39 protein-coding genes and 5 pseudogenes are annotated in these 43,540 nt (G+C 66.9%); 19 read left to right on the forward strand and 25 right to left on the reverse strand.

The window, feature by feature from the left end:
- The 3 genes and pseudogenes from ACYVD0_RS12110 to ACYVD0_RS12120 form a co-directional block, all read left to right on the forward strand.
- Positions 1–240: hypothetical protein (locus ACYVD0_RS12110; protein ID WP_460427043.1), on the forward strand; the 240-nt coding region annotated here is incomplete at its 5' end.
- A 21-nt stretch (positions 241–261) separates the two neighbouring features.
- Positions 262–1,155, forward strand: coding sequence for a PA4780 family RIO1-like protein kinase (locus tag ACYVD0_RS12115; RefSeq protein WP_460427044.1), 894 nt, complete (start codon positions 262–264; stop codon positions 1,153–1,155).
- 100 nt (positions 1,156–1,255) lie between these two features.
- Positions 1,256–1,744 (forward strand): annotated as a pseudogene (locus ACYVD0_RS12120) (lipocalin family protein); the annotation flags it as partial.
- Positions 1,745–1,816: 72 nt separating this feature from the next.
- On the opposite strand, the pseudogene ACYVD0_RS12125 reads toward ACYVD0_RS12120, so the two are convergent.
- Positions 1,817–2,083 (reverse strand): annotated as a pseudogene (locus ACYVD0_RS12125) (hypothetical protein); the annotation flags it as partial.
- A 76-nt stretch (positions 2,084–2,159) separates the two neighbouring features.
- Positions 2,160–2,372 (reverse strand): annotated as a pseudogene (locus ACYVD0_RS12130) (hypothetical protein); the annotation flags it as partial.
- A gap of 25 nt (positions 2,373–2,397) precedes the next feature.
- On the opposite strand from ACYVD0_RS12130, the pseudogene ACYVD0_RS12135 reads away from it, so the two are divergent.
- Positions 2,398–3,186 (forward strand): annotated as a pseudogene (locus tag ACYVD0_RS12135) (transposase); the annotation flags it as partial.
- A gap of 91 nt (positions 3,187–3,277) precedes the next feature.
- Here the strand turns inward: ACYVD0_RS12135 and ACYVD0_RS12140 are convergent.
- The 3 genes from ACYVD0_RS12140 to ACYVD0_RS12150 all read right to left on the reverse strand — a co-directional run bounded on the left by ACYVD0_RS12140 (position 3,278) and on the right by ACYVD0_RS12150 (position 5,373).
- Complete coding sequence (locus ACYVD0_RS12140; RefSeq protein ID WP_460427045.1) at positions 3,278–3,616, reverse strand: hypothetical protein; 339 nt, start codon at positions 3,614–3,616, stop codon at positions 3,278–3,280.
- Positions 3,617–3,730: 114 nt separating this feature from the next.
- Positions 3,731–4,048: a hypothetical protein gene (locus ACYVD0_RS12145; RefSeq protein WP_460427046.1), complete on the reverse strand. Its 318-nt coding sequence runs from the start codon at positions 4,046–4,048 to the stop codon at positions 3,731–3,733.
- 299 nt (positions 4,049–4,347) lie between these two features.
- Complete coding sequence (locus ACYVD0_RS12150) at positions 4,348–5,373, reverse strand: IS110 family RNA-guided transposase (RefSeq protein WP_460427047.1); 1,026 nt, start codon at positions 5,371–5,373, stop codon at positions 4,348–4,350.
- A 194-nt stretch (positions 5,374–5,567) separates the two neighbouring features.
- Here ACYVD0_RS12150 and ACYVD0_RS12155 point away from each other — a divergent pair, with 194 nt between their 5' ends.
- The gene (locus tag ACYVD0_RS12155) at positions 5,568–6,545 is read left to right on the forward strand and encodes an IS5 family transposase (RefSeq protein ID WP_460427078.1); all 978 of its coding nucleotides are present in this window, start codon (positions 5,568–5,570) and stop codon (positions 6,543–6,545) included.
- A 283-nt stretch (positions 6,546–6,828) separates the two neighbouring features.
- Here the strand turns inward: ACYVD0_RS12155 and ACYVD0_RS12160 are convergent, their stop codons facing one another.
- The 7 genes from ACYVD0_RS12160 to bioB all read right to left on the reverse strand — a co-directional run bounded on the left by ACYVD0_RS12160 (position 6,829) and on the right by bioB (position 13,179).
- Positions 6,829–7,761, reverse strand: coding sequence for a phosphatidate cytidylyltransferase (locus ACYVD0_RS12160; protein WP_460427048.1), 933 nt, complete (start codon positions 7,759–7,761; stop codon positions 6,829–6,831).
- On the reverse strand, positions 7,762–8,379 hold the full coding sequence (locus ACYVD0_RS12165) for a lysophospholipid acyltransferase family protein (RefSeq protein ID WP_460427079.1): 618 nt from the start codon (positions 8,377–8,379) through the stop codon (positions 7,762–7,764).
- Between the two features lie 237 nt (positions 8,380–8,616).
- Positions 8,617–9,222 carry a CDP-alcohol phosphatidyltransferase family protein gene (locus tag ACYVD0_RS12170; protein WP_460427049.1) on the reverse strand — a complete coding sequence of 202 codons (606 nt, stop codon included), beginning with the start codon at positions 9,220–9,222 and terminating at the stop codon, positions 8,617–8,619.
- An 85-nt stretch (positions 9,223–9,307) separates the two neighbouring features.
- Positions 9,308–10,111 (reverse strand): malonyl-ACP O-methyltransferase BioC, encoded by an 804-nt coding sequence (bioC, locus tag ACYVD0_RS12175; protein WP_460427050.1) that lies wholly within the window; start codon positions 10,109–10,111, stop codon positions 9,308–9,310.
- The gene (locus ACYVD0_RS12180; RefSeq protein ID WP_460427051.1) at positions 10,104–10,826 is read right to left on the reverse strand and encodes an alpha/beta hydrolase family protein; all 723 of its coding nucleotides are present in this window, start codon (positions 10,824–10,826) and stop codon (positions 10,104–10,106) included. Before ACYVD0_RS12180 ends, bioC begins: the two co-directional genes overlap by 8 nt.
- A complete protein-coding gene (bioF, locus tag ACYVD0_RS12185) occupies positions 10,823–12,004 on the reverse strand; it encodes an aminotransferase class I/II-fold pyridoxal phosphate-dependent enzyme (RefSeq protein WP_460427052.1) in 1,182 nt (393 codons plus the stop codon). The genes ACYVD0_RS12180 and bioF overlap by 4 nt, the downstream gene beginning before the upstream one ends.
- Before the next feature lie 116 nt (positions 12,005–12,120).
- A complete protein-coding gene (gene bioB / locus ACYVD0_RS12190; protein ID WP_460427053.1) occupies positions 12,121–13,179 on the reverse strand; it encodes a biotin synthase BioB in 1,059 nt (352 codons plus the stop codon).
- Positions 13,180–13,311: 132 nt separating this feature from the next.
- Here bioB and ACYVD0_RS12195 point away from each other — a divergent pair, with 132 nt between their 5' ends.
- The 5 genes and pseudogenes from ACYVD0_RS12195 to dsbG all read left to right on the forward strand — a co-directional run bounded on the left by ACYVD0_RS12195 (position 13,312) and on the right by dsbG (position 17,581).
- A complete protein-coding gene (locus ACYVD0_RS12195) occupies positions 13,312–14,028 on the forward strand; it encodes a ComF family protein (protein WP_460427054.1) in 717 nt (238 codons plus the stop codon).
- 139 nt (positions 14,029–14,167) lie between these two features.
- The gene (locus ACYVD0_RS12200; protein WP_460427055.1) at positions 14,168–15,142 is read left to right on the forward strand and encodes a stress response kinase A; all 975 of its coding nucleotides are present in this window, start codon (positions 14,168–14,170) and stop codon (positions 15,140–15,142) included.
- A 261-nt stretch (positions 15,143–15,403) separates the two neighbouring features.
- A pseudogene (locus ACYVD0_RS12205) lies at positions 15,404–15,739 on the forward strand (EamA family transporter); the annotation flags it as partial.
- Positions 15,740–15,995: 256 nt separating this feature from the next.
- Positions 15,996–16,811 carry a TlpA family protein disulfide reductase gene (locus tag ACYVD0_RS12210; RefSeq protein ID WP_460427056.1) on the forward strand — a complete coding sequence of 272 codons (816 nt, stop codon included), beginning with the start codon at positions 15,996–15,998 and terminating at the stop codon, positions 16,809–16,811.
- A complete protein-coding gene (dsbG, locus tag ACYVD0_RS12215; RefSeq protein ID WP_460427057.1) occupies positions 16,808–17,581 on the forward strand; it encodes a thiol:disulfide interchange protein DsbG in 774 nt (257 codons plus the stop codon). The genes ACYVD0_RS12210 and dsbG overlap by 4 nt, the downstream gene beginning before the upstream one ends.
- Before the next feature lie 25 nt (positions 17,582–17,606).
- Here dsbG and ACYVD0_RS12220 read toward each other — a convergent pair whose 3' ends face one another.
- Positions 17,607–18,125 carry a glycine cleavage system transcriptional repressor gene (locus ACYVD0_RS12220; RefSeq protein WP_460427058.1) on the reverse strand — a complete coding sequence of 173 codons (519 nt, stop codon included), beginning with the start codon at positions 18,123–18,125 and terminating at the stop codon, positions 17,607–17,609.
- A gap of 323 nt (positions 18,126–18,448) precedes the next feature.
- Here ACYVD0_RS12220 and ACYVD0_RS12225 point away from each other — a divergent pair, with 323 nt between their 5' ends.
- The 3 genes from ACYVD0_RS12225 to ACYVD0_RS12235 all read left to right on the forward strand — a co-directional run bounded on the left by ACYVD0_RS12225 (position 18,449) and on the right by ACYVD0_RS12235 (position 23,563).
- Positions 18,449–20,626 (forward strand): malate synthase G, encoded by a 2,178-nt coding sequence (locus ACYVD0_RS12225; RefSeq protein WP_460427059.1) that lies wholly within the window; start codon positions 18,449–18,451, stop codon positions 20,624–20,626.
- 280 nt (positions 20,627–20,906) lie between these two features.
- Complete coding sequence (locus ACYVD0_RS12230; RefSeq protein ID WP_460427060.1) at positions 20,907–22,844, forward strand: putative nucleotidyltransferase substrate binding domain-containing protein; 1,938 nt, start codon at positions 20,907–20,909, stop codon at positions 22,842–22,844.
- Positions 22,841–23,563 (forward strand): 3'-5' exonuclease, encoded by a 723-nt coding sequence (locus ACYVD0_RS12235; protein WP_460427061.1) that lies wholly within the window; start codon positions 22,841–22,843, stop codon positions 23,561–23,563. The genes ACYVD0_RS12230 and ACYVD0_RS12235 overlap by 4 nt, the downstream gene beginning before the upstream one ends.
- A gap of 99 nt (positions 23,564–23,662) precedes the next feature.
- On the opposite strand, the gene ACYVD0_RS12240 is transcribed toward ACYVD0_RS12235, so the two are convergent.
- Positions 23,663–25,432 carry a sodium:solute symporter family protein gene (locus tag ACYVD0_RS12240; protein ID WP_460427062.1) on the reverse strand — a complete coding sequence of 590 codons (1,770 nt, stop codon included), beginning with the start codon at positions 25,430–25,432 and terminating at the stop codon, positions 23,663–23,665.
- A 10-nt stretch (positions 25,433–25,442) separates the two neighbouring features.
- On the reverse strand, positions 25,443–25,709 hold the full coding sequence (locus ACYVD0_RS12245) for a DUF4212 domain-containing protein (protein WP_460427063.1): 267 nt from the start codon (positions 25,707–25,709) through the stop codon (positions 25,443–25,445).
- 240 nt (positions 25,710–25,949) lie between these two features.
- Here ACYVD0_RS12245 and ACYVD0_RS12250 point away from each other — a divergent pair, with 240 nt between their 5' ends.
- A complete protein-coding gene (locus ACYVD0_RS12250; RefSeq protein ID WP_460427064.1) occupies positions 25,950–26,840 on the forward strand; it encodes an acyltransferase in 891 nt (296 codons plus the stop codon).
- A gap of 8 nt (positions 26,841–26,848) precedes the next feature.
- On the opposite strand, the gene ACYVD0_RS12255 is transcribed toward ACYVD0_RS12250, so the two are convergent.
- Positions 26,849–27,598, reverse strand: coding sequence for a TraX family protein (locus tag ACYVD0_RS12255; RefSeq protein ID WP_460427080.1), 750 nt, complete (start codon positions 27,596–27,598; stop codon positions 26,849–26,851).
- A 37-nt stretch (positions 27,599–27,635) separates the two neighbouring features.
- Positions 27,636–27,938, reverse strand: coding sequence for a hypothetical protein (locus ACYVD0_RS12260; protein ID WP_460427065.1), 303 nt, complete (start codon positions 27,936–27,938; stop codon positions 27,636–27,638).
- Between the two features lie 185 nt (positions 27,939–28,123).
- Here ACYVD0_RS12260 and mdtD point away from each other — a divergent pair, with 185 nt between their 5' ends.
- Positions 28,124–29,548, forward strand: coding sequence for an MFS transporter (mdtD, locus tag ACYVD0_RS12265; RefSeq protein ID WP_460427066.1), 1,425 nt, complete (start codon positions 28,124–28,126; stop codon positions 29,546–29,548).
- A 196-nt stretch (positions 29,549–29,744) separates the two neighbouring features.
- On the forward strand, positions 29,745–31,616 hold the full coding sequence (locus ACYVD0_RS12270; RefSeq protein ID WP_460427067.1) for a diguanylate cyclase domain-containing protein: 1,872 nt from the start codon (positions 29,745–29,747) through the stop codon (positions 31,614–31,616).
- Between the two features lie 18 nt (positions 31,617–31,634).
- On the opposite strand, the gene ACYVD0_RS12275 is transcribed toward ACYVD0_RS12270, so the two are convergent.
- The 6 genes from ACYVD0_RS12275 to ACYVD0_RS12300 all read right to left on the reverse strand — a co-directional run bounded on the left by ACYVD0_RS12275 (position 31,635) and on the right by ACYVD0_RS12300 (position 37,289).
- Positions 31,635–32,324 carry a glutathione S-transferase N-terminal domain-containing protein gene (locus ACYVD0_RS12275; RefSeq protein ID WP_460427068.1) on the reverse strand — a complete coding sequence of 230 codons (690 nt, stop codon included), beginning with the start codon at positions 32,322–32,324 and terminating at the stop codon, positions 31,635–31,637.
- A gap of 13 nt (positions 32,325–32,337) precedes the next feature.
- Positions 32,338–33,024, reverse strand: coding sequence for a glutathione S-transferase family protein (locus ACYVD0_RS12280; RefSeq protein ID WP_460427069.1), 687 nt, complete (start codon positions 33,022–33,024; stop codon positions 32,338–32,340).
- Positions 33,025–33,072: 48 nt separating this feature from the next.
- Entirely contained in the window at positions 33,073–33,660 is a 588-nt protein-coding gene (locus tag ACYVD0_RS12285; RefSeq protein WP_460427070.1) for a TetR/AcrR family transcriptional regulator, read from the reverse strand.
- Positions 33,661–33,825: 165 nt separating this feature from the next.
- Positions 33,826–34,947 carry an alanine dehydrogenase gene (ald, locus tag ACYVD0_RS12290; protein ID WP_460427071.1) on the reverse strand — a complete coding sequence of 374 codons (1,122 nt, stop codon included), beginning with the start codon at positions 34,945–34,947 and terminating at the stop codon, positions 33,826–33,828.
- 175 nt (positions 34,948–35,122) lie between these two features.
- Positions 35,123–35,881 carry a slipin family protein gene (locus ACYVD0_RS12295; RefSeq protein WP_460427072.1) on the reverse strand — a complete coding sequence of 253 codons (759 nt, stop codon included), beginning with the start codon at positions 35,879–35,881 and terminating at the stop codon, positions 35,123–35,125.
- Between the two features lies 1 nt (position 35,882).
- Positions 35,883–37,289 carry an NfeD family protein gene (locus ACYVD0_RS12300; RefSeq protein ID WP_460427073.1) on the reverse strand — a complete coding sequence of 469 codons (1,407 nt, stop codon included), beginning with the start codon at positions 37,287–37,289 and terminating at the stop codon, positions 35,883–35,885.
- A gap of 219 nt (positions 37,290–37,508) precedes the next feature.
- Here ACYVD0_RS12300 and yccS point away from each other — a divergent pair, with 219 nt between their 5' ends.
- The 3 genes from yccS to ACYVD0_RS12315 all read left to right on the forward strand — a co-directional run bounded on the left by yccS (position 37,509) and on the right by ACYVD0_RS12315 (position 41,887).
- Positions 37,509–39,683, forward strand: coding sequence for a YccS family putative transporter (gene yccS / locus ACYVD0_RS12305; RefSeq protein ID WP_460427081.1), 2,175 nt, complete (start codon positions 37,509–37,511; stop codon positions 39,681–39,683).
- A gap of 117 nt (positions 39,684–39,800) precedes the next feature.
- Positions 39,801–41,198 (forward strand): cytochrome B6, encoded by a 1,398-nt coding sequence (locus ACYVD0_RS12310; RefSeq protein ID WP_460427074.1) that lies wholly within the window; start codon positions 39,801–39,803, stop codon positions 41,196–41,198.
- 206 nt (positions 41,199–41,404) lie between these two features.
- Positions 41,405–41,887, forward strand: a complete 483-nt coding sequence (locus ACYVD0_RS12315; RefSeq protein WP_460427075.1) for a GreA/GreB family elongation factor — start codon at positions 41,405–41,407, stop codon at positions 41,885–41,887.
- A gap of 7 nt (positions 41,888–41,894) precedes the next feature.
- Here ACYVD0_RS12315 and ACYVD0_RS12320 read toward each other — a convergent pair whose 3' ends face one another.
- Both ACYVD0_RS12320 and ACYVD0_RS12325 read right to left on the reverse strand, forming a co-directional pair.
- The gene (locus tag ACYVD0_RS12320) at positions 41,895–42,839 is read right to left on the reverse strand and encodes a DUF808 domain-containing protein (RefSeq protein WP_460427076.1); all 945 of its coding nucleotides are present in this window, start codon (positions 42,837–42,839) and stop codon (positions 41,895–41,897) included.
- 218 nt (positions 42,840–43,057) lie between these two features.
- Positions 43,058–43,336, reverse strand: coding sequence for a DUF3509 domain-containing protein (locus ACYVD0_RS12325; RefSeq protein ID WP_460427077.1), 279 nt, complete (start codon positions 43,334–43,336; stop codon positions 43,058–43,060).
- Positions 43,337–43,540 lie beyond the last annotated feature (204 nt).

A 43,540-nucleotide genomic window follows, 5' to 3' on the forward strand; every position in this document is an offset into this window, starting at 1 on the left:
ATCGTGTATCCCTTCTCGACAAAGAGAAGACACGCTACACCAAACCTGCTCGGGCTGAAGCCGCTTGAAGCTACGGGCGCATCCGTTCATGCGATTGCCCTGGTCAACCCCCTATCCGAGCGTTTCAGCGTGCCGGCAGATGCGTTATCTGAGCCTTGCCAGACATCGAGCGGGCGCCGGAAGACCTACTGCACCGCGCCGGCCGATTGCCGTATAAGGGGGCAGGATTTTTCCAAGTAAGTGCGAGCCATACAGAAACCGATGAAGACACCCAAACGCCTTGAGTCCCTGGTCGAAGACGGCCTGATCGACGAAGTCCTGCGCCCACTGATGAGCGGCAAGGAAGCAGCCGTGTACGTGGTGCGCTGCGGCCGCGAACTGCGCTGCGCCAAGGTCTACAAGGAGGCCAACAAGCGCAGCTTCCGTCAGGCCGCCGAATATCAGGAAGGCCGCAAGGTGCGCAACAGCCGCGATGCACGAGCCATGGCGCGGGGCAGCAAGCACGGGCGCAAGGAGCAGGAGGAGGCCTGGCAGAACGCCGAAGTGGCCGCGCTCTACCGCCTCGACAGTGCCGGCGTGCGCGTGCCCAAACCCTACGACTTTCTCGATGGCGTGCTGTTGATGGAAATGGTCACCGGCGCCGACGGCGATGCGGCGCCACGCCTGAACGATGTCGACCTGAGGCCCGAGCAGGCGCGCGAATACCACGCTTTCATGATCCGCCAGGTAGTGCTGATGCTCTGTGCCGGCCTGGTGCACGGCGACCTGTCCGAGTTCAACGTGCTGCTTGGCCCGGACGGGCCGGTGGTGATCGATCTGCCGCAGGCGGTGGATGCGGCGGGCAACAACCATGCGTTTCGCATGCTCGAGCGCGACGTCGCCAACATGAACGCCTACTTCGGCCACTTCGCCCCCGAATTGCTGGCGTGCAAGCATGCCAAGGAGATGTGGGCGCTGTACGAAGCCGGCAAGCTAGCCCCGGCGAGTGAGCTGACCGGCGAGTTCGAGGAGCCGGAGGAAGAGGCCGATGTCGAGGCGGTGATGCGCGAGATCGACGCCGCACTGGCCGACGAGGCGCGCCGCAAGGCGGCACTGGAGACGGAGGATGCTCCGGCACAGCACGAGGAGCCGACACCGCCATGGCTGCGGAGATAAGCTGACGGCGGTACGGCCGCAGACCGGCAACCCGCACAGCGCTTCCCTGCCGGTCGAGGCCGTTGGATGATCGCCCGATACCTTTTGGTGAGTCATTCCCATGCGCCGAATCCAGCAAACCCTTGTCGCCGCACTGCTGTGCGGCTGCTCCCTCGCCGGCGCCACCAATCAAGCGTCCGCCAGCCAACCGGATGCACCGCTGTCCACCATCGACGCGCTCGACCTGCCGCGCTACATGGACACTTGGTACGAAATCGCCAGGTTTCCCAATTGGTTTCAGAAGAAATGCGCCGGCTTCACCCGCGCCGACTACAGCCTCAAACCCGACGGCCGCGTGCAGGTGATCAACCGCTGCCGGCTGCAGAACGGCGAGTTGAACATCGCCCTCGGCACCGGTCGGCAGATCGGCGACAGCCAGTCACCGAAACTCGAGGTGCGCTTCGCCCCGGCCTGGCTCTCCTTCATCCCGGCCATCTGGGGCGACTATTGGGTCATCGACCTCGACGAGCACTATCAACTGGTCGCCGTGAGCGAACCCAGGCGGGAGTACCTGTGGATATTGTCCAGAACGCCCCGGGTCGAGCGGCAGGCGTGTCAACGAACGTTCAGACTCGAGGATCTCCCGTTTGCCATGCACCCAGCGGGGCTCGATCCGGTTCAGCCACGGGCTCTTGCTCGGCAAGCGGCAGGCTACGATCCGCACGCTACCCTCGGCCTTGCCCCGGCGATTGTGCGCTCCGATCCAGGCCTGTACCCGATGGCTGACGTGCCAGCTGGCGTTGTCCCAGATCATCAGCAGCGCCGTCTTGCCCTCGTCCGCCAGGCGCTCGCAGACCCAGGCCAGGAAATCCTCGGTCACCTGGCTGACCGGGCGCCCCCTTGACGAAGCGCAGCAGCATCTGTCCCGTCTCGGCCCACAGCAGGCCATGCAAGGGGCGGACACTCGTGGGGCGATGCGACTTCGCCGTCAGACAGGCCAGCCCCTCGGCGGCAAAGGCCCGCAAGGTGTTGCGCAGCGTTTGCGAGGCACAGCAGAACAGGCTGGCGATTTCTGTGGCGATCTTGCCGTCGGCGCTGGCCAGCAGGATTTGGCAGCGCTGCAGGGTGAAGGACTCACGGGCACGCAGACCGACCTGCAGGGCCTGCCGCTCGCCGGTACTCAAGGGGCGAACGAATAAAGGTGCTTTCATGGGCCATGGCATCGCCCGACGCCACATTTTTCACAACCACATCCATGAAACTTCCGCGGTGGTCGAGCTGATGTCGCTGGTTTCCCTGGGGTTGCGCCTTTCGCTGCATGCCGCCGCGCGCCAGATGGACAACCTGCCCGTATCGCTGGCGGCGCTGTACGACAAGGTCAAGCGTACCGAGCCCGCCTTGCTGCGGGCCCTGGTACAGGGCAGCGCCCAGCGCCTGGAGCCGATCGTCCCGGCCCTGGGCACGGTCACCCTGGCGCCGCATCGAGTTGCGCCTGGATCGGCCGACGGAGTCGGGCGAGTCCGTGCTCTGGCTCTGGAGCAATCTGCCGGCCGGGATCGGTGCGCAGCAGATTGCCGACCTGTACCGTCGGCGCTGGCGTATCGAGGGAATGTTCCAGCGCCTGGAGTCGGTCCTGCAGAGCGAGATCCGCAGCCTGGGCCATCCCCTGGCGGCGCTGCTGGGGTTTGCCGTGGCGGCGCTGGCCTGCAACCTCCTGGCGGTGCTCGAGCGCAGTGTCGAACAGGCCCATCGCGAACAGCTTCCCGAGGGCTGGGAGGCGTCCCCCTACCACTTGGCGGTCCAGGTCAGAAGCCGTTACGGATGCTCGCCGCACTGCCGGTAGAGCACTGGCCCGCCTGGGCCGACGACTCGGCCAGCACACCGGCACAGCGCCTGTTGGAACTGGCACGGCACATCAAGCCCCGCCAGGTGGCCACCAGCAAGCGTGGCCCCAAGGTGAAAAAGATCAGGAACTGGGTCGATGGCGCCACGGCCCGCGCTCATGTCTCTACGGCCCGTGCAATCAAAGCCTCGAAAGGCAAAAGACCTTGAAAGGGCTGGCTCTAACGCCCAAGCTCAGCCGCGGCCTTGACGCCGCGAAGCGGCGGCAAGGCCGTCGGCTGGAGCGCCTGGTTGGGGCTGACTAAGGCTTCCTTGCCAGAAGAAACTCTGAGAGAACATTTATACCTACCCCTCCAGCGACCGCCGGGAATAACACAAGCCAGATAGCACCAGATGTGCGCAACTGGGTGAAAACACCATCTGTGACCTTGCCCTGTTTGTATAGCTGTTCGGCTATCGCAACGAGATCGTTTAACAAACCGATCATCAGGGCAGACAGGCCAATGAGGATGAGCGCGCTGAAAAAATTGCTGATGCGCCAAGGCTCTCCTCGATTCCGGTGAATGAAGCTCATGGCGCCGAGACTCGGGACAACCCCGACAATCCAGCCAACTACGTTGATGAGCTGACCTGCTTCCATGTGCTCTCCCTTTAGCCCCAACGCCAATATTCAGCGGCCGCCTTTACGGAGCGGAGCGTAGAAAAGGCGGTCCGGTGGAGGCCTGTTAGGGCCGGAACGTACTGGAATGACTGGTTATGTGCTCTCGTCGAACATCGCATTCAGAATACCGTACACCAGCTCATGCATGTATGAATTGCCGCCAAGATGGACAAGTTCGTTGTCCCCGCTCTGAAACGTCAGGTATGGATGAGCCTCGCTACCATCGAAGCTGACTTCTGAGACGCCATCAATCATGCAGGCTACTTCAAAGGCCACTTTCCCGGTTGTTTCTTTCAGCACATCCCCTTTAAGGCCAGCAGCTTCCAAATGGTCAGCAACCCTGGCGATCATTTCGCCAGTCAGAATCTCTTGTTGCTCCAGAAAAGAGCCCGCATTTACTGATATTTTCATGTTCTCAAACACACATAACTACAATTAGGGAAATCCTTATATGGACGCCTCCTGGAACTCAAGAGGTAGGCCAGCTGGCGTTCAGGTAGGAGCAGTCTTATATTCGGCCTGTTTGTGCAGGCCGAAAAACCTGCTGGCCCTGATGGAATCCGCCGACGAGGCCCTCATCTGAAAATCGAGCTGAGGGCAGCGCCCATAGCTCATATTCCCTACCAGGTTTACCCCGTCACGGTCTGACCTGTTCCGCCATCACGTGCTTACCGCCTGCGCTCCTTGTGAAGCCTGTTGGTTGCCGTTTCTCAATGCCCTGCAGGGCATGCGGTAAAGCGCTCGACCCGGTACGGAGAGCCCTTGGCCAGCACGGCCCACAGGGTTCGGGCCAGCTTGTTGGCCACCGCGGCGACCGCCACGTTGTAAGGCCGCCTGGCCAGCAAGCGCTCAAGCCACCCGGATTTCTGGCTCCTGGCGAGGATCGAGCGGGCGCCATGCGTCAACAGCATGCGCAGGTAGCTGTCGCCGCGCTTGCTCAGCCCCAGTTGTCGGACTCGACCGCCGGTACCGGTCTGCCGGGGAACCAGTCCCAGCCAGGCGGCGAACTGTCGGCCGGAACGAAAGGTCGTCGCGTCTCCCAGCGAGGCAACCGCGGCGGTGGCCGTCAATAAACCGATGCCGGGGATCTCTGCAATTTTCCGGCAGTCGGGGTTCTCGCGCAGGCAGCGCTTCAGGCGGAGTTCGATCACCCGGATTTCCTCCTCCAGTCTGAGCACCCGCGCCCACTGCTCGCGCAGGCTCTCCAGAAGTACAGGAGGAACCTGATTTTCCGCCTCGGCGAAGGCTTCCGGCATAGCCTTGGACAAGGGGGCATACCCCTCTGGCAGCACAATCCCAAACTCGTAAAACAGTCCACGCAAGCCATTGCTCTGCATGATGCGAAACTTCAGCAGCTGGGCACGGATACGGTGCAGCGAGAGGATGGCCTGCTGGTCCGCCTGCTTGATGGCGACCCGGCAAGCGCCGGGCTGCTGTACCGCTGTCCAGATGGCCTGGGCGTCAGCCGCATCGGTCTTGTTGCGCAGCACGAAGGGACGGACCGAGCGAGGGGCCAGCAGTCGCACCTCATGCCCATGCTGCCGAAGCTGACGTGCCCACCAGTGGGCACTGCCGCACGCCTCAATCGCCACCAGGCAGGACTGACGCTGGGCGAAGAACGCCAGGACGTCCTCGCGCCGCAGCTTGATGCGCTCGATTTTTCCCGAGAGCGGATCAACGGTATGCAACTGGAAAACCTTCTTGGCGATGTCCATGCCAATCACGCTATGTTTCATGATGGATCCTCCTGTTCAAGTGATGCTTGCTACTCACACGCTTCACTTTGGCACTCCGATGCCGAGCAGCGAGGATCCTCTATCGATGTAGAGGTGCTGCGGTCGGCCCGCTGCCGGGGGGAGGCGTCCATACCATCTGAAAAAGACTTTCCGGATCTGTTGAAATACGCCCATCCCGCCCTGCGAGTTGTCCGCTGAAGCAGTTGTCCTTCGCCGATGCCGAATACGCCGGCAAGCGCAAGCAGACCCGCCGCGAGCGCTTCCTGCTCGAAATGGACCAGGTGGTGCCCTGGCAGGGGCTGATCGCCCTGATCGAGCCCCACTACCCGAAGGGCGAAGGCGGTCGGCCAGCCTACCCGCTGGCTGCCATACTGCGCGTGCACCTGATGCAGAACTGGTTCGGCTACAGCGATCCGGCGATGGAGGAGGCGCTGTACGAGACGCCCCTGCTGCGCCGGTTCGCCGGCCTGGGGCTGGAGCGTATCCCGGACGAGACGACCATCCTCAAGTTCCGTCGCCTGCTGGAGAAGCATGAGCTGGCCGGGGGCATCCTGGAGGTGATCAACGGCTATCTGGGCGATCATGGGTTGTCGCTGCGCGAGGGCACCATCGTCGATGCCACGCTGATCCATGCACCGAGTTCGACGAAGAACAAGAAAGGCAAGCGCGATCCGGAAATGCATCAGACGAAGAAGGGCAACCAATACCACTTCGGCATGAAGGCGCACATCGGCGTCGATGCCGAGTCGGGGCTGATCCATCACGTGGTGGGTACGGCGGCCAACGTGGCGGATGTCACCCAGGTCGACAGGCTGCTGCATGGCGAGGAAAACCTGGTCGGTGCCGATGCCGCCTATGTCGGCGTCGAGAAGCGGCCGGAGCATGCCGGGCGGAAAGTCGTCTGGCAGATCGCGGCCCGCCGCAGCAGCTACCGGAAGCATGGCAAGGGCAGCGTCCTGTACCGGGTCAAGCGCCGGATCGAGAAGGCCAAGGCGCAGGTGCGGGCCAAGGTCGAGCATCCGTTCCGGGTGATCAAGCGCCGGTTCGGTTACGTCAAGGTGCGCTTCCGCGGCCTGGCGAAGAACACGGCACAACTGGTGACGCTGTTCGCCCTGTCGAATCTGTGGATGGCACGAAAACATCTGCTGGTTGCAGGAGAGGTGCGTCCGTAATAAGGGAAAACACCTTGCCAAATGCTCTTCGGGGCGGAAAATCAAACCTGTATTGACACACGAGCCTGCGTTTCTGTCCTTGGCGAGCAGGATAGGAGCAAAAGTCAGGACTATTTCAGACCATCCTTAGACACCAAGTGGTGCATAACTACCCGAACGAGTGTGGTGTATAACATTTCTGGCTATTGCGGCGCTCCCTGTCCAGAATTACTTGACCACTACAGATGCGCTGGGAACTCTGGGGAGTTATACACCACGAAAAACAACTCCCCTTCCCCGTCCGTCATACCCACCCCCACCGCAACAAATGAAAAAAGATCGGCGCCGCGAAGCACACCGAGTCCAGCCGGTCGAGCATCCCTCCGTGGCCTTCGATCATGTGGCCCCAGTCCTTCACGCCGCGGTCGCGCTTGATGGCGGACATGACCAGGCCGCCGAAGAAGCCGAGCAGGGTGATGACCAGGGCGATCAGCAGGGCCTGCCAGAAGGCAAACGGGGTGATCCAGTAGAGGGCGGCGCCGGTCAGGGTCGCGAGGGCGATGCCGCCGGCGAAGCCTTCGACGGTCTTCGAGGGCGACAGGCGCGGGGCGATCCGGCGTTTGCCGAACAGCTTGCCGCAGACGTACTGCAGTACGTCGGAGATCTGCACCACCAGCACCAGCCAGGCGATCAGCAGCAGGTGGCGGCCCTCGAAGCCGGGGATATCCAGGGTCAAGAGCGCCGGCACATGGGAGATGCAGAACACCGCGATCATCATGCCCCACTGCACCTTGGCCGTGCGTTCGAGGAAGTGCGAGGTGTCGCCGCCCAGCGAGGCGAGGATTGGCAGCAGGAGGAACACGTAGACCGGGATGAAGATGGAGAACAACCCGTACCAGTCGACGGCAATCAGCAGGTACTGCAGCGGCAGCACCAGGTAGAAGGCCGCCGCTAGAGCCGGATAGTCGCTGCCGCGGGTCGGTGTCAGAGTGATGAATTCGCGCAGGGCGAAGAAGGACACGGCACAGAACAGCAGGATCACCGCGCCGTGGCCGAGCCAGAAAGCGCCGCCGAGTACCGCGACCATCACCCACCAGGCGTTGATCCGTGCGTTGAGGTTGTCGATCACCGGGTTGGCGACACCGCGGCAGCGCCACTTGAGGATAAAGCCGATCAGCGAGGCCAGCGCCAGCAGGGCGCCGATACCGGCGAACAGGGAAAGGGTGTTGGCTTGCATTCAGTCGGCCTCCGCGGCCAGGTTCAGCAGGGCGTCGCGGGCACGGGCGAGGAAAGCCTCCTTACGCTCGTCGACACCGATGATCAGGGGCGTGCCGAAGATCACCGTGCACAGCAGCGGCAAGGGCAGGATGCGCCCCTTGGGCATCACCCGGTTGAGGTTGGCGATCCACACCGGCACCAGCTCGACCTGCGGGCAGGCGCGGGCGAGGCGGTAGAGGCCACTCTTGAACGGCAGCAGGCCGTCTTCGAGGTTACGCGTGCCCTCGGGGAAGAGGATCAGCGAGTCGCCGCAGGCCAAGGCGTCGAGCATCGGCTGCAGCGGATTGCCGTGAGCATCGCGGCGCTTGCGGTCGACCAGCACGCCGAGGAACACCCGGTGGATCAGGAAGCAGCGCAGCGCGCCCTGCTGCCAGTAGTCGGCACCGGCGACCGGACGGGTGCGCGCGCGCAGGGCCGGCGGCAGCGACGACCAGAGCAGGACGAAGTCGGCGTGGCTGCAGTGGTTGGCGAAGTAGATGCGCTGCTTCTTCTCCGGGGCGCAGCCACGCCACAGGCTGCGCGCGCCGGTGAGCAGGCGGGCAAAGCTGGTGATCGGCCAGGCCAGCAGGCGCTGCATCCGGGAGGGGCGCGGCCGCGGCGCGGGGATGGCGGGCAGGTCTTCGCCGGGCGGGGGGATGTGCGGGTCGTTCATTGTCTTGCTCCTTGCTGGCGATGCGTGCGGGAGACAGAGGTGCAGTCTTCAGCGGCAAGCCCTGCTGCCCTCTCCCCCTGCCCCTCGGCTTTGGCTTCCTGCGTCGCTCTCTCCTGCATCCCTGCAGTCGTCTCCCGCACGCGGGCGAGGGGGGCAAGCCGCTCAGGCCGTCTCGGCGAGCCCCCGGCGCACGCGGTTGACCAGGGTCCAGAGCAGCAGGACGGCGATCAGGATGAGCAGGCCGTCGATCCAGACGCTCGGCAACAGGCCGGTGGCGACGCCCGCGCCGAGCACACCGAAGCAGAAGGCACGATCGCTCTTGCCCATCGGCCCGTCGTAGCGCCGCGTGGCGCCGGCCAGGGGACCCATGACGCCGGCATATTCGACGATCACCGCGAGCAGGGTCACCCCGATCACCGCCAGCGGCGTCACGTCCGGCAGCAGGGCGAAAGGCAGGAACAGCGCGCTGTCGGCAATGACGTCGCACAGCTCGTTGAGGTAGGCGCCGAGGCGCGACTGCTGGCCGAACTCGCGGGCGAGCATGCCGTCGATGGCATTCAGCGCCATGCGCAGGAACATCCACAACGGGATCAGGGCGAACAGCCTGGCATGCTCGGCCAAGGCGGCGACCAGCGCGCCGACCAGCACGGAGATGCCGGCGGCGGCGAGGGTCACCTGGTTGGCGGTGACGTCGTGCTCGAACAGGCGCCGCACCAGGGGGCGCAGCAGGTTCTGGAAGCGCGGCTTGAGCTGGTAGATGGAGGGCATGGGGCAGGATCCGTTGCCGGGGCTGGCGGAAAGTTAGCGCACGATAGCCGCCTTGCCCAGCCTGTGTCGATGCTCCGCGCTGCGCCTATTCCGCGCGCCTGCGCAGCACCCCGTAGACCGGCCGCCAACTGGCCGGCAGGCCCTGGGGCTGGCGGAAGCGCTCGTAGGCCTCGACCAGCGCCAGCACCCGCGCGCGGCCGGTGAGGCCGTCCGGGCGGCCGGGATTGAGGTTGTGCGCGCCGAGGGTCTTGAGCTCGTGGGTCAGCTGGCGCAGGTCGCGGTAGTGCAGCACCCGTGTCTCCCGGCGCAGTTCGAGGGTTTCGAGACCGCAGGCGGCGCACAGCCGCTGGTAGTCCTCGAAGCGGCGGAAGCGGTTGACATGGACGAAGCCGTCCACCGCCTGCCAGCTGTCCTGCAGCTCCTGCAGGGTGCCGGCGCACAGGCTGCTGAAGGCGAAGATGCCACCCGGGCGCAGCGTCCGGCGCGCCTCGGCGAGCACGGCGGCGAAGTCGCCACACCACTGCAGGGCCAGACTGGAGAACAGCAGATCCTGGCTGGCACCGGCCAGCGGCAGACGCTCGGCATCGCCGCAGACGAAGTGCGTCGCGCCACCCCGCGGCCGGGCGTGGCACAGCATGCCCTCGGCGAGATCCAGCGCCATGCCCTGCCCCTTGGGGAAACGCTCGGCCAACGCCCGGGAGAAATACCCGGTGCCGCTGCCCAGATCTACCCAGCGCTGCGCCCGCAGATCGGCCGGCAGGCGGGCCAGCAGCTCGCTGCCGACCGCACGCTGCAGCCCGGCCACGTCGTCGTAGCTGGCCGCGGCGCGGGAGAAGGAGACGGCGACCTGGCGCTTGTCCGGCAATGGGCTCTGGGAAATCTCAGTCATCGCCGGCCTCGCGGATGAAGGTGGCCAGCCGCGCGGCCAGCGCCTGCGGCTGCTCGAGGACGAAGGCATGGCCGGTTCCGGCGACCCGCTCGACTGCGCCGCGCCGCAGCAGGGCCTGCAAGGGCTCGGCAGCCGCCGCCGGAACCAGGGCGTCCGACGCGGCCAGCAAGTGTAGCTGCGGGCCGGCGAAACCCGCCAGCGCCGCCCGGTTGTCCAGCGCGGCCAGTACCTCCAGGCCGGAGAGCCGTTGCGCCGCCTCCTGCGCCGGGATGCCCTGGCTGAGCTGGCGCGACAGGCCGCGGGCCTCGGCGCAGCCCTGGCTGCAGAGCAGCGCGAAGCGCTTGAGAGTGGCGGCGGCATCCTGGGCGCAGCCGTCGCGGAAGGCGGCGAAGGTCGCCATGCTCATCGCCGGCGACCAGCCTTCGCGGGCGACGAAGCAGGCATTGCTGGCCAGCGTGAGCAGTCCGCGGCAGCGTTCGCCACGGCGGGCGGACAGGGCGCTGGCGAGCATCCCGCCCAGCGACCAGCCGCCAAGCCAGACATCCTGCAGCAGGCGGGCGTCCAGTTCGGCGAGCCAGGCTTCGGGATCGCCGTCGGCCAACGCTGGCAGCTCGGCCAGCTCGACGGCCAGCCCCTGTTCGCACAGCGCGCCGGCCAGCGCCTCCAGGGCGGCCGGGCCGAGGCCCCAGCCGGGCAGCAGGACCAGTCGGTTCATCCGCGCCCCTCCGGCAGCGGCGGCAGCAGCGCCTGGCACTCGTCCAGCGCGGCGAGCAGGCGGTCGACCTGTTCCTCCGAGTGGGCGGCGGAGAGGGTCACCCGCAGCCGCGCGGTGCCAGCCGGCACGGTGGGCGGGCGGATGGCGCCGACCAGCAGGCCACGCTCGCGCAGCAGACGGGAATATTCGACGACGCGGGCGTTGTCTCCGATCAGCAGCGGCTGGATCGGCGTCGGGCTGTCCATCAGCTCAAGGTCCAGTTCGACGGCGCCCTGGCGGAAGCGGGCGATCAGGCGGTTCAGGTGCTCGCGGCGCCAGCCTTCGCTGCGTAGCAGCTCGAGGCTTTTCAGGGTGGCGCAGGCCACTGCTGGCGGCTGGCTGGTGGTGTAGATGTAGGGACGGGCGAATTGGATCAGGGTCTCGATCAGCTCCTCGCTGCCGGCGACGAAGGCCCCGGCGGTGCCAAAGGCCTTGCCCAGGGTGCCGACCAGCACCGGCACGTCATTTAGCCCCAGGCCGAAATGCTCGACGATGCCGCCGCCAGTCGCACCCAGCGGGCCGAAGCCGTGGGCGTCGTCGAGCATCAGCCAGGCGCCCTTCTTGCGCGCCGCGGCGCAGAGCGCCGGCAGCTCGGCCAAGTCGCCATCCATGCTGAACACCCCGTCGGTGACCACCAGGGTGTTACCCGTGGACTTGTCCAGGCGGCTGGCAAGGCTCGCCGGATCGTTGTGCAGGTAGCGCGAGAAGCGCGCCCCGGAGAGTAGCCCGGCATCCAGCAGGGAGGCGTGGTTGAGGCGGTCTTCCAGCACCGTGTCGCCCTGCCCCACCAGCGCGGTGACGGCGGCGAGGTTGGCCATGTAGCCGGTGGAGAACAAGAGCGCGCGCGGGCGGCCGGTGAACTCGGCGAGCGCCTCCTCCAGCTGATGGTGGGGCGTGCTGTGGCCGATCACCAGGTGCGAGGCGCCGCCGCCGACCCCCCATTGCGCGGCGCCGTCCTGCAGGGCGCGAATCACTTCGGGGTGGTTGGCCAGCCCCAGGTAGTCGTTGGAGCAGAAGGCCAAAAACGGCCGACCGTCGACGACCACCTCCGGCCCCTGCGGGCTGTCCAGCAGCGGGCGTTGGCGGTAGAGGTGCTCGGCGCAGCGGGCGGCGAGGCGGGCGGAGAGATCGAAACTCATTGGGCTGTCCGCAGGAGTAAGGGACGGTGGATGACCGCAAGCGGGTCATCCACCCTACAGACAGGTCTCGGCCTGCGTAGGGTGGATGACGCTTTATCCATCCACCAGGCGAGGGATCAGGCCGAGGTGGCGTCGTAGAACAGCGCGCTGTTCTTCTGCTCGATCAGCGCCTGCTCGATGGCCGCCTGGTGCACCTCATCGGCGTGCCCCTGGCGCTCCTCCGGCTGGATGCCGAGGCGGGCGAACAGGCGCATGTCCTTCTCCGCCTCGGGGTTGCCGGTGGTCAGCAGCCGCTCGCCGTAGAAGATCGAGTTGGCGCCGGCGAAGAAGGCCAGGGCCTGCATCTGGTCGTTCATCTCCGAGCGGCCGGCGGAGAGGCGCACGTGGGATTTCGGCATCATGATCCGCGCCACGGCGAGGGTGCGGATGAAGTCGAAGGGATCGACGTCCTCGGCGTTTTCCAGCGGGGTGCCCTTGACCTTGACCAGCATATTGATCGGCACCGACTCCGGGTGCTCCGGCAGGTTGGCCAGCTGGATCAACAGGCCGGCGCGGTCGTCGAGGGACTCGCCCATGCCGAGGATGCCGCCGGAGCAGATCTTCATCCCCGCCTCGCGCACGTGGGCCAGGGTTTCCAGGCGCTCGGCGTAGGTGCGGGTGGTGATGATGTTGCCGTAGAACTCCGGCGAGGTGTCCAGGTTGTGGTTGTAGTAGTCAAGGCCGGCGGCGGCCAGCGCCTGGGTCTGCTCGCGGCTCAGGGTGCCGAGGGTCATGCAGGTCTCAAGGCCCAGGGCCTTGACGCCCTTGACCATCTCCAGCACATAGGGCATGTCCTTGGCCGAGGGGTGCTTCCAGGCGGCGCCCATGCAGAAGCGAGTGGAGCCGATGGCCTTGGCATCGGCGGCGGCCTGCAGGACCTTCTGCACCTCCATCAGCTTGGCCTTGTCCAGCCCGGTGTTGTGATGGCCGGATTGCGAGCAGTACTTGCAGTCCTCCGGGCAGGCGCCGGTCTTGATCGACAGCAGGGTCGACACCTGCACGCGGTTGGGGTCGAAGTGCTGGCGGTGCACCATCTGCGCCTGGAACAGCAGATCGTTGAACGGCAGTTCGAACAGCGCCCGGACCTCGGCGAGAGTCCAGTCATGGCGCAGGGCTGAGGCGACAGTGGCGCTCATGGGGTTCTTCCTTGCAAAAAGGGCCCGGGCGGGCGGGCGTTCGGTCTTGGGGGCCGCAACCTGCTAGAGTGCATGGTCCGACATGGATGGGTGAAATATTTAGGGAAGCTCCATGCGCTGTCAACCGTACTCATGAATCCGGTTTACAATTGGATAAAAAACAACCAACACTGCCTGCTGTGCGACGAGTCGGCCGAAACCGGTCTGCCGCTCTGCGGCAATTGCGAGACCGAACTGCCCTGGCTGGGCGCGCACTGCGCGGTCTGCGCCCTGCCGCTGCCCGTGGCGGGACTGGTCTGCGGCGCCTGCCAGAAGCACCCGCCGGCCTTCGCCCGGGTGGAAGCGCCCTGGCGCTATGCCTTCCCCGTCGATACCCTGATCGCCCGCTTCAAGCATCAGGCGCGCTGGCCGCTGGGCCGGCTGCTCGGCGAGCTGCTCGCCCGCCATCTGCAGCATGCCTTCGCCGAGGGCCTGGCGCGCCCGGACTCCCTGCTGCCGGTGCCGCTGGCCAGGGGCCGGCTGCGCCGGCGCGGCTTCAACCAGGCGGCGATGCTCGCCCGCTGGCTGGGCGGGCCGCTGCAACTGCCGGTGGATGAAGAACTGCTACTGCGCCCGCAGGACACCCCGGCGCAGCAGCGGCTGGACGCCGCCGAACGCCGGCGCAACCTGCGCCAGGCCTTCGCCCTCGCCGATCCGGCGGCCCTGGCCGGCCGCCATGTGGCGCTGGTCGACGACGTGTTGACCACCGGCGCCACCGCCGAAGCCCTCGCCCGCCTGCTGCGCGCGACCGGCGCGGCGCGGGTCGACGTCTACTGCCTGGCGCGCACGCCCCGCCCGAGCGAGAGCTGATCCCTCGCCCTGCAGGGTAGGCGCCAGCGTGCTGGCGATGCTCCTTGAGGCCGGCCGATCGCCAGCACGCTGGCCTCTGCACAGATACAGTCCACCTGCGTAACCGCTAGACTGATGGCCATATTCTTCGGAGTTCCCCATGAGCCATCCTTTCGATTCCCTCACCCCCCACCTGGTCCTCGACGCCGTGGAGAGCCTCGGCTACCTCAGCGATGCCCGCGTGCTGGCGCTGAACAGCTACGAGAACCGGGTCTACCAGGTCGGCATCGAGGATGGCGAGCCGCTGATCGCCAAGTTCTACCGGCCGCAGCGCTGGAGCGACGCGGCGATCCGCGAGGAGCATGCCTTCAGCCTGGAGCTGGCCGACTGCGAGGTGCCGGTGGTGGCGCCGCTGCGGAAAGACGGCGAAACCCTGTTCGAGCACGCCGGCTTTCGCTTCGCCCTGTTTCCGCGGCGTGGCGGTCGGGCGCCGGAGCCGGGCAACCTGGATCAGCTGTACCGCCTCGGTGGCCTGCTCGGTCGCCTGCATGCAGTGGGTGCGAGCCGGCCGTTCGAGCATCGCGAGGAGCTGACGGTGGCCAACTTCGGCCATGACTCGCTGGCCACCCTGCTCGACGGCGGCTTCGTCCCGAAAAGCCTCCTGCCGGCCTACGAGTCGGTCGCCCGCGACCTGCTCGCGCGCCTCGACGCGCTGTTCGCCGTCACCCCCTACCAGGCGATCCGCATCCACGGCGACTGCCATCCGGGCAATCTGCTGTGCCGCGACGAGACCTTCCATATCGTCGACCTGGACGACTGCCGCATGGGTCCGGCGGTACAGGACCTGTGGATGATGCTCGCCGGCCCGCGCCACGAGCGCCTCGGCCAGCTCGCCGAACTGATGGACGGCTACCAGGAATTCCACGACTTCGAGCCGCGCCAACTGGCGCTGATCGAGGGGCTGCGCGCCCTGCGCCTGATCCACTACAGCGCCTGGCTGGCGCGCCGCTGGGACGACCCGGCGTTCCCGCCGAGCTTCCCCTGGTTCGGCAGCGAACGCTACTGGGGCGACCAGATCCTCACCCTGCGCGAACAGCGAGCGGCGCTGGATGAGGAGCCGCTGCGGCTGTTTTGAGGCGGGGGCCTGGCATTTCAGGCCCTCCCCCATCCACGCGAAAAAAGGCGGTGCATGGCCCCCCACGGGAAAGGATCCGCACAAAACGGACAGACGACCTTCGAACCTGCCCCCTAGAATCGGCGGCCTTGTCAGCTGCCGATCAGGACAATCGCATGCATGCCGCCGACCCGCGCCGCGGGTATCTCCTGGGCCTCAGCGCCTATGGCCTGAGGGGTCTGTTTCCCCTGTATTTCAAAGCCCTCGAAACCATTCCCGCCACCGCTGGCTCTCGCCTGGCTGCTGCTCAGCCCCGCCGCGGTCAATGTCCAAGCCGGCTTCTGGAGCGGCAGCCATGCACTCTGGCTGGCCGCCGCCGGCCCCGTCACTCTGGTGCCGCTGCTCTGCTTCAACGCCGCTGCACGGCATCTGCCCTATGCCACCCTGGGTTTCCTGCAATACCTGGCGCCAACCCTGGTGCTGCTGCTGGCGGTGTTCGTCTACGACGAGCCGCTGGAGCCGGGCAAGCTGCTGGCCTTCGTCTGTATCTGGCTGGGCCCGGCGGTCTACAGCCTGGATATCTGGCGCCAGCGGCGTCGAGTGCCGGTCACGCCATGAACCTGTACGTTTTTCGTGCGATCCGCTGCAGGCCAGGCGCCGTCCGGCCTGCGGCCAGCGTTCCCAAGCTTATCCACAGAGGCATTCACGCCCGCTGTGCACAAGGCACCGGAATCGCTCATTTTTCGATCAGAACCCGGCAGCCCCCGGCCGGCCTGGCGCAGCGGCCGAGCTCCCCAGGTTATCCACAGCACTGTCCAGCCGATCTGGGGATTAGCTGCCTGCCTGCTTGTTTCCATGCCGGGAAGTACGGGCGATGCTGACCGTGAATGTGGGGCCGCTGGCCCTGCCCGTGCCGCACCTGCTGCTGATCGGCAGCCTGCTGCTGGCCCTGCTGACCGGCTGGTGGGTCGGCCGCGCCAGCGCGCGCAATCCCGAGCCGCAGCTGTTCCGCCTGCTCCTGGTCGCCCTGCTGGTGGCGCGCCTGGCCTTCGTGGTCGGCTATTTTGAGCACTATCGCGACGAGCTGTGGCGGATGGTGGATATCCGCGACGGCGGTTTCATCGCCTGGCCCGGCATGCTCGCCGCGCTGCTGCTGGGCGCCTGGCAGGCCTGGCGCGACCGGGCGCTGCGCAGGCCGCTCGGCCTGGCGCTGGCGGTCGGCGTGCTGGGCTGGGGTTCGGGCAACCTCGCCTGGCATTCTGTCGAGCGGGACACGCGACTGCCCCAGCTGGCGCTGCACGATGCACGCGGCACGCCGGTGAAGCTGCACGACTATCTGGGCCAACCGCTGGTGATCAACCTCTGGGCCACCTGGTGCCCGCCCTGCCGGCGGGAAATGCCGGTGCTGGCCGAGGCACAGGCCCGGGACAGCGGGCTGACCTTCCTGTTCGTCAACCAGGGCGAAGGGGCCGGCGAGATCGAGCGCTTTCTCGCCGCCGGCGGCCTGGACCTTGAGAATGTGCTGCTCGACAGCGATGGCCACCTTGGCTGGCAGGCCGGCTCCCGGGCCCTGCCCACTACCCTGTTCTATGACGCCGAGGGCCGCCAGATCGGCAACCACCTCGGCGAACTGTCCCGCGCGAGCCTGGCCCGCGCCTTGGAAACACTGCAAGAGGATACCCAGCCATGATGCGTTGCAAGCGCCTCTCCTTCCTGCTGGCAGGCCTGAGCCTGCTGGCTCTGCCGGTAGCGGCCCTGCGGGCCGAGGAGCTGCCGGCCCCGATCAAGGCGGCCGAGGCCCGCGGCGCACAAATCGTCGGCACCTTCGATGCGCCGGGCGGCCTGAAGGGTTATGCCGCCCGCTACAACGGCCAGGGCATGGCGCTCTACCTGACCCCTGACGGCCAGCACGTGCTGATCGGCAACCTGCTCGACGCCGAGGGCCAGGATCTGACCCAGGCGCAATTGGAAAAGCTGGTCTACGCGCCGCTGGGCAAGGAGATGTGGGCGCGCATGGAACACAGCAGCTGGATCGCTGACGGCAGCGCCGACGCGCCGCGCATTGTCTATTTGTTCTCCGATCCGAACTGCCCCTACTGCAATATGTTCTGGAAACAGGCGCGGCCCTGGGTCGAGTCCGGCAAGGTGCAGCTGCGCCACATCATGGTCGGCATGCTGCGCGCCGACAGCGCCGGCAAGGCCGCTGCGCTACTCTCGGCCAGGCAGCCGGAAAAAGCGCTGCACGAGCATGAAGCCGCCGGCAAGGCCAGCCCGCTCAAGGCGCTCAAGGCGATTCCGGCACAGACCGGCAAGCGGCTGGAGGACAATCTCGAGCTGATGAGCACCCTGGGGGCGATGGCGACCCCGGCGATCTTCTACCTGGACGAGAAGGGCCGCCTGCAGCACCAACAGGGGGCCCCCGGTCCGGAGGCGCTGGTGCAGATCATGGGGCCGAAATAGGCCGTCATGGCCCCCAGCCAAGGCCCTAATCTTCCGGGCGCATGATCAGCTCCACCATCAGATCGTCGGCCAGGGTTTCCAGACGCTGCTGCAGAAGGTCCAGCGACAGCTCCATGGGCACCGCCAACTGGGCCTCGGCATGGAACAGCAGTTCGCTGCTCATCGGCGCCGGCGCCACCTCGGTGTCCAGGCTTTCCAGATTGACGCCGTGCTCGGCGAGCAGGCGGGTGATGTCGCGCACGATGCCGGGGCGGTCGTTGCCGACCAGCTCCAGCTGGATCGACCGCCAGGCGCTGGCCGGCTCGGCGCCGCTCGGCGCCAGCAGCACGCGGATGCCCTGGCCCTCCATCGCCTGCAGCGCGCCGGCGAGATCGCCATGCGCCGCCTCGGGCACGGCTATCCGCAGGATGCCGGCGAACTGCCCGGCCATGCGGGCCATGCGGCTTTCCAGCCAGTTGCCGCCATGCTCGGCGATGCACTGGGCGAGTTGCTCCACCAACCCCGGCTTGTCTTGGGCGATTACCGTCAGTACCAGATGATCCACTATCGTCTCCTTCTGCTGGCGGGCACGCGTCCCGTCTCGTTAGCGGCGAACGCACCCATCTGCCAGACTCGCTTCCCGGAAAGGATGGCAAGGGCGAAAGGCGCGTCTCCGGAGTATAGGCAGGGCGCCGCTTTCCAGCCGTCTTGCAAAAGCGTTGCGCGCCCCTGACGGCGGCAATGCCTCGCTCTATGACTTTCGTCGTAGGCCGCCTCCTGCAACGCAGATTTCCCTGCAGCCTTTATGTAGTATTCTTCGCAGCACACTACAAAACGAACGGGCGCCGTCCCGGTGCGATCCGGAATTCAACTGAAAACGAGGCAAACATGACCGAGCGCGTTCAAGTCGGCGGCCTGCAAGTCGCCAAAGTCCTGTATGACTTCATCAACGGCGAAGCCATCCCCGGCACCTGCGTCGATGCCGCCGCCTTCTGGGCCGGCGCCGCCAACGTCATCCACGACCTGGCCCCGAAGAACCGCGCCCTGCTGGCCAAGCGCGACGAACTGCAGGCGAAGATCGACGCCTGGCACCAGTCCCGCGCCGGCCAGGGCCACGACGCCGTGGCCTACAAGGCCTTCCTGCAGGAAATCGGCTATCTGCTGCCGGAGCCCGAGGATTTCGTCGCCAGCACCGTGAACGTCGACGACGAGATCGCCCGCATGGCCGGCCCGCAGCTGGTGGTGCCGATCATGAACGCGCGCTTCGCCCTGAACGCCGCCAACGCCCGCTGGGGATCGCTGTACGACGCCCTGTACGGTACCGATGCCATCCCAGAAGAAGGCGGCGCCGAGAAGAGCCAAGGCTACAACAAGGTCCGCGGCGACAAGGTCATCGCCTTCGCCCGCGCCTTCCTCGACGAGGCCGCGCCGCTGGAAGGCGCTTCCCACGTCGACGCCGCCGGCTATCGCATCGAAGGCGGCAAGCTGGTCGTCGCTCTCAAGGGCGGCAACGGCACCGGCCTGCAGAACTCAGCCCAACTGGTCGGCTTCCAGGGCGAGGCGAGCGCGCCCAAGGCCGTGCTGCTCAAGCACAACGGCATCCACTTCGAGATCCAGATCGACCCGGCCAGCCCGATCGGCCAGACCGACGCCGCCGGCGTGAAGGACGTGCTGATGGAAGCCGCCCTGACCACCATCATGGACTGCGAAGACTCCGTGGCCGCCGTCGATGCCGACGACAAGGTCATCGCCTACAAGAACTGGCTGGGCCTGATGGAGGGCGACCTGGCCGAGCAGGTCAGCAAGGGCGGCAGCATCTTCACCCGCACCATGAACCCGGACCGCGATTACACCGCAGTGGACGGCGGCGCCCTGACCCTGCACGGCCGCTCCCTGCTGTTCGTGCGCAACGTCGGCCACCTGATGACCAACGACGCCATCCTCGACAAGGACGGCAACGAAGTGCCGGAAGGCATCCAGGACGCGCTGTTCACCAGCCTGATCGCCCTGCACAACCTCAAGGGCAACACCAGTCGCAAGAACAGCCGCACCGGCTCCGTGTACATCGTGAAGCCGAAGATGCACGGCCCCGAGGAAGTCGCCTTCACCAACGAGCTGTTCGGCCGCGTCGAGGACGTCCTCGGCCTGCCCCGCAACACCCTGAAAGTCGGCATCATGGACGAGGAGCGCCGCACCACCGTCAACCTCAAGGCATGCATCAAAGCCGCCCGCGAGCGCGTGGTGTTCATCAACACCGGCTTCCTCGACCGCACCGGCGACGAGCTGCACACCTCCATGGAGGCCGGCGCGATGATCCGCAAGGGCGACATGAAGAACGCCGCCTGGATCAAGGCCTACGAGAACTGGAACGTCGATGTCGGCTTGGCCACCGGCTTGCCGGGCCGCGCCCAGATCGGCAAGGGCATGTGGGCCATGCCCGATCTGATGGCTGGCATGCTCGAACAGAAGATCGCCCACCCCATGGCCGGCGCCAACACCGCCTGGGTGCCGTCGCCGACCGCCGCCACCCTGCACGCCCTGCACTACCACAAGGTCGACGTGTTCGCCCGCCAGGCCGAGTTGGCCAAGCGCGAACGCGCCTCGCTGGACGACATCCTGAGCATCCCGCTGGCCAAGGACACCAACTGGAGCCCGGCGGAAATCCAGCAGGAGCTGGACAACAACGCCCAGGGCATCCTCGGCTACGTGGTGCGCTGGATCGATCAGGGCGTCGGCTGCTCCAAGGTGCCGGACATCAACGACATCGGCCTGATGGAGGACCGCGCCACCCTGCGCATATCCAGTCAACACATCGCCAATTGGCTGCGGCACGGCGTGTGCAGCGTCGAGCAGGTCATGGAAACCATGCAGCGCATGGCCCTGGTGGTGGACCGCCAGAACGCCGCCGACCCGTTGTATCGCCCGATGGCACCGAACCTCGACGACAGCGTCGCCTTCCAGGCGGCCGTCGAGCTGTGTGTCGAAGGCACCAGGCAGCCGAACGGCTACACCGAGCCGGTGCTGCACCGCCGGCGTCGCGAATTCAAGGCCAAGAACGCTCTCTGAACCCCTCCGGCAGGGATGCTGGCCCCGGAGCGCCAGCCGGCGCTCCACCCCGCGTCGCGCACTCCACTTCTGCTTCCCCGGCGGGACGGTGCGCGGCGCACTCTCCCCCCGCTCATCTTTCCTCGCCTCTCTCCCGCCCGGGATGCGCCACCGACACTGGCCGGAAAACCGCACCTTCCCTGCCTGCCGTCAATCGCCGTTGCCCTGCCTGCGGTGCCGCGGTCGCTGCTCGCGTGTCAGAATTGAAGACGGACATCCAGCCCTTCAAGGAGAACGACAGATGAGCAAGACGGACGCCTTCGCCGAGGCCGGCAAGACCGCGGTCATGCAGAACATCCAGGGCACCATGCAATTCCTCCTCCAGTATCCGCCGTTCGACCAGATGGAAAGCAGCCACCTGACCTATCTGGTAGAGCACTGCCGGCTGCGCTTCTATGCGGCGGGCGACTCCATCATCAAGCCGGCCGACGGGCGGGTCGAGCACCTGTACATCATCAAGCAGGGCCATGTCTTCGGCCAGCGCCCGAGCCTCTCCGGCAACGGCATCGACACCACCATGGAGGTCGCCCCGGGCGAGTGCTTCCCGGTGGCGGCGATGGTCGGCGAACGGCCGACACGCACCGACTACATCGCCGCCGAGGACACCTTCTGCCTGCTTCTCGAACGCCAGGCCTTCGCCAAGCTGCTGACCAGCTCCGACCCGTTCCGCGACTTCGCCCTGCGCGGGGTCAGCAGCCTGCTCGATCTGGTCAACCAGCAGGTCCAGCTCAAGGCGGCGGAAACCCTCGGCGCGCAGTACTCGCTGGATACCCGGCTGGGCGAGCTGGCGGCGCGCCGCCCGGTCGCCTGCACCGCCGGCACCAGCCTGCGCGAGGCGGTGCGGCTGATGAACGAGCAGCAGGTCGGCAGCCTGGTGATGGTCGATGCGGCCGAGTACCCGATCGGCATCTTCACCCTGCGCGACCTGCGTCAGGTGATCGCCAACGGCAGAGGCGACCTCGAGCAGCCGCTGGACGAGCTGATGATCCCCGATCCGGTCCGCCTGCCGCCCTCGGCTACCGCCTTCGATGCCGCCCTGACCATGACCCAGCGGCACATCGCGCACATCTGCCTGGTGGAGGACGACCGCCTGGTGGGGGTGATTTCCGAGCGCGACCTGTTCTCCCTGCAGCGCGTAGACCTGGTGCACCTGGCACGCACCATCAGCAGCGCCAGCAGCGTGGCCGTCCTCGCGGCGCTGCGCGGCGACATCGCCCACCTGATCGACAACATGCTTGCCCACGGCGCCAGCCCGGCGCAGTTGATCCACATCATCACCCAGCTCAACGACCACACCCTGTGTCGGGTGATCGAGCTGATGCTCAAGAAGCACGGCGACCCGGGCATGCCCTTCACCTGGCTGGCGTTCGGCAGCGAAGGACGCCGCGAACAGACCCTGCACACCGATCAGGACAACGGCATCCTCTTCGAGGCCGACAGCCCCGCCGAGGCCGAAGCCATTCGCCAGCGCCTGCTGCCGCTGGCCCGCGCGATCAATCAGGCCCTCGACCAGTGCGGCTTCAGCCTGTGCAAGGGCAACATCATGGCCAGCAACCCCGAGCTGTGCCTGTCGCGCCAGGAATGGACGCGCCGCTTCAGCGGCATCATCCAGTCGCCGAACGCCGAGAACCTGCTCCGCTCGACGATCTTCTTCGACCTGCGCGCGGTCTGGGGACCGACCCAGAGCTGCCGGGAACTCGCCGACAACCTGCTGGAGATGATCGCCGAGAACAGCCTGTTCCAGCGCATGATGGCCAGCAACGCCATGCAGCATCGCCCGCCGATCGGCCGCTTTCTGCGCGACTTCGTGGTAGCCAGCAAAGGCGCGGAGAAGGACACCCTGGACCTCAAGGTGGAAGGCCTGACGCCCTTCGTCGACGGCGCGCGCATCCTCGCCCTCGCCCACGGCATCCACGACAGCAACACCCTCGAGCGCTTCCGCCAGCTGGCGGCAAAGGGGGTGATCGAGGCCAAGGACGCGGCGTCCTACGAGGAGGCCTACCACTTCATCCAGCTGATCCGCATGCAGCATCACCAGCGCCAGCAGCGCGAAGGCCGCAGGCTCGGCAACCGCCTCGATCCCGATACCCTCAACAGCCTCGACCAGCGCATACTGCGGGAATCCTTTCGCCAGGCGCAGCGCCTGCAGAACCGATTGAGCATGCGATACCAGCTATGAATCCGTTCACCTTCCTGTCCTCCCTTGGAACCGGCAGGCCGCTACTCGACGACGGGCAGCGGCGGCGCCTGCGACGTCTGCCGACGGCGCCACACATGGACAGCCGTCCCCTGCACGTCCAGCGTTTCGTGGTGCTCGATCTGGAAACCACCGGCCTCAACGTCAACCGCGATATCGTCCTGTCGATCGGCGCAGTGCTCATCGAGAAAGATGCCATCGATCTGGCTTGCCAGTTCGAGTGCATCCTGCAGCGCAGGGTGAAGACCGTCACCGAAAGCGTGCTGATCCACGGCATCGCCCCCAGTGCCCTGGCCGGCGGCACCGCTCCGGCCGAGGCGCTGCTGCAGTTCATGGAGTTCGCCGGCGACTGCGTGTTCCTCGCCTTCCATGCGCCCTTTGACCAGCGCATGCTGGGCCGCGCGCTGAAGGACGAACTGGGCTACACGCTGCGCCATCCGTTTCTCGACATCGCCGACCTGGCGCCCATGCTGTTTCCCGAGGCCTTCGTCCACCCCGGCGGACTGGACCAGTGGATCGACTACTTCAAGCTCGACATGCCCCAGCGCCACCATGCCGCGGCCGACGCCCTGGCCACCGCCGAGATCGCCCTGATCCTGTTCAACCGCGCCCGGCGCAAGGGCCTGGACAACGTTCACGAACTGGGCCAGCGCCTCGGTCGCTGGCATCGCTCGCGCCGCGCTGCCCGTCACTCGATCTGAGCCCAACGGCCCACCTCCGCCTCTGCGCGACAATCTTTCCCGCATGCAAAAAAAACCAGCGCCGCCAGGGCGCTGGTCTTCCTGCTGCAGGTCAGACGATCAGTGGGCGATGGCGGCACCGGCACCGCGCGGGATGCGGATGTCCTCGATCAGCTCCTGGATCTGCGCCGGCGGCGGGGCGGTGATCATCGACACGACATAGGTCACGATCACGTTGAAGATCATGCCCAGGGTGCCGATGCCTTCCGGAGAGATACCGAACCACCAGTGCTGGGCATTGTCCAGCGACGGGTTGACGAACTTGAAGTAGACGATGTAGGTGAAGGTGAACGCCAGACCGACGATCATGCCGGCAATCGCGCCCTGCTTGTTGGCCCGCTTGGAGAAAATCCCCAGGACGATGGCCGGGAAGAACGAGGCCGCGGCCAGACCGAAGGCGAACGCCACCACCTGGGCGACGAACGCCGGGGGGTAGATACCGAAGATACCGGCGACGACCACCGCCACCGCCGCGGCGATACGCGCCGCCAGCAGCTCCTGCCTCTCGCTGATCCTCGGCATCAGCGTGCTCTTCAGCAGGTCGTGGGAGATCGAGGTGGAGATCACCAGCAGCAGGCCGGCGGCGGTGGACAGCGCGGCGGCCAGACCGCCGGCGGCGATCAGGGCGATCACCCAGCCCGGCAGATTGGCGATTTCCGGGTTGGCCAAGACCATGATGTCGCGGTCCACGTACAGCTCGGTCGCGGCCGGGGTGGGGGTGTTGGTCACCTTGCGCTCGCCATGCTCGCCGGGTGCCTTGTCGAACGCCGGGGCACCGGCGAAGGGCATGCCCGGGCCGTACTGGATCTTGCCGTCGTCGTTCTTGTCCAGCCAGGCAACCAGACCAGCGGTCTCCCAGGTCTTGAACCAGCTCGGCACCTCGGAATAGCTCACGCCCGGGATGCTGGTCAGCAGGTTGGTGCGGGCGAAGGCGGCCACGGCCGGTGCGGTGGTGTACATGATGGCGATGAACAGCAGGGCATAGGCTGCGGAACTACGCGCATCGCGCACGGTCGGCGTGGTGAAGAAGCGCACGATCACGTGCGGCAGACCTGCAGTACCGACCATCAGCGCCATGGTGATGAAGAACACGTCGATGGTGGACTTGGTGCCGTCGGTGTAGGTGTTGAAGCCCAGCTCGGTGCCCAGGCCGCTCAGCTTGTCCAGCAGGTAGGTGTCGGTGCCGGTCACGGTGCTGCCGAAGCCCAGCTGCGGGATCGGGTTGCCGGTTAGCTGCATGGACAGGAAGATCGCCGGCACCATGTAGGCGAAGATCATCACGCAGTACTGCGCCACCTGGGTGTAGGTGATGCCCTTCATGCCGCCGAGCACAGAATAGAAGAATACGATCGCCATGCCGATGATCACGCCGGTGTTGATGTCCACTTCCAGGTAGCGGGAGAACACAATGCCGACACCGCGCATCTGCCCCGCCACATAGGTGAAGGAAATGAAGATCACACAGATCACCGCCACCAGACGCGCGGTCGACGAATAGTAGCGTGCACCGACGAAGTCCGGCACGGTGAACTTGCCGAACTTGCGCAGGTAGGGTGCCAGGCACATGGCCAGCAGCACGTAGCCGCCGGTCCAGCCCATCAGGTAGACGCTGCCATCCAGTCCGACGAAGGAGATGATGCCCGCCATGGAGATGAAGGACGCCGCCGACATCCAGTCCGCGCCGGTGGCCATGCCGTTGAGTACCGGGTGCACGCCCTTGCTGGCCACGTAATATTCGCTGGTGGACCCGGCACGGGTGTAGAGCGCAATGCCGATATACAGCGCGAAGGTCACGCCGACGAAGAAATAGATCAGGGTTTGGGTATCCATGCTCGGCGCCTCAGTCTTCGTGGAAGTCGTGTTTGCGGTCGAGCCGATTCATCTTCCACACGTAGAAGGCGATCAGGCCGAGGAAACCGAAGATGGATCCCTGCTGGGCGAACCAGAAGCCGAGCGGGAAGCCGAAGAAACGGATGGCATTGAGCTGTTCGACGAACAGGATGCCGCAACCAAACGAGATCACGAACCAGATGGCCAGCAGCGTCAACATCAGCCGCAGGTTGTCTTGCCAGTAAGCCTGTGCGGCATCTTGCGGGGAGTGAGGCATACCAATGTACTCCTAATTGTTTTTGTTATGGCCTAATGAAACTAGCATGACTTGACAAGCCCGCATTGCGACTTTGGTATAAGCCGCAAGTGCCGTAAAGAGCTTGACCCACCCGAAGCCCCTCCCCTTAAGGACAGGCCTTTCCCTGCGCCAGCCCACGGCCTGCACTATCGGGCGAAACGCTGTGGCCCGCCCCGCTCCGGGCTTATGATGCCCTCGGCCCTCCGACAAGGATTTTCCATGCGTTCGCTGCTCACCGCCCTTGGCGTTCTCCTGCTGCTGCTGATCGATACCCTGCTGATGATCGTCCCGCTGCTGCTGCTCGCCCTGCTCAGGCTGCTGCTGCCCGGCCACACCCTACGGGGGTACTGCGCGCGGGGGCTGATGTGGTGTGCCGAGAGCTGGGTCGGGTTCGCCAAGTGGATCTTCGCCAGACTCATCCCCACCGTCTGGGACATCCGCGGCAGCGCCGGGCTGCGTCTCGACCGCTCCTACCTGCTGGTGTGCAACCATCAGAGCTGGGTGGACATCCCGGCACTGCTGGAAGCCTTCAGCGGCCGGGCGCCCTTCTTCAAGTTCTTCCTCAAGCAGGAGCTGATCTGGGTACCCTTCCTTGGTCTGGCCTTCTGGGCCCTCGACTACCCCTTCATGAAGCGCCATTCCAAGGCTTACCTGGATCGCCATCCGGAAAAGCACGGCGAGGACCTGGACATCACCCGGCGCGCCTGCGAGCGCTTTCGCGACATCCCGGTGACGCTGGTCAACTACCTGGAGGGCACCCGCTTCACGAAGCTCAAGCACGCGCAGCAGGCCTCGCCCTACCGCTACCTGCTGAAGCCCAAGGCCGGCGGCGTGGCCTTCGCCCTCGCCAGCCTCGGTCCGCAGCTGGACGCGCTGCTGGACGTCACCCTGGTCTATCCCGGCCGGTGCATCCCCGGCTTCTGGGAGCTGATCAGCGGCCAGGTACCACGGGTGATCGTCGACATCCAGACCCGCGAGCTGGACGCGGCCCTCTGGCAGGGCGACTACCAGAACGACGCGCAATTCCGCCAGTACGTGCAGGCCTGGGTGACGCGCCTGTGGGAGGAGAAGGACGCCCGCATCGCCCGGCTGCACGGCGCGGCGGCCTGACAGGCCCCCTAGCGCAGCCACTCACGCAGGCCGTAGAGCAGCAGAAAATGCCCCGGATAGAAGGTATAGGCCCAGCGCCGCAGCGGCGGCACCGGGAAGCCAGGGGCGAGCCGCAGCAGACCGAGCCCCAGGGGCGCGGCGAGGAAACAGGCGAGGATCACCAGCAGGGCGAAGGGTTGCCCGAGCAGCGCATCGACGTAGAGGGGCGGCCAGTAGTTAGCCACTACTGTCAACCCCGCCGGCAGCAGCCAGCCCCACCGCGGGCGGCGCAGGGCGAGCAGGAAGGCGGCCGGCAGGAGCACACCGAAGGCGCCGAACATCAGTTGCTCGTGCAATGCCACAGCCAGCGCCAGGGCGGCAAGACCGAGCAGACGCTCCGCCGGCGGGCACGGGCACGCAGCATTGGCCAGTAGCAGGCCGAGCGCCAGGGTCGGCAGCACGTTGAAGCTGTCCGGCGTACCGATCAGCAGCCGGTACGGCCACTCGGAGAGCAGGGCGAAGACCAGCAGCCAGCCGGAATAGCGGGCTAGCGCCGACCGGCGCAGCGGCTCGGGACGGGGCCGGGCCAGATTGATGGCGAGAATCAGGCAAAAGAAGGGAAACGCCAGCCGCCCCGGCACGTGCAGCCAGATCTGCGCCGGCCAGACCAGGCGCAGATGGTCGAGCAGCATGCTCGCGAGCGCTAGCCACTTGAGCAGATCGAGCGCCGCATCGCGTGTCGCGACCGGCCCCGCGACGCGTGATGCGCCTGCCGCCAGCCTCAGTGCCGGCACCGCGTCGCGCAACCGCCCGGTCTCACTGCGGGTTGAGCTGCGACAGGCAGTTGCTGGAGGTGCCGAGCAGGCGCTCCTGCATCGGCGCAGGAACCTGGTCCGCGCCCTGCAGCTGTTGCAGCTCGGCGCTGCTGAACTCGGCGGCCACGCGGTCCGCCGAACACTCGCAGTAACGCCGCGCCAGGCCCTCCTTGTGCCGGGCCATGGCGCCGACCATGCAGTCGCGGATGAATGCCTCGCGGGCGCCGCGGGGCCACTCGCCGGCGACCGCTGGCAGGACGCCGGCGAGTGCCAGCAGGAGGACGAACAAAGAGAGGGGGCGCATCGCTGATCTCCTTTTCCTTTTCGGACGGGCCCGCAGAAGCGGATCTTCAAGTCATAGAAGAGCATCGCCGGTTGCACAAGAGGGACCACCACTCGCCGCCGGCGCTGCCCGCCGTGGGGCAACGCGACCGGGAAATCTTCGCCGTCAGGCCCTACACTGCACGGGCATTTCTGCCAGGACACCCCATGCCCACCGCCTTACCGCTCTCCCCTCGCACCGCCCGCCTGCTGCCCTGGATCATCGCCACCGCCCAATTCATGCCCATGCTCGATGGCACCATCCTCAACACCGCCCTGCCGGCCATGGCCCTGGATCTGGCCGAGGATCCGCTGCGCATGCAGTCGGTGGTGATTGCCTACATGCTCAGCGTGGCGGTGCTGATGCCGGCCTCCGGGTGGATCTCCGACCGCTTCGGCACCCACCGGGTATTCCTTGGCTCGATCCTCTTGTTCACCCTCGGCTCGCTGCTCTGCGCGCTCTCCGACTCGCTGCTGCAGCTGGTCGCCTCGCGAGTGCTGCAGGGCTTCGGCGGCGCGCTGATGATGCCGGTGGGACGGCTGGTGGTACTGCGCGCCTATCCGCGCACGGAGCTGGTGCGGCTGCTCAGCTTCGTCACCATGCCGGCGCTGCTCGGCCCGCTGCTCGGCCCGCCCCTCGGCGGCTGGCTGGTAGAGTACGCCAGCTGGCACTGGATCTTCCTGCTCAACTTGCCGGTCGGCCTGCTCGGCTGCCTGGTCGCCGTGCGCCTGATGCCCGACCTGCGCGGGCTGCAGCGGACGCGCTTCGACACCCCGGGCTTTCTGCTGTTCGGCGCCGCCATGCTGCTGATCAGCATCGCCCTGGAAGGCCTCGGCGAGCTGCACCTGCCTCACGCCCGGGTCGTGCTGCTGCTGCTTGCCGGCCTGGCCTGCCTGGCCGCCTACTGGCTGCGCGCCACCGTCGCCGAAGAGCCGCTGTTCTCGCCCGGGCTGTTCCGCACCCACAGCTTCGCCATCGGCGTGCTCGGCAACCTGTTCACTCGCCTGGGCAGCGGCGCCCTGCCCTTCCTCACCCCACTGCTGCTGCAGTTGGGCCTGGGCTATTCGCCGAGCCAGGCCGGGATGGCGATGATTCCCGTGGCGCTGAGCTCGATGGCCATGAAACCGCTGGCGCCCCGCTTGATCGAGCAGCTCGGCTACCGCCGGCTGCTGGTCGGCAACACCCTGCTGATCGGCAGCCTGCTGGCCAGCCTGGCGCTGGTCGACGACGACACGCCCTATGCGCTCCTGCTCCTCCACCTGGGACTGATCGGCGCGGTGAACTCCCTGCAGTTCTCAGCGATGAACATCGTCGCTCTGATCGACCTGCCCACCCGCGACGCCAGCAGCGGCAACAGCTTGCTGTCGGTGGTGGTCCAGCTGTCCATGAGCCTCGGCGTAGGCATCGGCGCTGCCCTGCTCGGCGGTTTCAGTGCGGACGGCGCGACCCGGGGCGGCTCGCTGCTCGCCGCCTTCCAGGCCACCTACGTCTGCGTCGGCCTGCTGGCGATGTTCGGCGCCAGCCTGTTCTTCCAGTTGCGCCCCGAGGACGGCCGCTCCGGGCGGCGCCACGAGGACGAGCTGGCCGATTAGCCCTGGCGACTGGCGGGATCGACCGTTCGGTTCTTCAATTCAGAGGGGGCTCAGCAAAGCCCACGGGAACGCCTCTGGCACGATGCCGGCACGAACCCGTGCTTCCATCCGATTATCGATCGAGACAGCCTTGAGGAGTCAGGGAAGCGAGTCGTTGATGTCTTTGTCAGCGCGAGGGGGCCAAGCCCCGAACGAAATGGGTGGGGGTTTCCCTCGCTGGCGGATCGGCGCCCGCCTGGGCGTATTGCTGGCTTTGCTGCTGGGTTCACAGCCGGCTGCCGCCGCCAGCCATGACGAGCCGGCCACCCTGCAGCTGGACGGCAGCGAGCGGCGCGTCGACCTGCGTCCCCACCTGCAGCTGCTGCGCGACCCCGCCGGCAACCTGCAGGCCGAGGACGTCATGGCTGGCGGCCAGGCGTTCGCCCCGGTTGCCGGACGCCGTGACCTGAACCTCGGCTACACCCGCGACATCGTCTGGCTGCGCCTGGACCTCGTGTCGCGCGCGGCGGAGGTCCGCGATTGGCAGATCGAATTCGTCTATCCCTCCCTCGATCGCGTCGAACTGCTCCATAAATCGGACGAGCCTCTGCTGGCCGGCGACCGGGTGCCCGCCGAACAGCGCAACAGTGACCACCTGTCGCCGGCCTTCGCCGTGCGCCTGGAACCCGACGAACGGCGCAGCCTGTTCTTTCGCGTCCAGTCGAGCGGCACCCTGACCCTGGACGCGCAACTCTGGGAGAGCGCGGCCTTCGCCCGCCACAGCCGGCTGAACCTGATGGTGCAGACCGGCTATATCGCCATGCTGGTCGCCCTGTGTGGCTACAACCTGCTGCTGTTCCTCGCCCTGCGTGAGCGCAACTTCCTGCTCTACGTGCTGTTCGCCGCCAGCCTGGGCGGCGGCATGCTCGCCCACTCGGGCTTCGGCGCCCAGTACTTGTGGACCGGCGGCAGCGAGCTGGACAATCGCCTTCTGCCGCTGTTCCTCGCCCTCGCCATGGCCATGGGCACCCTGCTCACCCGCGAGTTTCTCGATACCCGCCACGCCCTGCCGCGCTGGCACCACCTGCTCGGCCAGGCCTGCGCCGTGCACTTCGGGGTGGCCCTGGGTGCGCTGCTGCTGCCGGTCGACCGGGCGCTGCAGACACTCTCCCTGAGCAGCATCGGCGGCATCCTGCTGCTGCTCGGCTGCGGTCTGGCCGGCCTGCTGCGGCGCTCTCCGGGGGCACGCATCTTCGTGCTCGCCGAGCTGACCCTGATGGCCGGCGCACTGCTCATGGCGCTGCGCAATTTCACCCTGCTGCCGAGCAACCTGATCACCGCCAACAGCATCCAGTTCGGCTCGGTGCTGGAGATGCTGCTGCTCTCCTTCGGTCTGGCGGCGCGCCTGAGCGAACTCAAGCGCCTCAAGCTGGAGGCCCGCGAGGCCGTCCTGCGCAGCCAGCAGGAAGCCCTGAAGGCCCTGCAGGAACAGGAGCGCCAGTTGGAACGGCGAGTAGCCGAACGCACCGCCGCCCTCGCCGAGGCCAACGCGCGCCTCAGCGCCATGGCCCTGCAGGACCCGCTCACCGGCCTGGCCAACCGCGCCGGGCTGAACCAGCGCCTGACCCAGGCCTGGCAGCGCGCCCAGCGCAAGCAGGAGCTGCTCGCCCTGATCCTGATCGACCTCGATGGCTTCAAGGCGATCAACGACCACCACGGCCATGCCGCCGGCGACCAGCTGCTGCTGCAGGTCGCCGTCCGCCTGCAGACCAGCGCCCGCGCTACCGACCTGGTGGCCCGCCTGGGCGGCGACGAGTTCGTGCTGATCTGCGAGGCCATCGACTCCGAGGAGCAGGCCCGCGCCCTGGCCGAGCGCATCCTCCACTCGCTCGCCCAGCCAGTGCAGCTGGGGAATGTGCAGGTCAGCCTGAGCGCCAGCATCGGCATCAGTATCTGCCGCGGGCAGAGCCACGAAAACCTGCTGCGCGAGGCCGACCAGGCGATGTATCAGGCCAAGGCCCGCGGACGCAGCCACATTCACCAGGCCGATGCCAACCTATCCTCGCACCCGGCATACCGGCCAGGCTGAGGCGCGCTCCGGCACCCCTCAGCGCCCTTGGCCGAACAGCAGCCAGCGCGCCTCGTCGGTGAGCAGCGCCCCGGGGTCGACGTTGACCTGCTCGGCCAGGGCGTAGGCGCGCTGCACCGCCGGCCGCGCGGCGATGCGCTCGAGCCAGGCGGCCATGTTGGGGAAGTCCTCGAGACGCTGGCGCTGGCCTTCCCACAGCTTGGCCCAGGGGTAGATCGCCATGTCGGCGATGGAGTAGTCGCCCGCCACGTAGTCGCGGCCCTGCAACTGGCGGTCGAGCACCCCGTACAGGCGCGTGGTCTCCTTCACATAGCGCTCGATGGCGTAGGGAATCGGCTCCGGCGCATAGCGGACAAAATGGTGGTTCTGCCCGGCCATCGGCCCCAGCCCACCCATCTGCCAGTACAGCCACTGCAGCACCTGAAAGCGCGGGCGGGTTTCCCGGGGCAGGAAGCGCCCGGTCTTGTCTGCCAGGTATTCGAGGATGGCGCCGGACTCGAACAGCGCCAGCGGCGCGCCGCCGTCGGCCGGGGCCTGGTCGACGATTGCCGGGATCCGGTTGTTCGGGGCGATCTTCAGGAACTCGGGGGCGAACTGCTCGCCCTTGCCGATGTGCACCGGACGCAGGCGGTAGTCCAGCCCGGTTTCCTCGAGAAAAACGGTGATCTTGTGACCATTGGGGGTGGTCCAGTAGTAGAGATCGATCATCGGCTTGCCCTCCTCAGCTATTGGCGGCACGCTGCACCGGCCCCTGGCGTTCCTCGCAGAAGGCCAGCAGGCGGTGGAACCAGGCGCCGACCGGCGAATCCTCGGGCCAGAGCTGCTCGCCCAGGCACCAGGCCCAGAAGAAGAAGCCGCCGACCAGGTAGTCAGCGCCGCCTGGGGCCGCCCCGTCCAGCCAGGGCTGCCCGGCCAGCAACGCGCTCAGCGGCTGCAGCGCCCGCGCCAGCTGCGCCTGCCCGGCGTCGCGGTCGGCGAAGGCTTCCAAGGACATGCCCAGCGCCTTCTCGCGGCTTTGGCGGAAATAGTCGCGGTCGGCCGGATCGATGCACTCCAGAATGCGCAGCACCAGCAGGCGGAACAGCGCCGGGCGCAGGTCCAGGGCGACGTACTGGTCGATCAGCCGCAAGCGGCTTTCGCCCGGCACGCCGCCGAGCAGGCTGTGCTCGGGGTAGTGCTCGTCCAGATGGCGGAAGATCGCCAGGCTGTCGTGGACTGTCGTCTCGCCATCGCGCAGCACCGGCACCAGCTGCTGGCCGGAGAAAGCCAGTGGTTCCTTGTCGGCGAAGCGCAGCGGACGGCTGGCGAAGTCCAGCCCCTTGTGCGCCAGGGCCAGACGCACCCGCCAGCAGTAGGGGGAAAACACCACTTCGGGGGACGCTCCGCAGAGTTCGTACAGTTCGCGCATTTCCATCTCCTTTTATTGGGACTTACCGGTCCAAAAACAGACAAACCATCACCTGAGGCAGCCCAGAGCCACCTCGATCGTCGCGCGCAGGGCCTCCGTCGAGGCCCCCGCCTTGCGCTGAGTGCGCAGGCCGCTCATCACGCACAGCAGATAGCCGGCCAGCACCTGCACATCGGCCGCCGCATCCAGCTCGCCACAGGCCTGGGCCCACTGCAGGGCCTCGCCCAGCACCTGGCTTATGCCCTCGGCGCCGCTGCGCAGCAGCGCAGCGATCTCCGGATCGGCCTGGGAGAACTCACTGGCCACGTTGACCAGCATGCAGCCACGCGGAGGGTCGCCGGCGCACTCCTCCTCCAGGGCGCAGAGCAGCCAGGCGCGCAGGAACGCGCGCGGCGAGGCCGCCGACTGCAGCCGCTCGCGCAGCTCGCGGCGACGCTGGGCGCAGTACTGGCGCAACGCCGCCTCGAACAGCGCGCGCTTGCTCGGATAGCTCTGGTACAGACTGCTCTTCGACAGGCCGGTCGCCGCCAGCAGGTCCTGCAGCGAGGTGGCTTCATAGCCACGCCGCCAGAACACTTGCATGGCCTGTTCGAGCAGTTGGTCCGGATCGAAGGTACGGGGACGTCCGCGGGTCATGGAGCAAATTTAGGACTGATCGGTTCACAAGTCAACCGACCACCTGCCGGACAACGCGGGTGGCAGAAATCACGAAGGCGGCACCGCTGGTGCCGTTGGCGGGTAACGCTGCGCGGTTACCCGCCCTACTCGGGGGCCGCTCCCACAGGGTCTCCAGCGCGCCGCTCACAGCCGCGCCAGCAGCTCGGTGGCGCTGCGGTACGGCAGGCCGTGGGCCTCGGCCACGCTGGCGCAGGCGAGCTGGCCGTGGGCCACATTGAGGCCGTTGCGCAGGTGCGGATCGTCCTCCAGGGCGCGGCGCACACCCTTGCCCGCCAGGGCGACGACAAACGGCAGGGTCGCGTTGTTCAGCGCCAGGGTCGAGGTGCGTGCCACCGCGCCGGGCATGTTGGCCACACAGTAGTGCACCACGCCGTCGACCAGGTAGGTCGGCTCGGCATGGGTGGTCGGGCGCGAGGTCTCGGCGCAGCCGCCCTGGTCGATGGCCACATCCACCAGCACCGCGCCGGGCCTCATCCGCGCGACCATCTCCGCACTGATCAGCTTGGGCGCCGCCGCGCCGGGGATCAGCACGGCGCCGATCACCAGATCCGCCGCCAGCACCTGCTCGCGCAGCGCCGCGCCCGTCGCGTGGAGGGTGGCGATGCGGTTGCCGTAATGAGCATCCAGACGGCGCAGAGTGTCCAGGCTGCGATCCAGCACGGTAACGTCCGCCCCCAGGCCGACGGCCATAGCCACCGCCTGGCTGCCCACTACCCCACCGCCGAGGATCACCACCTTGCCGGGTGCCACTCCGGGCACCCCGCCGAGCAGCACGCCGCGCCCGCCCTGGGCCGTTTCCAGGCAGTGGGCGCCGGCCTGGATCGCCATCCGCCCGGCGACCTCGGACATCGGCGCCAGCAGTGGCAGGCCACCCTGGGCATCGCTGACCGTCTCGTAGGCGATGCAGGTGGCGCCACTGGCCAGCAGGTCGTCGGTCTGCGCCCGGTCCGGGGCCAGATGCAGGTAGGTGAACAAGCTGTGCCACGGGCGCAGGCGGGCGCGCTCCTCGGCCAGCGGCTCCTTGACCTTGACGATCAGCTCGGCGGCCTCGTAGAGCGCCGCGCCGTCCGCGGCCAGGCGCGCCCCGGCGGCCCGATAATCCGCGCCGGCGAAGCCGATGGCGGCGCCGGCCTGGCTCTCGACCCACACCTCATGGCCGAGGGCGGTCAGCTCGGCCACCGAGGACGGCGTCAGGCCGACCCGGTATTCGTGGTTCTTGAGCTCCCTGGGTACCCCGATGCGCATGGCAGCCTCCTCGCCCGGCGGGCGTTACCTGTCGTTCCTCGACGGGTCTCGTCAAACAACCCGACTCATCGATTTTCATGGACCTGCTTCAGCACCTGCAGGAACGAGCTTGATCGCGATCAACGGCCCGGCAAGCCGGATCCACACCGACGTCCGGTGGCACCATCGACTGGCCTCACTCCTTCCGCCCCTGATCCTTGAGCAGCTGCAGCAGCTCCATGGGCAACGGGAAGACAATGGTCGAGCTCTTGTCGCCGGCGATGGTGCCGAGGGTCTGCATGTAGCGCAGCTGCATGGCGCCGGACTGGCGGCCGAGCATTTCCGCGGCCTGCATGAGCTTTTCCGAGGCCTGCAGCTCGCCCTCGGCATGGATCACCTTGGCCCGCCGCTCGCGCTCGGCCTCGGCCTGCTTGGCGATGGCGCGGATCATCGACTCGTCGAGGTCGACGTGCTTGATCTCGACGTTGGCCACCTTGATGCCCCAGGCGTCAGTCTGCACATCCAGCGCCTGCTGGATATCGCTGTTGAGCTTCTCGCGCTCGGCCAGCATGTCGTCCAGCTCGTGCTTGCCGAGCACCGCGCGCAGGGTGGTCTGCGCCAGCTGGCTGGTGGCGCCGTGGTAGTCCTCGACCTGGATGATCGCCTTCTGCGCATCGAGCACCCGGTAGTAGATCACCGCGTTGACCTTGACCGAGACGTTGTCGCGGGAGATCACGTCCTGGGTCGGCACGTCGAGGACGATGGTGCGCAGGTCGACCCGCACCATCTGCTGGATGCCCGGGACGATGATGATCAGCCCCGGCCCCTTGACCTTCCAGAAGCGCCCGAGCTGGAACACCACGCCCCGCTCGTACTCACGCAGGATGCGAAACGCCGACAGCAGCAGCGCGACCAGCAGCGCCAGAATGAAACCGAAACTCAGTTCGAAGCCCATGTCAGTCTCCTTGCGGGGTGGGTTGCTCGACGGCCGCGACGTTCAGCAGCAGCCCCTGGCGGGCCACCACACGCACTGCCTGGCCGGGCTGCAGCGGCGCAGGGCTACGCACCTGCCAGCGCTCGCCCTGCAATTGCACCCAACCGGCCAGCGGGTCGTCGACCTCGACCGCGGTCACTGCCGCCAGGCTGCCGACCAGCCCGGCGTCGCCGCTCTGCAACGCACGGTGGCGCGCCTTCAAGGCCATGCTGACGATGAAGACGATCAGCCCGGCGCTGACGATCGCCAGGGTCAGGATCAGCGACAGCGGGATGCCGAAGCCCGGCACCTCGGTATCGATCAGGATCAGCGCGCCGATAACGAAGGCCACCACCCCGCCGATACCCAGCACGCCGAAGCTGGGCAGGAACGCCTCGGCGGCCATGAAGGCGATGCCGAGCAGGATCAGGCCGACCCCGGCGTAGTTCACCGGCAGCAGTTGCAGGGAGTAGAGGGCGAGGATCAGACAGATGCCGCCGAGCACCCCGCCGAGGCCGAAGCCCGGGCTGGAGAATTCGAAGAACAGCCCGTAGACGCCGAGCATCATCAGAATCAGCGCCACGCTGGGGTTGGTGATCACCGCCAGCAGCCGTGTGCGCCAGTCTGGCTCGTGGGGGATCAGCACCGCTTCGGTGGTGTCGAGCGTGACCATGCCCTCGGCCACGGCGAAGCGCTTGCCGTCCAGCTGGCGCAGCAGATCGGGCAGGTCGGCGGCCAGGTGGTCAATCACCTTCAGCTCGAGGGCTTCCTGGGCGGACAGGCTGACCGCCTCGCGCACCGCCTGCTCGGCCCATTCGATGTTGCGTCCGCGCAGCTGGGCGAGGCCGCGGATATAGGCGGCAGCGTCGTTGATCTGCTTCTTGGTCAGGGCATCGGCGGGCTCAGGCGCGGCCGGCTGCTCGCCGGGCTTGTCCGCCTCGCCGGGTTTCTCCGGCTGCCCTGGCTGCTGCGGCGGCGTACCGGGCAGGCCGCCGATCTGCACCGGCGTCGCCGCGCCGAGGTTGGTGCCCGGCGCCATGGCGGCGATATGGCTGGCATAGAGGATGTAGGTACCAGCGCTGGCCGCCCGCGCGCCGCTCGGCGCCACATAGCTGGCCACCGGCAAGGGGCTGGCGAGAATCGCCTTGATGATCGAGCGCATAGATGTGTCCAGCCCGCCGGGGGTGTCGATGCGCACCACCACCAGCTGTGCGCCCTCCTCCTCGGCGCGAGCCAGGCCGCGGATCAGGTAGTCGGCGCTGGCCGGACCGATCGCCCCCTCCACCGTCAGCACCGTGACCGGCGGCGGGGCGGCGAGGGCCGGCAGCGCCGCCAGCAGCAGCAAGGACAGCGCCAGGATCAGGCGCAGACAACGTGCGGGAGCGGGCATGGTTTCCCCGATGAAGTGTGTGAATGGGGAAAGGATAGACGAGACGGAGGGAGCGGCTTGGTGGCTGCCCATACTCCAGATGTCCGGACGAGGCACTTTCCTCGGCACGACCTACAGGTTCAGCCAAAGAAAATGCGGCGCTCAAACTTCGCTGCCGAGGCCTCCCGCCCCGTTCCTCCGATGTCTACAATGACCCGCCCCCACCGCCAGGCCGACCCCATGCCCTCGACCTCCCTCCGCCAGTCCCTTCGCCAACTCTGGGCCCACCACATCTTCAGCTACAGCCTGCGGGTGTTCATCGCCCTCACCGGCAGCATGGCCCTGAGCTGGATCCTGGATCGCATGGACTTGCTCATCCCGCTGTTCCTCGGCATCATCGCCAGCGCCCTGGCGGAAACCGACGACAGCTGGGAGGGCCGGCTGCAGGCGCTGCTGGTGACCCTGGCCTGCTTCGCCGCGGCGGCCTTCGCCGTCGAGCTGCTGTTCCCCTACCCCTGGCGGTTCGCCGCCGCCCTGGCGCTCTCCAGCTTCGGCCTGACCATGCTCGGGGCGCTGGGCGAGCGCTACGCCACCATCGCCACGGGCACGCTGATCCTGTCGATCTACACCATGATCGGCATCGACCAGCGCGGCGGGCCGCCGGTCGACCTGTGGCGCGAGCCCCTGGTGCTGGTCGCCGGCGCCGCCTGGTACGGCGTGCTCTCGGTGCTCTGGCAGGCACTGTTCAGCACCCAGCCGATCCAGCAGAGCCTGGCCCGGGTGTTCCGCGAGCTGGGCCAATACCTGAAGCTCAAGTCGTCGCTGTTCGAGCCGGTGCGCCATCTCGACGTGGAAAAGCGCCGCCTGGAGCTGGCCCAGCAGAACAGCCGGGTGGTGGCGGCGCTGAACGCCGCCAAGGAAATCATCCTGCACCGGGTCGACAACGGCCGGCCGACGCCGCAGGTGAACCGCTACCTGAAGCTGTACTTCCTCGCCCAGGACATTCACGAGCGCGCCAGTTCCTCGCACTACCCCTACAACGCGCTGGCCGAGGCCTTCTTCCACAGTGACGTGCTGTTCCGCTGCCGCCTGGTGATACGCCAGCAGGGCAAGTCCTGCCAGGCCCTGGCGCGAGCCATCGAGCTGCGCCAGCCGTTCGACTGCTTTGATCAGACCCAGGCCCTCGAAGACCTGCAGACCTCGCTGGAGCACCTGCGGCGGCCGGGCAATCCGGCTTGGCGCCAGCTGCTGCGCTCGCTCGACGCGTTGGCCGACAACCTCGTCCACCTCGACCACCTGCTGCACGATGCGCGCAATCCCGACGCACTCGCCGAGGCCCAGGACAGCAGCCTGCTCGACCGCGAGCCGCAATCGCTCGGCGAGGCCCTCGGCCGCCTGCGCCAGCACCTGACCCCGGCCTCGCGGCCGTTCCGCCACGCCCTGCGCCTGGCGGTGGCGCTCTCCGCCGGCTACGCCCTGCTGCACCTGATCCACCCCACCCAGGGCTACTGGATCCTGCTGACCACCCTGTTCGTCTGCCAGCCCAACTTCGGCGCCACCCGCCGCCGGGTCCGCCAGCGCATCGTCGGTACCGTGCTCGGCCTGGTGGCCGGCTGGGCGCTGTTCGATCTCTTCCCCAGCCTGCTGGTGCAGTCGCTGTTCGCGGTGATCGCCGGGGTGGTGTTCTTCGCCACCCGCGCCAGTCACTACACCCTGGCCACCGCGGCGATCACCCTGCTGGTACTGTCCTGCTTCAATCAGGTCGGCGACAGCTACGGGCTGATCTGGCCGCGCCTGGTGGACACCCTGCTCGGCAGCCTGATCGCCGGCCTCGCGGTGTTCCTGATCCTCCCCGACTGGCAGGACCGCCAGCTGAACCGGGTGCTGGCCAACACCCTGGCCTGCAACGCCCGCTACCTGCGCCAGCTGATGCAGCAGTATCGCAGCGGCAAGCGCGACGACCTGGCCTACCGCCTGGCCCGGCGCGATGCGCACAACGCCGATGCGGCGCTGTCCTCGACCCTCTCCGGGATGCTCATGGAACCCGGTCACTTCCGCCGCGAGGCGGACGTCGGCTTCCGCTTCCTGGTCCTCTCCCACACCCTGCTGAGCTACCTCTCGGCGCTCGGCGCGCACCGCGAGCAGTTGCCCGAGGCCGAGTGCCGCCCGCTGCTCGACGAGGCTGCCGAGCGCCTCGCCGACAGTCTTGAGGAGATCGCCCGGGAGCTCGCCGGGAACCGCCCGGTGGCCGTCCACAACGAGGCCGAGCAGGCCCTGACCCAGCGTCTTGAACAACTGCCCGAGGAACAGGACGACGGCCTGCGTCTGGTGCAGAGCCAGCTGGCGCTGATCGCCGGCCAGCTCGCTCCGCTGCGCGGCCTCGCCGCGCCCCTGCACCAGAGCCCGGCGCACTGACCGCCAGCGGTAGGGCAATCCCTGCCGCCAGGCACTTTCCCATCATTTCGCCTTCCCCGACACGTTCGTCTATACCTATTGCTGTTTCCTCGGGACACCTATTGCATGGAGGAGCCCATGAGCAGTTCAGCAGTAAGAGCAGGCTTGGCGATACCTTTCGCCCTGGCTCTGGTCCTGGCCGACAGCGCACAGGCCGCGCCGGAAGAGAAACCGACCAGCTACCTGCCGGTGGCGGTCACCGAAGCCTTCGAGACCGTCAAACAGCGTCTGGCGGGCGAGAAATCCAGTGTGATGAAGACGCAGCAGCGCTTGCTGGATACGCGCTACGACCTCGCCGACAAGCCCGTCGAGGGCGTCACCATGAGCAAGGGCAAGCCGGTACAGGGCGGCGTGCGGGTCAAGCTGTCGAGCGGCACCAACTGGGACGACCTGGCCCGGATGAGTCCCGAGGACATCCGTGGGAAACGATTGTTTCCAGCCGGCTTCATGCCACTGCCCCATCCCAAGCACGGCGAGGGCGGCATGGTTTTCCCGCAGTTCATGATCGACGAGATCAACCAGCAGGAGCAGCGCGACCTGACCCGTTTCGACCTGGACTTCGACCTGCCCGATCACTTCCTCCCCGAATTCCCGGCGCCGATCTTTCTCACCACCCGTCCGGACCTGGGCGACGTGTCCCAGGGCAAGCAGGTGACCCTGTTCAACTTCCATGAGCTGTTCAACGGCATCCTCAATCCCAAGCAGCTCGAAGGCCTGCGCCTGTTGCTCACGCCCTTTCCGCAGCAGCAGTTCAACGCCACCGAGGACCGCCGCAGCGAACACCCGCACCGCGGCGTGGCCTGCCTGGACTGCCACGCCAACGGCCACACCAACGCCGCCACTCACCTGGTCGGCGACATCCGTCCGCAGGAACTGCGCCATCGCATCGACACCCCGTCGCTACGCGGGGTGAACATCCAGCGGCTGTTCGGCTCGCAGCGAGCCTTGAAGTCGGTGGAGGATTTCACCGAGTTCGAGCAGCGCGCCGCCTATTTCGACGGTGACCCGGTGATCGCCACCAAGAAGGGGGTGAACATCCTCGAGCGTGGCAGCCAGGTGCACTTCATGGGCGAGCTCCAGAACATCCTGGACTTCCCGCCGGCGCCCAAGCTGGACGTCGAGGGCCGGCTGATCAAGGCCCAGGCCAGTGAGCAGGAGCTGCGCGGCGAGGCGCTGTTCCACGGCAAGGCAGCCTGCGCCGGCTGCCACGCCCCGCCCTACTACACCGACAACTCGATGCACAACCTGAAGACCGAGCGCTTCTTCGAGCCGCAGAACATCAACGGCCGCCTGGCCAAGGCCGACGGACCGATCAAGACCTTCCCCCTGCGCGGCATCAAGGACTCTCCGCCGTACCTGCACGATGGCCGCCTGCTGACCCTGGACGACACCGTCGAGTTCTTCAATCTGGTGCTGCAACGGGGTCTGACCGCGGAGGAAAAGGCCGACCTGGTCGCCTTCCTGCGTACACTCTGATGACCTCGACCAAGCTGCCGGCGGAGGATGGCGCAGCGGCGTCACCCTCCAGCAGCGGCAGGGCTTGCAAGCGGGCGCAAACTGCAACCAACTATTCAGGCACTATTGACATCCACGTGAGTACCGACGCCACGCGGTCGACGCCCTTCGCCACCGGCCGACCACCGCCGCGCTCCGATTTCCCTTGCATTCCCCGACGCCTTCCGATGACCAAAGCCTACGTGTTACAGCTGATCCTCGCCCGCCTGGAAGACAACCTGGCCCTCGCCCAGCACGCCGCGCAGACGGCCCATGAGGCGGCGACCCATGAAGAGAACATCGCCGAGAACAAGTACGACACTCTCGGCCTGGAGGCAGCCTATCTGGCCGCCGGCCAGTCGCGGCGAGTGGAGGAGATCCGCCAGGCCCTGAGCCTCTATCAGAACCTGCAACTGCGCTCCTTCGATGCCGAGCATGGCGTTCAGCTGACGGCCCTCGTGCGCCTGGTCGACGGACAGGGCGAGGAACAGACACTGTTTCTCGGCCCGGAGGCGGCCGGCCTCAAGGTGCAGGATGGCGACCAGCAGGTGATGGTCATCACCCCGCGCTCGCCGCTCGGCCAGCGCCTGCTCGGCCGGGGCGTGGGGGATGAGATCGAGTTGACGCTGGCCGGGATGCGTCAGTGCTACGAGGTGCTGGAAATCGGTTGAATCCGGCCTAACGGCCTTGGCGGCCGAAGGCCTTCAGCACCCGCTTGACCAGCGTGACGCCGGCCAGCACCAGACCACCGGCGACGATGCCGACCAGCGCGTTCATCAGCGTCGGCACCAGCGCCGAGAGAATGCTGCCCACGGTCGGCAGGCCGTTGGTGGTGGCCTCCAGGCCGTGCAGCCAGTGGGCGAGAAACGGCAGGCCGTGCACCAGGATGCCGCCACCGACCAGGAACATCGCCGCGGTGCCGAGTACCGACAACCCCTTCATCAGCCAGGGTGCGGCATTCAGCAGGCCGCGGCCGAGACGGTTCAGCAGCGGGTCGGGCTGGCGCTCCAGATAGAGACCGAGATCATCCAGCTTGACGATGCCGGCGACCAGCCCGTAGACGCCGAGGGTCACGATCAGCGAGATGCCCACCAGCACACTGACCTGGGTGACGAAGGAGGCTTGCGCCACGGTGCCGAGGGTGATGGCGATGATCTCGGCGGAGAGAATGAAGTCGGTGCGCACCGCACCCTTGATCTTGTCCTTCTCGAAGGCGACCAGATCGATGTTGGGATCGACCAGCGCGGCGGTCAGTTCGGCGTGCTCGGCCTCGTCCTCGGCGGCGCTGTGGGTCAGCTTGTGCGCCAGCTTCTCGAAGCCCTCGTAACAGAGGAAGGCGCCGCCGAGCATCAGCAGCGGGGTAATCAGCCAGGGCGCCAGGGCGCTGATGAGCAGCGCGGCGGGCACCAGGATCACCTTGTTCAGCAGCGAGCCCTTGGCCACCGCCCAGACCACCGGCAACTCCCGCTCGGCCTGCACGCCGGTGACCTGCTGGGCATTGAGGGCGAGATCGTCGCCGAGCACGCCGGCGGTCTTCTTCGCCGCGAGCTTGGTCATCACCGAGACATCATCGAGCAGGGTGGCGATGTCATCGAGCAGGGTTAGCAGACTGCTACCAGCCATTGGGAACTCCTTGTGGGGGATGGCCAGGTAGGTTGACGGACCTGGCGGGGGACGCCAGTAAAGCAGGTCAGGAAGACGCGGCAAAGATGGCCGGAGAAACTGCAGGTGATTCGTGCGGCCTGCCCAAAAGAAGGCCCGGCAGTGTGCCGGGCCGGCAGGTGGATTCCCTTGATCGACTGGCAAGCGCATCAGGACGGCTGAAGCCCATCCCAGCGATGTCAGGTGGATGCGTAGGTAGGCAGACGGACGCGGCTCTGACTTTGCAGCCTGGCGAGCATCGGCGCCTTGCCGGCCTCGATGGCCAGGTCGCGCTGCACCGAGCTGATCAGCCAGTCAAGATGCACCCTGTTTTGCACTTGGCTCAGGGACAAGGCCCGACGCATTACCAAGCGCTCGCCCTGCTGCAGGGTGAGCAGCAGGCTGCCATCCGGACGCGGCTCGATGAGGACGTCGCATTCGGGGAAAGCGGCGATAAGGGTTTCTTCTATCTGCTTCATGGAGCTACTCCCTAATCATATGGTCCCGCGGCGAAAGATTGAGGCAAGTATCATTCCAGCAGGTAATTACCATATGAATCAATGTGTTGCGAAGAAACCATAGAACCACATCTTGCAAAGTGCAAGAAAGCACCCAAGCACAGCGTGCATTTTGCAGGATGGGCAGGAGGGACTCAGTTGCCCGCCAGGGTGCCTAGCCTGGAT

Source organism: Azotobacter armeniacus (genome assembly GCF_054779355.1).

What these genes read in the sequence shown, in the direction of transcription:
- ACYVD0_RS12270 (WP_460427067.1), top strand. Translation starts at nt 29,745, where the DNA reads ATGGGTGGGGGTTTCCCTCGCTGGCGGATCGGCGCCCGCCTGGGCGTA.
- ACYVD0_RS12180 (WP_460427051.1), bottom strand. Translation starts at nt 10,826, where the DNA reads ATGAACCGACTGGTCCTGCTGCCCGGCTGGGGCCTCGGCCCGGCCGCC.
- ACYVD0_RS12150 (WP_460427047.1), bottom strand. Translation starts at nt 5,373, where the DNA reads ATGAAACATAGCGTGATTGGCATGGACATCGCCAAGAAGGTTTTCCAG.
- ACYVD0_RS12145 (WP_460427046.1), bottom strand. Translation starts at nt 4,048, where the DNA reads ATGAAAATATCAGTAAATGCGGGCTCTTTTCTGGAGCAACAAGAGATT.
- bioF (WP_460427052.1), bottom strand. Translation starts at nt 12,004, where the DNA reads ATGAGTTTCGATCTCTCCGCCCGCCTCGCCGCCCGCTGCGCCGAGCAC.
- ACYVD0_RS12140 (WP_460427045.1), bottom strand. Translation starts at nt 3,616, where the DNA reads ATGGAAGCAGGTCAGCTCATCAACGTAGTTGGCTGGATTGTCGGGGTT.
- ACYVD0_RS12275 (WP_460427068.1), bottom strand. Translation starts at nt 32,324, where the DNA reads ATGATCGATCTCTACTACTGGACCACCCCCAATGGTCACAAGATCACC.
- ald (WP_460427071.1), bottom strand. Translation starts at nt 34,947, where the DNA reads ATGCGCATCGGGGTACCCAGGGAGCTCAAGAACCACGAATACCGGGTC.
- ACYVD0_RS12170 (WP_460427049.1), bottom strand. Translation starts at nt 9,222, where the DNA reads ATGCCCTCCATCTACCAGCTCAAGCCGCGCTTCCAGAACCTGCTGCGC.
- ACYVD0_RS12200 (WP_460427055.1), top strand. Translation starts at nt 14,168, where the DNA reads ATGAGCCATCCTTTCGATTCCCTCACCCCCCACCTGGTCCTCGACGCC.
- ACYVD0_RS12260 (WP_460427065.1), bottom strand. Translation starts at nt 27,938, where the DNA reads ATGCGCCCCCTCTCTTTGTTCGTCCTCCTGCTGGCACTCGCCGGCGTC.
- ACYVD0_RS12300 (WP_460427073.1), bottom strand. Translation starts at nt 37,289, where the DNA reads ATGCCCGCTCCCGCACGTTGTCTGCGCCTGATCCTGGCGCTGTCCTTG.
- ACYVD0_RS12325 (WP_460427077.1), bottom strand. Translation starts at nt 43,336, where the DNA reads ATGAAGCAGATAGAAGAAACCCTTATCGCCGCTTTCCCCGAATGCGAC.
- bioC (WP_460427050.1), bottom strand. Translation starts at nt 10,111, where the DNA reads ATGACTGAGATTTCCCAGAGCCCATTGCCGGACAAGCGCCAGGTCGCC.
- ACYVD0_RS12320 (WP_460427076.1), bottom strand. Translation starts at nt 42,839, where the DNA reads ATGGCTGGTAGCAGTCTGCTAACCCTGCTCGATGACATCGCCACCCTG.
- ACYVD0_RS12225 (WP_460427059.1), top strand. Translation starts at nt 18,449, where the DNA reads ATGACCGAGCGCGTTCAAGTCGGCGGCCTGCAAGTCGCCAAAGTCCTG.
- bioB (WP_460427053.1), bottom strand. Translation starts at nt 13,179, where the DNA reads ATGAGCGCCACTGTCGCCTCAGCCCTGCGCCATGACTGGACTCTCGCC.
- mdtD (WP_460427066.1), top strand. Translation starts at nt 28,124, where the DNA reads ATGCCCACCGCCTTACCGCTCTCCCCTCGCACCGCCCGCCTGCTGCCC.
- ACYVD0_RS12250 (WP_460427064.1), top strand. Translation starts at nt 25,950, where the DNA reads ATGCGTTCGCTGCTCACCGCCCTTGGCGTTCTCCTGCTGCTGCTGATC.
- ACYVD0_RS12165 (WP_460427079.1), bottom strand. Translation starts at nt 8,379, where the DNA reads ATGCAGCGCCTGCTGGCCTGGCCGATCACCAGCTTTGCCCGCCTGCTC.
- yccS (WP_460427081.1), top strand. Translation starts at nt 37,509, where the DNA reads ATGCCCTCGACCTCCCTCCGCCAGTCCCTTCGCCAACTCTGGGCCCAC.
- ACYVD0_RS12285 (WP_460427070.1), bottom strand. Translation starts at nt 33,660, where the DNA reads ATGACCCGCGGACGTCCCCGTACCTTCGATCCGGACCAACTGCTCGAA.
- ACYVD0_RS12115 (WP_460427044.1), top strand. Translation starts at nt 262, where the DNA reads ATGAAGACACCCAAACGCCTTGAGTCCCTGGTCGAAGACGGCCTGATC.
- dsbG (WP_460427057.1), top strand. Translation starts at nt 16,808, where the DNA reads ATGATGCGTTGCAAGCGCCTCTCCTTCCTGCTGGCAGGCCTGAGCCTG.
- ACYVD0_RS12195 (WP_460427054.1), top strand. Translation starts at nt 13,312, where the DNA reads ATGAATCCGGTTTACAATTGGATAAAAAACAACCAACACTGCCTGCTG.
- ACYVD0_RS12160 (WP_460427048.1), bottom strand. Translation starts at nt 7,761, where the DNA reads ATGCAAGCCAACACCCTTTCCCTGTTCGCCGGTATCGGCGCCCTGCTG.
- ACYVD0_RS12245 (WP_460427063.1), bottom strand. Translation starts at nt 25,709, where the DNA reads ATGCCTCACTCCCCGCAAGATGCCGCACAGGCTTACTGGCAAGACAAC.
- ACYVD0_RS12315 (WP_460427075.1), top strand. Translation starts at nt 41,405, where the DNA reads ATGACCAAAGCCTACGTGTTACAGCTGATCCTCGCCCGCCTGGAAGAC.
- ACYVD0_RS12310 (WP_460427074.1), top strand. Translation starts at nt 39,801, where the DNA reads ATGAGCAGTTCAGCAGTAAGAGCAGGCTTGGCGATACCTTTCGCCCTG.
- ACYVD0_RS12235 (WP_460427061.1), top strand. Translation starts at nt 22,841, where the DNA reads ATGAATCCGTTCACCTTCCTGTCCTCCCTTGGAACCGGCAGGCCGCTA.
- ACYVD0_RS12295 (WP_460427072.1), bottom strand. Translation starts at nt 35,881, where the DNA reads ATGGGCTTCGAACTGAGTTTCGGTTTCATTCTGGCGCTGCTGGTCGCG.
- ACYVD0_RS12280 (WP_460427069.1), bottom strand. Translation starts at nt 33,024, where the DNA reads ATGCGCGAACTGTACGAACTCTGCGGAGCGTCCCCCGAAGTGGTGTTT.
- ACYVD0_RS12210 (WP_460427056.1), top strand. Translation starts at nt 15,996, where the DNA reads ATGCTGACCGTGAATGTGGGGCCGCTGGCCCTGCCCGTGCCGCACCTG.
- ACYVD0_RS12230 (WP_460427060.1), top strand. Translation starts at nt 20,907, where the DNA reads ATGAGCAAGACGGACGCCTTCGCCGAGGCCGGCAAGACCGCGGTCATG.
- ACYVD0_RS12240 (WP_460427062.1), bottom strand. Translation starts at nt 25,432, where the DNA reads ATGGATACCCAAACCCTGATCTATTTCTTCGTCGGCGTGACCTTCGCG.